This is a genomic window from Pseudomonas palmensis, from assembly GCF_017848315.1.
Classification (GTDB): Bacteria; Pseudomonadota; Gammaproteobacteria; order Pseudomonadales; family Pseudomonadaceae; genus Aquipseudomonas; species Aquipseudomonas palmensis.
The window spans coordinates 1-57,671 of sequence record NZ_JAFKEC010000021.1; the positions used below are offsets into that span (position 1 = coordinate 1).

Here is a 57,671-nt window from a genome sequence, read left to right on the forward strand (position 1 = left end):
GGGTGGGCGAGGTTAGCAGAATGTTGTCAGCGCTGGCCCCTTCGCCGGCTTGGCCGGCTCCCACGGGGGCGTACGTTCATGTGGGGGCCGGCCCGGCCAGTGCATGCTAACCCGCCAGGTTCGGCCAGGCATCGGCCACCAGAAACAAGCGTTGGGCCTCTACCCAATCCCCGCTATCCCCTGGCACCAGCCGCACCAGCAACTGCGCGGGGGCCATCGGGTCCAGCGCTTGCAGCCAGGCCTGGAACTGTTCCGTGCCCCAGGCCTGTTCCTGCGTGTACCGCGCCGACGCCAGCCATGCCTGGCGCGGCAACGGCTGCCAGCGCCCGGGGTCGGCCTGCGCCGCAAACCGGGCCCAGTCGCGCTGATGCAGCCAGCGCCCGCGCAAGTGCTGCGGGTGCGCACCCGCCGGAGGCTGCGCCGGCCCCGGCCATGGATACAGCAGATACCCGCCCAGCCAAAGCTGAGCCGTGAAGCTGTCTATGTGCAGCGCCGCCAGTGCCTCGCGCCCCTCGGCCCGCGCCGAAATCGGCAGTTGATGGTCGTTCAGGTGCGCCAGCTTGCGGTCCAGCCGGTCATGGCAGCCCGGCCCAAGCCACTGCGCCGGGTTGCGCCCGTCACCGTGCTGCGGGCCCAGGTACAGCTTGATGGCCAGCTCCAGGTGATGCACCCCGTCGCGGTCACGCAGCAGGATGTCCAGCTCGCCCAGGGTGTGCCCGCCGTCGCGGATCGGCAGGTTGGCCGCCAGCAGCTCCACCCCCGGAGCATGGCGCAACGCGAACTGCCACAGCCGCTCGTAGTACAACCCCAGGCGCCGGCTGGCGGCCTGTGCCAGCCAGGCCTGCAGGTCACGGCTGTCGTGGTCCAGCGCCAGCAGCCAGTCGCGCAGCAACGCCGGTGCGGCCACCCAGTCGCTGCCGGCCAACGGGTGGCGTTGCGGCCAGGGCGTCACTGCGAGCATGGGGGGCGCAAGGATCACCCACGCCAGGTCCCGCACCGGGGGCTGGCGCAGGCGGTTGGGCAGGTCGCAAAGGTCGGTAAAGGGCATCATCCTGCGAGCATAGCCGCCCGCCCCGGCGCCTTGTGCAAAAAACTGCGGCGTTTGCCGCTGCCCGGCGCTTTCGCCCATAATCAACGCTTTGGCCAACCGGCCCATTCAACGCCGCAGTGCCCCGCAGGAGCCCCATGGAGCAATTTCGCAATATCGGTATCATCGGCCGCCTTGGCAGTTCGCAGGTGCTCGATACCATTCGCCGACTGAAAAAATTCCTGCTCGAGCGGCACCTGCACGTGATCCTCGAGGACACCATCGCCGACGTGCTGCCCGGCCACGGCCTGCAGACCTCTTCGCGCAAGCTGCTGGGCGAGGTGTGCGACATGGTCATCGTGGTCGGCGGCGACGGCAGCCTGCTCGGCGCCGCCCGCGCACTGGCGCGCCACAACATCCCGGTACTGGGCATCAACCGCGGCAGCCTGGGGTTTCTCACCGACATTCGCCCCGACGAGCTGGAGGTCAAGGTGGCCGAAGTGCTCGACGGCCACTACCTGGTGGAAAACCGCTTCCTGCTGCAGGCCGAAGTCCGCCGCCACGGCGAGGCCATCGGCCAGGGCGACGCGCTCAACGACGTGGTGCTGCACCCTGGCAAGTCCAACCGCATGATCGAGTTCGAGATCTACATCGACGGCCAGTTCGTGTGCAGCCAGAAGGCCGACGGCCTGATCGTCGCCACACCGACCGGCTCGACCGCCTACGCGCTGTCGGCCGGCGGACCGATCATGCACCCCAAGCTCGACGCCATCGTGATCGTGCCCATGTACCCGCACACGCTTTCGGGACGCCCGATCGTGGTCGATGGCAACAGCGAGCTGAAGATCGTGGTATCGCGTGACCTGCAGCTGTACCCGCAAGTCTCGTGCGATGGCCAGAACCATTTCACCTGTGCCCCCGGCGACACCATTACAGTGAACAAGAAGCCGCAGAAGCTGCGCCTGATCCACCCGCTGGACCACAACTACTACGAGGTCTGCCGGACCAAGCTCGGCTGGGGCAGCCGTCTGGGTGGTGGAGGCGACTGATGCTCGATCCCGCGCGCAGTTACGACCTGATCGGCGATGTCCACGGCTGTGCCCACACCCTGGAGCGTCTGCTCGACGCCATGGGGTACAAGCGTCAGGGCGGGGTGTGGCGGCATGCGCAGCGTCAGGCGATCTTCCTTGGCGACATCATCGATCGCGGCCCGCGCATTCGCGAGGCCCTGCACATCGTGCACGACATGGTCGAAGCCGGTCAGGCCCACTGCATCATGGGCAACCACGAATTCAGCGCACTGGGCTGGACCACGCCGGCGCTGCCGGGCAGCGGCAAGCAGTTCGTGCGCGAGCACAACCCGCGCCATGCGCGGCTGATCGAAGAGACACTGACCCAGTTCGCCGACCACCCCCACGACTGGCACGACTTCCTCGGCTGGTTCTACGAGCTGCCGCTGTTCATCGATGCCGGACGCTTTCGCGTGGTACATGCCTGCTGGGACGCGCGCCTGATCGAGCCGCTGCGCCAGCAGCATCCGGACGGGCGCATCGACGAGCATTTCGTGCAGGCCTCGGCCGTGGGCGGCAGCTTTGCCCACACCGTGTGCAACCGGCTGCTGCGCGGCACCGACATGCGCCTGCCCGACGGCCTCACCCTGACCGGCGGCGACGGCCTGACTCGCGCATTCTTTCGCACCAAGTTCTGGGAGGAAGACCCGCAGACCTACGGCGATATCGTGTTCCAGCCCGATGCGCTGCCGGCCGAAGTGGCCAATGCGCCGCTCAGTCGCAGCCAGAAGAACGCGCTGCTGCGCTACGGTGACGACGAGCCGCTGTTGTTCGTCGGCCATTACTGGCGCAGCGGCCGGCCCGCACCCATCCGCGCCAACCTGGCGTGCCTGGACTACAGTGCGGTGCTCTACGGGAAGCTGGTGGCCTATCGGCTGGATGATGAAACCCGCATCGACCCGCACAAGTTCGTATGGGTGGATGTCGAACGGCCGGAGGCCAGTCAATGAGTGCGGCAATGGTGATGCGCCTGCCCCTGAGCGTCGACCTCAGCGGCTTTGTCGAGCTGCTCAAGCGCCTGCAGGTGCCGCACCGGGTCTCGGAGGAGGGCGAGGAGCAGGTACTGTGGACCGCCGACTACCTGGTGGAAGATGTTCGCCAGCTGTACCAGCGCTATCCGGAGGGCAATGCCGATGTGCAACTGCCGCCCCTGGCGCAGCCCCCGGCCCCACCGCGCCCGAGCCTGGCCGCGCAGGCGAAGGCCAGCAAGGCCACTGCAGCGGTGTTGCTGCTGTGCGTGGTGGTGGCGGCACTGACCGGCCTGGGCGACAACTTCGCCACCTTGAGCTGGCTGACCTTCCTGGATTTTCGCGTGCAGGGCGACTACCTGTATTTCACCCCGTTGCTGACCAGCCTCGATGCAGGCCAGTGGTGGCGCTTGTTCAGCCCGATGCTGGTGCACTTCGGCATCCTGCACCTGGCCATGAACGGCCTGTGGTACTGGGAGCTGGGGCGGCGCATCGAGCTGCGTCAGGGCACCCTGGCCTTGCTGTCGCTGACCCTGCTGTTCAGCCTGGTGTCGAACATGGCGCAGTTCGTGTTCGGCGGGCCCAGCCTGTTCGGCGGCTTGTCCGGGGTGCTGTACGGCCTGCTCGGGCACATCTGGCTGTACCAGTGGCTGGCGCCGAACCCGGTGTATCGCATGCCGCGTGGCGTGCTGGTGATGATGCTGGTATGGCTGCTGCTGTGCCTGTCGGGGTTGATCACCCTGCTCGGCTTCGGCGCGATCGCCAACGCCGCCCACGTGGGTGGGCTGTTGGTCGGCTGCCTCAGCGGGCTCTTGGGCGGGGCACTGGCCCGGCGTAAACTGTCAGCTTGATTTTTGGAGACGCTATGTCCACTTTTGCGCAAATGATCGAAAACATCACCCCGGAGATCTACGCCAGCCTGAAACTGGCCGTGGAAATCGGCAAATGGTCCGACGGGCGCAAGCTCACCGCCGAGCAGAAGGAGCTGTCGTTGCAGGCCGTGATCGCCTGGGAGATGCAGAACCTGCCCGAAGACCAGCGTACCGGCTACATGGGCCCGCAGGAATGCGCCTCCAAGTCCGCGCCGGTGCCCAACATCCTGTTCAAGTCGGACGCGATCCATTGATCGAACTCGGCCGTGGTTCCATCAGCAAGATGACGGCGCGCCTCGAGCAGCCGGTCGTGCAATACGCGTTTCGCCTGGGCGACGTCGAAGTGCCGGTCAACCCCCTGCTGGGCAAGACCGTGCGTCTCGAATACCTGGGCGCGATCCACTGTACCCACTGCGGGCGCAAGACCAAGACCAGCTTCAGCCAGGGTTACTGCTACCCGTGCATGACCAGGCTGGCGCAATGCGACACCTGCATCATGAGCCCCGAGCGCTGCCACTACGAGCACGGCACCTGCCGTGACCCGGCCTGGGGCGAGCAGTTCTGCATGACCGACCACGTGGTGTACCTGGCCAACTCGTCGGGTATCAAGGTCGGCATCACCCGCGCCACCCAGCTGCCCACGCGCTGGCTCGACCAGGGCGCCAGCCAGGCCCTGCCGATCGTGCGGGTGGCCACCCGGCAGCAGTCCGGGCTGGTCGAGGACCTGTTCCGCAGCCAGGTGGCCGACCGCACCAACTGGCGCGCACTGCTCAAGGGCAACGCCGAGGCGGTCGACCTGGTGGCCGTGCGCGAGCAGTTGTTCGACAGCTGCAGTGAAGGTTTCAAGGGCCTGCAGGACCGCTTCGGCCTGCAGGCGATCCAGCCGCTGACCGACGTCGAGCCGATTGAAATCAGCTACCCGGTAGAGGCGTACCCGAGCAAGATCGTGAGCTTCAACCTGGACAAGAACCCTGTCGCCGAAGGCACCCTGCTGGGGATCAAGGGCCAGTACCTGATTTTCGATACCGGCGTGATCAATATTCGCAAGTACACGGCCTACCAGCTGGCCGTGCATCAGTAAAAGGACCGCCACATGCGTACCGAACAGCCGCAAGTGATCTACCTCAAGGACTATCAGGCACCCGAGTACCTGATCGACGAGACGCACCTGACCTTCGAACTGTTCGAGGACCACAGCCTGGTCCACGCGCAGCTGGTCATGCGCCGCAACCCGGCGCGCGGTGCCGGCCTGCCGGCGCTGGTGCTCGACGGCCAGCAGCTGGAACTGCTCAGCGTGGCGCTGGACGACCAGCCGCTGGGCGCTGACGACTACCAGCTCGACGACAGCCACCTGACCCTGCAGCCCACTGCCGAGCGCTTCACCCTGGACACCAGCGTGAAGATCCACCCCGAGACCAACACCGCGCTCGAGGGCCTGTACAAGTCCGGCGGCATGTTCTGCACCCAGTGCGAGGCCGAGGGCTTTCGCAAGATCACCTACTACCTCGACCGCCCGGACGTGATGAGCACCTTCACCACCACGGTGATCGCCGAGCAGCATCGCTACCCGGTCCTGCTGTCCAACGGCAACCCCATCGGCAGCGGGCCGCAGCAGGACGGTCGGCACTGGGCCACCTGGGAAGACCCGTTCAAGAAACCGGCCTACCTGTTCGCACTGGTGGCCGGCGACCTGTGGTGCGTCGAAGACACCTTCACCCGCCAGTCGGGGCGCGACGTGACCCTGCGCATCTATGTCGAGCCGGAGAACATCGACAAGTGCCAGCACGCCATGGTCAGCCTGAAGAAATCCATGCGCTGGGACGAAGAGGTGTATGGCCGCGAATACGACCTGGACATCTTCATGATCGTGGCGGTCAACGACTTCAACATGGGCGCCATGGAGAACAAGGGCCTCAACATCTTCAACTCCAGCTGCGTGCTGGCGCGTGCCGAGACCGCCACCGATGCCGCGCACCAGCGGGTCGAGGCGGTGGTGGCCCACGAGTACTTCCACAACTGGTCGGGCAACCGCGTGACCTGCCGCGACTGGTTCCAGCTGTCGCTCAAGGAAGGCTTCACGGTGTTCCGCGATTCCGAGTTCAGCGCCGACATGAACTCGCGCACGGTCAAGCGCATCGAGGACGTGGCCTACCTGCGTACCCACCAGTTCGCCGAAGACGCCGGCCCCATGGCCCACGCCGTGCGCCCGGACAGCTTCATCGAGATTTCCAACTTCTACACCCTGACCGTGTACGAGAAGGGCTCGGAAGTGGTGCGCATGGTGCACACGCTGCTGGGTGCCGAGGGCTTTCGCAAGGGCAGCGACCTGTACTTCGAACGCCATGACGGCCAGGCCGTGACCTGCGACGACTTCATCAAGGCCATGGAAGACGCCAACGGCGTCGACCTGACCCAGTTCAAGCGCTGGTACAGCCAGGCCGGCACGCCGCGCCTGAACGTCAGCGAGGCGTACGACGCCGCTGCCCAGACCTACAGTCTGACCTTCAGCCAGAGCTGCCCGGCAACCCCGGACAAGGTCGAGAAGCAGCCGTTCGTGATCCCGGTCGAACTGGGCCTGCTCGATGCCCAGGGCAACGACATTGCCCTGCGCCTGCAAGGCGAAACGCAGGCGGGCGCGACCACGCGGGTGCTGTCGGTGACCGAGGCCGAGCAGACCTTCACCTTCGTCGACGTGGCCGCCAGGCCGTTGCCGTCGCTGCTGCGCGGCTTCAGTGCGCCGGTCAAGCTGAGCTTCCCGTACGACCGCGACCAACTCATGTTCCTGATGCAGCACGACAGCGATGGCTTCAATCGCTGGGAAGCCGGCCAGCAACTGTCGGTTCAGGTCTTGCAGGAACTGATCGCGCAGCATCAGCGCGGTGAAGCCCTGGTGCTCGATCAGCGCCTGGTCACTGCCCTGGGCAGCGTGCTGGCCAACGAGGCACTCGACCAGGCCATGGTCGCCGAAATGCTCTCGCTGCCGAGTGAGGCCTACCTCACCGAAATCAGCGAAGTGGCCGATGTGGACGCGATTCATGCGGCCCGCGACTTTGCCCGCCAGCAACTGGCCGAGCAACTGTTCGACGGGCTGTGGGCGCGCTACCAGGCCAACCGTGCGGTCTCGCGCGAAACCGCCTATGTGGCCGAGGCCGAGCACTTTGCCCGGCGCAGCCTGCAGAACATCGCGCTGTCGTACCTGATGCTCACGGGCCGGGCGCAGGTGCTGGAGGCGACGCTCGAGCAGTTCGAGGCGTGCGACAACATGACCGAACGCCTGACCGCACTGGCCGTGCTGGTCAATTCGCCGTTCCAGGACGAGCGCGCCAGGGCACTGCAAAGTTTTGCCGAGCACTTCAAGGACAACCCGCTGGTGATGGACCAGTGGTTCAGCGTGCAGGCGGGCAGCCCGTTGCCGGGCGGCCTGGCGCGAGTGCGTGGGTTGATGGAGCACCCGGCGTTCACCCTGAAGAACCCGAACAAGGTGCGCGCGTTGATCGGTGCGTTCGCCGGGCAGAACCTGGTCAACTTCCATGCGGCCGATGGCTCGGGTTATCGCTTCCTGGCGGACCTGGTGATCGAACTGAACGGCTTCAACCCGCAGATCGCCTCGCGCCAGCTGGCGCCGCTGACCCGCTGGCGCAAGTACGATGCCGCGCGCCAGGCGCTGATGAAGGCCGAGCTGGAGCGCATCCGCGGCTCGGGCGGGCTGTCCAGCGATGTGTTCGAGGTGGTGAGCAAGAGCCTGGCCTGAGGTTGAGGGCAGGTTGAACAGGGGGCTGGCCTTTTCGGGGCAGCCCCCTTTTTTATGATGAAGGTGCGGGCGGACAACGCGACATCCACGACCCAGAGGCCGCGCTTAACAAAACATAACGCGTTGTACGTTGTCATCCATTTCCAAAGCCTGCTAGCTTGAGGCCAGCATTCGCGGGGCTCTAGATTGCCGCTTCCAGCCCCGCCAGTAGCACCGAATAACAATAATGTGGGAGAGGACTATGAATGTATTCACGGCCAGCGTCTTGCTGAGCCTGGGCCTGGGGCTGTTCGCCGCAACCGCCGGGGCTGCCGATGACGGCCCGACACCGCAGACGGTGTATTCACAGACCTCGAACAAGGCCTCCCACAGCCTGCTGATCGACATCGCCAAGGCCGGGCCGCGCCTGGTGGCGGTGGGCGAACGCGGGCATATCCTCTTCTCCGACGACCAGGGCCAGAGCTGGACCCAGGCCCGCGTCCCCAGCCGCCAACTGCTCACTGCCGTGTACTTCGCCGATGCCAAGCACGGCTGGGCAGTGGGCCATGATGCGCAGATCCTCGCCAGTAGCGACGGCGGCGCCACCTGGAGCAAACAGTTCGAAGACCCGTCCCGCGAATCCCCGCTGCTGGATGTCTGGTTCCAGGACACCCGGCACGGGCTGGCCGTGGGGGCCTATGGCAGCCTGTTCGAAACCACCGACGGCGGCGCGCACTGGCAGGACGTCGCAGAGCGCCTCGACAACCCCGATCAGTACCACCTCAATGGCATCGCTGCCGTGAAGGGCGCGGGCCTGTTCATCGTGGGCGAGCAGGGCAGCATGTTCCGCTCCCGCGATGCCGGGCAGACATGGGAACACCTCGACGGCCCCTACGAGGGCTCGCTGTTCGGAGCGATCGGTACCGCCCGCGCCGATACCCTGCTGGTCTACGGCCTGCGCGGCAACCTGTACCGTTCCAGCGATTTCGGCAGCACCTGGCAGGCCATCGCGCTCCAGGGCGAGCGCGGTGCGCTCGAATTCGGCCTGGCAAGCGCTACGCTACTCGAAGACGGCAGCCTGGTGCTGGTGGGCAACGGCGGCAGCGTGTTGCGCAGCACCGATGACGGCCAGAGCTTCAGCGTGTTCAACCGGCCCGACCGTATCGCCCTTTCGGGCGTGAGCGGCCAGGCCGATGGGCAGCTGATCCTGGTCGGCCAGGGCGGGGCACGCCTGGCTACCGCCACCGGCGCCGCGAGGGCGCAACCATGAGCAGTCAGGAGTCGTTCAACATGCAGCACAACCAGGACAAGGCGAGCCTGCTCGAGCGCCTGATATTCAACAACCGCCCGGCGGTGATCGGCATCTGTGTGCTGGTGAGCCTGTTCCTGTTCTGGCAGGCCATGCTGATTCGCCCGTCCACCAGCTTCGAGAAGATGATCCCGCTGGAGCATCCGTTCATCCAGAACATGATCGAGCACCGCAACGACCTGGCCAACCTGGGCAACACCGTGCGGATCTCGGTGGAGGCCAAGGACGGTGACATCTTCAGCAAGGCGTACATGGAGACCCTGCGCCAGATCCACGACGAGGTGTTCTACATTCCTGGCGTCGATCGTTCGGCGCTCAAGTCGCTGTGGAGCCCCAGCGTGCGCTGGACCGAGGTGACCGAGGAGGGCTTCGCCGGTGGCGAGGTGATCCCGCAGACCTACGACGGTTCGCCCGACAGCCTGGAGCAACTGCGCAACAACGTGCTCAAGTCCGGTCAGGTCGGCCGGCTGGTGGCCAACAACTTCAAGTCGAGCATCGTCGATGTGCCGCTGCTCGAATCCTACCCCGACCCCAACGACCCGGGGCGCCAGATCAAGCTCGACTACCAGGCGTTCTCGCACCAGCTCGAAGACCTGATCCGCAACAAGTTCGAGGCGCAGAACCCCAACGTCAAGATCCACATCGTGGGCTTTGCCAAGAAGGTCGGCGACCTGATCGACGGCCTGATGATGGTGGTGATGTTCTTCGGCATCGCCCTGGTGATCACCTGGGTGCTGCTGTACTGGTTCACCTGGTGCATCCGCAGCACCATTGCCGTGCTCATCACCACCCTGGTGGCGGTGGTGTGGCAACTGGGGCTGATGCACGCGGTGGGCTTCGGGCTCGACCCGTATTCGATGCTGGTGCCGTTCCTGATCTTCGCCATCGGCATCTCCCACGGGGTGCAGAAGATCAACGGCATCGCCTTGCAGTCCAGCGAGGCCGAGAACGCGCTGACTGCGGCGCGGCGTACCTTCCGCCAGCTGTTCCTGCCGGGCATGATCGCCATCCTGGCCGATGCGGTGGGCTTCATCACCTTGCTGATCATCGACATCGGGGTCATCCGTGAACTGGCCATCGGTGCCTCGATCGGCGTGGCGGTGATCGTGTTCACCAACCTGATCCTGCTGCCGGTGGCGATCTCCTATGTGGGCATCAGCAAGAAGGCCATCGAACGCAGCAAGAAGGATGCGACCCGCGAGCATCCGTTCTGGCGCCTGCTGTCCAGCTTCGCCAGCCCCAAGGTGGCGCCGGTGTCGGTGCTGCTGGCGCTGGCGATGTTCGGTGGCGGCCTGTGGTACAGCCAGAACCTGAAGATCGGCGACCTCGACCAGGGTGCGCCGGAGCTGCGTCCGGATTCGCGCTACAACAAGGACAACGCCTTCATCATCGACAACTACTCCACCAGCTCCGACGTGCTGGTGGTGATGGTCAAGACCCCGACCGAAGGCTGCTCGGTGTACAAGACCATGGCGCCGGTCGACGAGCTGATGTGGAAGATGGAGAACACCCCCGGGGTGCAGTCGGCGATCTCGCTGGTGACCGTGTCCAAGCAGATGATCAAGGGCATGAACGAGGGCAACCTGAAATGGGAAAGCCTGTCGCGCAACCCGGACATCCTCAACACCTCGGTGTCGCGTGCCGAGGGCCTGTACAACGCCGACTGTTCGCTGGCGCCGGTGCTGGTGTTCCTCAACGACCACAAGGCCGAGACCCTCGACCGCGTGGTGGATGCGGTCAAGGCATTCGCTGCCGAGCATGACCAGGAGGGCCTGGAGTTCCTGCTGGCGGCGGGCAACGCAGGGATCGAGGCGGCCACCAACGAGGTGATCCGGTCGGCCGAGCTGACCATCCTGATCCTGGTGTACCTGTGCGTGGCGGTGATGTGCATGATCACCTTCCGCTCGTTTGCTGCCACCCTGTGCATCGTGCTGCCGCTGGTGCTGACCTCGGTGCTGGGCAACGCGCTGATGGCGTTCATGGGCATCGGCGTCAAGGTCGCGACCTTGCCGGTGGTGGCGCTGGGCGTGGGCATCGGCGTGGACTACGGGATCTACATCTACAGCCGCCTGGAGAGCTTCCTGCGCGCCGGCCTGCCGTTGCAGGAGGCCTACTACCAGACGCTGCGCTCCACCGGCAAGGCGGTGCTGTTCACCGGGTTGTGCCTGGCGATCGGGGTGTGCACCTGGATTTTCTCGGCTATCAAGTTCCAGGCCGACATGGGCCTGATGCTGACCTTCATGCTGCTGTGGAACATGTTCGGCGCGCTGTGGCTGTTGCCGGCGCTGGCACGCTTCCTGATCAAGCCGGAGAAGATGGCGGGCACCCAGAGCAAGTCGATCTTCGCGCACTGACACACTGCGTCGTTTTCATCGCGGGTCAAGCCCGCTCCCACAATGACTACCGCGGTCCTTGTGGGAGCGGGCTTGACCCGCGATGCTTTTAAGGTTGGGGTATCATGCGTGTTTAATCAGGGATACCCCCCCATGACCACCCTTGCCCAAGCCCTTGAATCCTGCGACATGCTGTTGATCGATGGCCTGCACGCATTCGACTTCACCTTCGACGATACGGGCCTGCGCATCGAATTGATGGACGGCCGTGCGTTGAAGAAATGGCAGTTCAGCCCCGAGCAGATCGGCAACGCGACGCTTGCCGGCGAGCACTGGCAGCTCAGCGACGACACGGGCGAGCATCAACTAGTCTGCATGAGTGCCTTGCGCGCTTCTGAAGAGGACGACGATGAAACGCCAGCTGATGTCCCTGCTGACCGCTAGTGCCATGGCGCTGACGCTCAACGCCCACGGCCATGAACTGCTGGTGGGCACCCATGACGGGATCTACCGCTACCGCTTCGACAGCCAGCGCGGCCAGCTCGACCCCACGCCCCTGCAAGTGCTCAGAAGCAGCAACCCGTCCTGGCTGACGCTGTCGCCGGACCGGCGCAACGTGTTCGCGGTCAACGAGAACGGTGACGGCCAGGGCCAGGTCAGCAGCTTTGCCCGGGCGCATGACAGCGGTGAACTGAGCCTGTCGAGCCAGGTGTCCAGCGACGGTGACGAACCGACCCACTCGAGCCTGAGCCTGGATGGGCGTTATCTGTTCGTGGCCAACTACGGCGTCAAGCCTGAGCCGGGCGGCAGCCTCAGCGTGTTGCCGGTCGCCGCCGATGGCCGTTTGTCGGCGTCGGTGCAGCAGGTGCGCCATGTGGCCAGCGGGGTGAACCCCGAGCGCCAGGCCGGGCCGCATGTGCATTCGGTGGTGCCGTCCCCGGACGGGCGATACCTGTTTGCCAGCGACCTTGGCGCCGACCAGGTGATCGGCTACCGCTACCAGCCCCAGACCCCGACCCGGCCACTGGGCGCGGCAACCCCGGTCGTCCTGCCGCCGGGCAGCGGGCCGCGTCACCTGGCGTTCGGTCCAAACGGCAAGCATGCCTACCTGACCCTGGAAATGAGTGCACAGCTGGTGGTGTTCGACTACCAAGACGGCACCCTGAGCCAGCGCCAGATCCTGCCGTTGACCGAACAGGCCGATGCCGCGGCCAAGGCGGCCAGCGCGGTGCATGTGTCCGCCGACGGGCGCTTCGTGTACGTGAGCAACCGCGGCACCCGCAACGAACTGATCGTGTTCGCCATCGACCGTCAGGATGGCAGCCTGCGCCAGGTGCAGCGCCGTTCGGTGGAGGGTGATCACCCGCGCGAGTTCACCCTGGACCCGACCGGGGGCTACGTGCTGGTCGGCAACCAGCAGAGCAACCAGATCGTGGTGATCCGGCGCGATGCGCAGACCGGCCTGCTGGGCGAGGTGGTGCAGACGCTGGCACTGCAATCGCCTTCGGACCTCAAGTTCGTCGACTGAACTATCAATCGCCTTGATATTCGCTACTGGCGCAATGAATTTTTCAGTGCGCCGGCAGCGGCGTAGGTTTGAACCACGGCCCAACCGGCCACTTCAACCTGACGCTTTCGAGGGCATTGCCATGAACTTCAATCTTTTTTCGGTTATCGCGGCTTCGGCCATTTCTGCCTCTGTGGTGCTGCCTGCCGGCGCCCAGGTCGAGATCCGCGAGAAAAAATCCTCCACCCCGAGCTACACCCAGAAGTACCTGCAGCAAAGCGCGAATTTCTATGCGGCGCTGGATCACAAGGTCCAGCACTGATCGTTTCCGGTGCTGACCTTGTAGCGTCAGTACCGGCCCCTTCGCTGGTCAGCGTGCCATGATCGCCTTGAACAGCACCGACTCCAGCCACCCCTGCAACCACACGCGCAAGCGCGGGTAGGGCGCTGTGGCAAACCAGTCAGGCTCGACCCCGGCAAACTGGCGAACGAATGGCATCAGCGCCACGTCCGCGATGCTCGGGTGCGCCGCCACCAGGTAGGCCTGCCGCTCGAGACGCTGTTCCAGGTCCAGCAGTACCGCCTCGGCCAGCGCACGATACGTCTCGCGCGACTGCTCCGGGTAACGCTCGGCATACTTGTAGTGATTGAGCTGCTGCTTGAACAGCGTGTCATTGCGCTCGATCAGTTGCGTGGCCTGCTGCGCTGCGTTCGGGTCGTCCCGCAGCGCCCAGTTTTGCGGATCATGCCGGGCCAGCGCCCAGTGCATGATCTGCAGGCTTTCCTCCAGTACCTCACCGTCCACGCTCAACACCGGCACCGTGCCCTTGGGCGACAGCGCCAGCATGTCGGCCGGCTTGGCCTTCAGGCTCACTTCGCAGATCTGCACCGGGCAACCGGCGTAGCGCAAGGCCATGCGCGCACGCATCGCGTAGGGGCAGCGGCGGAACGAATACAGGATCATCCGCTGACCTCCACCGTGCTCAACCCATTGCCCTGGCGCCGCACCTGGATCTGCACCGGGATCCGCTCATGCATTTCCTGCACGTGGGAGATCACCGCCACCTTGCGGCCCTGGGCCTGCAGGCCGTCCAGCGCGTCCATGGCCAGTTGCAGCGACTCCGGGTCGAGGCTGCCGAAGCCTTCGTCGATGAACAGCGACTCGATGCGCAAGGTGCTCGAGGCCATCGAGGCCAGGCCCAGCGCCAGTGCCAGCGACACCAGGAAGGTCTCGCCGCCGGACAGCGAGTGCACCGAACGCAGTTCGTCGCCCATCTCGGTATCCAGTACCAGCAGCCCCAGCGCGCTGCCGCCACGCTTGAGCCGGTAGCGCCGCGCCAGCTGGCGCAACTGGGCGTTGGCGTGGTGCACCAACAGATCGAGGTTGTAGCCCTGGGCGATCTTGCGGAACACGTCGCCGGTGGCCGAGCCGATCAGCGCGTTCAGGCGTGCCCAGCGCTGCCATTGGGCATGGGCCTGGGCGATGCGCTCGGCCAGGGCCTGGTTGGCCAGTTGCCGGCGCTGGTCGTCGGCCTGCTCGGCGCGCAGTTCGGCGCACTGCTGTTCGCTGATCACCAGGTGTTGCTGCAGCTCGCTCAGCGCCTGCTCCAGCTGCTCGGCGGGTACCTCGCCGCTGGCCTGGGCCTGATGCTGCTGCAGGCGCTGTTCGCGCTCTGCGACGAGCACGCCGGCCTGCTCGATGGCCTTTTCTGCCTGTTGCAGGCGCTGGCGCAGTTGACTGACCTGCTCGTCATCCACCGCCAGCAGCTGGTCCAGCCCGGCATCGTCGAGTTCCGGGTGACCCTGGCGCCATTGCCCGATGGCGTGGTCGAGCTGCTGGCTTTCCTGCTCCAGGGCGCCCAGACGCTGTTCGTCTGCCTTGAGTTCGGCAGCCCGCTCGATGGCCTGGGCCTGGGCCTGCTGCAACTGCTGGCCGGTCGTTGCCTGCGCGCTGCGCGCTGCCTCGACCTGCTGTTCCAGGTGCTGCTGCCAGTGCTCGGCACCGGCATGCTCGCCAATCAGCGCGGTCAGGGCGTCGCGGGCCTGTTGCTGCTGGGTGCGCAGTGCATCGACCTGTTGCTGCACGGCCTGATGGCTGAGTTCAAGCGCCTGTTGCTGCACCTGGGTCTTTTCAAGCTGCTGCTGACGCTCGGCGTGCTCCTGCTGCTCGTCCTTTTGCCGGCCCAGCAGCTCCAGGCGCTGGGCCAGTTGCTGGTCCAGTTGCAGGAAGGTCGCGGCGGGCTCCCGGCGCAAGGCATCGAGAATGTCGCCTGGCAGCAGCGTGGCGAAGCCGGCCAGCGCCTGCTCCAGGTGTTCGTCGTCGGCCTGCAGCGCATGCTGTTGCTGGCTCAGGTGCTGCGCGGCCTGCTGGTTCGCCTCGACGCTCGCCTGCACCTGCTGCTGCACACGGGCGGCGTCTTTCTGCAGGGTCAGCAGGGTAGCGAGGCGTTGCTCGTCGCGGGCGATGTCGTCGTTCAGGCGGCGTAGCTGATGCTCCAGCCAGGCCGAGCGCTCGCCCACATCCTGTGCCGAGAGTTGCGCATACAGCGCGTGCGCCTCCAGGCCAGGAGCCAGTGCCTGCTGCTGGACGGCCAGTTGTTCCTGCTGGTGCAGGTACTCCTTGATCTGGCCATTCACGCCGCCCAGGGTGCTGCGCAGTTCGTCGAGCTTGAGCTTGAGCGCCTCCACCGCCTGCAGGGCGCCGGCCTCTTCAGTCTGGTCGTGCCGGCCGAGGCTTTGCAGCAGGGCTTCGGGCTGGTGATAGGGGTGCTCCTGGCTGCCACACACCGGGCAGGGCTGGTCGTCCTGCAACTGCGCGCGCAGTTCCTCGACGCTGGCGCTGCGGGCCAGGCGCTGACGTTCGAGCACCTGGCGGGTGACCTGCAGGGCCTGTTCGGCGGCGGTCAGCTCGGTCTTGCCCTGCAGGCCTTCGGCGATCAGGCCTTCACGCTGTTGCTGGGCTGCCTGCTGGCGCTCGCGCAGGGCCTGGGCGCGTTGCGTCAGCTCCTGCTGGCTGGCCCACAGGCGGGACAGCTCTTCGACGGCGCGCTGCTGCTTGCGGTTGTCCTGCAGCAGGGTGCCGAGCAGGTCGATCTGTTCGGCCAGCGCCTCGGGCTCGGCGCCGGCCTCGTGGTAGAGCAGGGCCAGGCTTTCACGGTGTGCCTGCAACTGGCGTGCGCACTCATCGGCGCGCTGCTGCAGGCCGGGCAGCTCCTCGCGGCCCTGGCTGAGGCGGTTGCCGACCAGCATCAGTTGCTGCAACTGGGCGCGGTAGGCGTTCCAGGCATCACCGATGCTTGCCAGGTGAGCGCTCTGGCTCAACTGCTCGTCGACCTGGGCCAGGCGCTGGTGGGTGAGCTGCTGGCGCTCGATCAGCGCCTGGATCTGCTGCTGGCCTTGGCGACTGGCTTGTTCGGCGTGCTGACATTGAACGTTGCGCTGGTCAAGTTCCTGCTCCAGGCGCGCCAGCGTCTGCTGCTCGGCGAAGGCCTGGCGCAGCAGCGGCGCGCACTCGGTCTGCCGGGCCAGGGCCGTGGCCAGGTGCTCACCGGCGGCTTGCTGCGCCTGTTCAAGCTGCTGCAGGCGTTGCTGCAACGCGGCCTGCTGCTGGCGTTGCTGCTGGATGCTCGCTGCCAGTGGGCTGAGCTGGCTGGCCAGCTCCCGCTGGCGGGCGAACTGATGGCGCTGCGGGGCGAGTTGTTCGAGGCGGCTCAGGTTCAGGCGTTCGCCCTGCAACTGCGTCCACTGTTGCTGCGCGCTGTGCAACTGCTCGCTGGCGGCGGCCTGCTGGTCCTGCAACTGCTTGAGTTCGGCGAACCAGCTGCGCTGCTGTTCGAGCAGGCGCAGGCGGGCCTGTTCGGCCTTGAGCTGGCGCTGCGCCTCGGCGAGGCGCTGGTCGAGCTCGGCGCGTGCCTCCTCGGCCATCGGCATCACGCCCTGGGCCTGGTCGGTGAGCGCCTTGTGCGCCTCTTCGGCCTCCTTGCTCTTGCTGTAGGCGCGCCGGCCCAGCTGGCTGTAGATGGCGGTGTTGGTGAGCTTTTCGAGCAGTTCGCTGCGTTCCTTGTCGTCGGCCTTGAGGAACGCGCTGAATTCGCTCTGCGCCAGCATCACGGCGCGGGTGAACTGTTCGAAGTTCAGGCCCAGGCGGGCCTCGATCATCTGCTCGTATTCGCGCTTGCTCTGGTTGCTCAGCAACTGGTTGCTGTCCAGGTCGTGCAGGCTCTGGCGGCTGCCCTGCAACTTGCCGGTGGGTTTGTCACGGGCGCGGTTGGCTTCCCAGCGCGCGCGGTAATGGCGCCCGTCGATGCCGACGAAGTCGACTTCGGCAAAGCCGCTGCCGGTGCCGCGGCGCAGCAGGGTGCGCGGGTCGCTGGTGAGTATTTCGCTGTCGACCTCGGGCAGCTTGGTCTCGCGGCCGATGTTGTTCAGCCGCGGCACCGCGCCGAACAGCGCCAGGCACAAGGCGTCGAGCAGGGTGCTCTTGCCGGCCCCGGTCGGCCCGGTGATGGCGAACAGGCCGGCGCTGGCCAGCGGCTCGCAGGTGAAGTCGATCTCGAACGGGCCGGCCAGGGAGGCGAGGTTCTTCAGGCGAATGGCAAGAATCTTCATGGCTGTTCCTCCTCCTGCTGCACGTCCTGCAACAGCAGGGCGAAGTCGGCCAGGGTCTGTTCGTCGACGCCGGTGCCGTAGGCCTGTTCCCAGGCACGGCTGAACAGGTCGTGGGGGCTGAGCTGGCCCAGCTCGATCAGGCGGGTGTCGTCCTCGCCGTCGCTGGCGCCGGTGCCGGCGTATTCGGCGGCGATGCGTACCAGGCGCACGGCCTTGCCTTGCAGGCAGGCTTCGAGCTGCTGGCGCAGGTCGGGCTGCGGTTCGTCCAGGCGCACCCGCACCTCCAGCCAGGGCTGGCGCTGCGGGTCGTCGAGCAGGTCGACCTGGGGCAGTTGCCCGAGTTGTTCGAGAATCTCCACCAGCGGCGCCGGGCCCAGGCGTTGCAGGGGCACGGCACGCGGTATCAGGCGCGGTTCGACACTGGTCAGGGTGGCGCCGTCGAGTTCGACTTCGAGGATCTGGTGCTGATAGCCGATTTCGGAGAACGACAGCGGAATCGGCGAGCCGCTGTAGCGGATGCGGTCTTCGCGGTTGACCTTCTGCGGCTTGTGCAGGTGGCCCAGGGCAACGTAGCTGATCTGGCTGCCGAACAGGCTGGCGGGCAGGGCCTCGGCATTGCCGATGATCAGGCTGCGCTCGGAGTCTTCTGATACCGAGCCGCCGGCCATGTGTGCGTGGCTCACGGCGATCAGCGCCTGGCCAGGCTTGCGTTGCTTGAGGGCGGCCTCGATCAGCCATTCGTGCACCTGGCCGATGCCGCGCAGGTAGTCGTCACCCAGGTGCGCACCGGTGACTTCGGCCGGGCGCAGGAAGGGCAGGGCCAGGCACCAGGCGGTCACCTTGCCCTTGGCGTTGGTCAGCGGCACCAGCAGGCGCTCGCTGTCGAGCTGGCCGTCGTCGAGCCAGTGCACGCGACCCAGGGCGTAGGTCCTGAGACGGCGCATCAGCGGTGCGGGCAATTCGATGCGCGAGCCGGAGTCGTGGTTGCCGGCGATCATCACGATGTTCAGCCTGGGCTGCTGTTCGTGGGCCTGGACGATGAAGTCGTAGAGGCGCTCCTGGGCTTTGACCGGCGGGTTGACGGTGTCGAAGATGTCGCCGGCAATCAGCAGCGCGTCAGGCTGGCGCAGCTTGAGCTGGCCGAGCAGCCAGTCGAGAAAGCAGGCATGTTCGAAGTCGCGCTCCTGGCCATGCAGGGTTTGCCCCAGGTGCCAGTCGGAGGTGTGAAACAGACGCATTGGAAGTCCCGTGAAGGTCGAGCCGGTAGCCGGCTATGGTAACGCGGGTGGCAGGTTTTGGGGGCTGCGATAGCCCCTGCGCAGGCGCCGCGTTATTTGGGATAGAGCGGCGGCAGGCTGCCGTTCTCGGCGGCGCTCGGCTGCGCCTGCTCGGCTGCGGGAATGGTGCCGATCGCCCGCCACAGTTCATCGCCCTGCCAGTATTGCCCGCTCTCGCTGTACAGCGCGCCGTTGAGCCCGTCCAGCGCATCCGACAGCGGCACGAAGCGCGCCGCCATCTCGGCCAGGGTCTCGGGCTGCTGGCGGGCCCAGGCATCCAGCGCCTGGCGGGTGGCCTGCGGGTCGTTGGCCTGACAGGCACGCTTGAGGTCGTCGAGCAGGGTGCGCGGGCTCGGCCCGCTCTGCGCCGCACGCATTACCGCCGGCTGCGAGCGTGCGCGCCACCACAGGGCGAAGCCGAGCAGGGTGGTCAGGGCCAGCAGCAGCGTGCTCAGTTGCCACGGCCATAGCGGCCGGTTCTCGAGGTTGACGACGCTGGCCGGGGTGTCTGCCGTGAGGGCGGGGTTGTCTTCGATCTTCAACCCGCGCGCCGGCAGGCTGGTGCGCTCCACGTGCTGTTCGCGGGTGTTCCACCACACCACCTCGAGGCTCGGCAGTTCCAGTGCGCCACTGTGGGTCGGCACCAGCGCCTCGCGTTCCTCGCGCAGGCCTACCAGCCCGCGTTCGCTGACCTCTTCACGCAGTTGCGGCTGATCCGGGTAACGGCGCAGGCCGTTGACTTCGGTGGCGGGCAGCGGTGGCAGTTGCGCACTGGACAGCCCGTCGGCGCTGAGGATCACGCTGCGCGTCAGCGAGTCGCCGATCTGGGTCGGGGTCTGCGCCGGGTCCGGGCTCCAGCGTTCCTCAAGGCTCAGGCTGCGTGCCGGCAGCCACGGCTGGTCGGCGGGGTACTCGGCCGGTATCGGCAGCACCTGCAAGGGCAGCGGCGTGGAACTGACCCGTACCTGCTTGCCACGTGCCGCGCCGCTGTCGCCCTGGGCCGGCTCGTCGGCGCTGGTGGCGCTGAAGGTCAGGGCGGGTATGCTCAGTGCGCCGCTTTGCTGGGGGAAGATCGCGTAGCGCATCTCGATCACGCCAAAGCGCACGCCGTTGATCAGTTTTTCATAGGTGCGCGACTCGCCCAGCGGTTCGACCCGGGCATTGGCGATCACCAGCGGGCTGAGGCTGCTGTCATCGTAAAGCGACACCGAGTGGTAGATGCGCAGGGTCAGTACGGCCTGGGCCTGCACGTACACGCTGTCTGCGTCCAGGCTGGCATCGATGCTCACCGGCGCCTGGCTGATGTCGCTGGCCGCCTCGGCCGGCAGTACCTGCAACGTCACCGGCTGGCTCTGCGCCTCGCCCAGGTGCAGCACCGGCACCTGGACCGTGCCGCTCTGGCGCGGGCGCAGGGTGATGATCCAGCGGGTATTGGCCTGGGTCTGGCCGTCGAGGCTCTTGAGGCTGTTGACCTGGCGCGTGTCGCGCACTTCGAAGTCGGCCTGCAGCGGGGTCAGGTCGGGCTTGCCGAACTGGGTCACGTCTTCGATTTCCAGGGTCAGCTCCAGGGTTTCGCCCGCGATCAGGCGGCTGCGGTCGACGCTGGCGAGCAGCGTCGCCGCCTGCACCTGCAGGGCGAACAAGAAGCTGAAAACCAGGGCGCAGACGCGGATCATTTGGGGCTTTCCTGATGCAGTTGCTGTTCGTACCAGAACTTGCGGCGCAACAGCTCGGACGGGTTGTCCGGGATCTGGCGCAGCCATTGTTCCAGGGCCTGGCGCTGCTCGGCATCCAGGCTGCTGTCGACGGGGCGCTGCGGTGGCCGGGTGGTGTCTTCGTCCGGCGGCTCGCTGGCGTTGTGCGCGTGCTCTGGCGCGGTGGCGGTGTCTTCGCCGGCGCCGGCCTTGGCATCGCCCTGGCTGCTGTCGCTGCTGTTCGATTGCTGGCCGTTGCTGGCCGAATCGGTCGGCAGGTCGGGCCGGCCCTGAGGCGGGTCTTCGGTGGCCGGCGGTTGCTGGGGCTGTTCGGGCTGGCGGCGCAGCAGTTGCTCGACCAGATCCTTGTTGGCCTGGGCCGCTTCCAGCTCGGGCTCCAGCTCCAGGGCCTGCTCCCAGGCATCCACGGCCGCCTCCAGTTCGCCGCTGCGGGCCAGGGCATTGCCGCGATTGTAATGGGCGCTGGCGCTGCTGGCCCGTGCGAATTCACGGGCGGCGCCAGCATAGTCGCCAGCCTGGTACAGCGCCATGCCTTTCCATTGCGGGTCTTCGAAGTGGCGGGCGGCCTCGGCCGGACGCTGCTGTTCGAGCAGGCGCTGGCCCTGCTGGTCGGGACGCAGCCACAGGTCGTTGAAGGTGAAGGCGTAGCTCGGTTGCGGCAGCAGGCCGAGCAGCAGCGGCAGGCAGAACAGCCAGCCACGCCGGCCAGCGCACGCGGCCAGCAGCAGTAGCGGGATCAGCAGCCAGTAGCCCTGGTCGGCCCAGCTGTCCAGTTGCAGGGTCTGGCCGTCGGCGCGCAGCGCCTGGGGATTGTCGAACAGGCCCAGGCCGCGCAGGTCGAGGTCGTCGATGCGCGCCTTGCGGTAACGCCCGCCGGTACTGTTGATGAAGGCCTTGAGCTCGGCGCTGTCCAGGCGCGGAACCAGGATTGCCCCGTCCACGTCCTTGAGGTATTCGCCGTTGGTCTGCCTGACCGGCGCGCCTTCGGGGGTGCCCACGCCCAGCATCAGCAGCTTGGGACCATGACGCCCCAGTGCCTGGGTGATGCCCTGACGTTCCTGCGGGCTGAGCGAGGAGCCGATCAGCAGCAGGCGCCCCTGGCCCAGCGCGCCCTGGGCCAGCAGTGCCAGCGCCTTGCGTACCGCCAGGTCGGCGCGCTGACCAGGTTGCGGCATGATGGCGGGGTCCAGGGCGTCGAGCAGGTTGCGGCTGGTGGCCAGGTCGTCGGACAGTGGCACCAGGGTGTGTGCGCTGCCGGCATACACGATGATCGCGGTCTGGCTGTCGCGGCGGTGTTCGAGCAGGTCGAGCAGCTTGCGTCTGGCCTGCTGCAGGCGGTTGGGCGGGGTGTCGTCGGCGAGCATCTGCGGGGTCAGTTCGAGCATGACCACCAGCGGGTCGGCGGCGCGCTGGCGGGTCTCTTCCAGGCGCTCCCAGCTGGGGCCGACCAGGGCCAGCACGGCCAGCAGCCAGGCCAGGCCCAGGGCGATCCACGGCAGCTTGCTGTCGCGGCCATTGCCGCCGCCCAGCAGCACGGCATGGAACGCCGCGGGCAGGATCATCTGCCAGCGTCCGGCGCGCTTTTGCCGGTGCCACAGCTTCCACAGCAGCCAGCCGAGCAGCGGCAGCAGCAACAGCCAGGCCGGGCGCAACCATTGGGGCCAGAGCTCGATCATCGACGCCTCCGCAGGCGCAGGCGCTTGAGGCGCTCGCGCCATTCGGGATGCGGCTGCAGAAAGTGCGGCCGGCGCAGCAGGCGTTGCAGCAGGTTGTCGGGCCAGCGATCGCGCACCACCAGCAGTACGCTCAGGCCCAGCGCCAGGGCCAGCGGCCAGCTGTACAGGGCATGCGCGGTACGCGCCTGGGTCGGTTGCTGGGCTACCGGCTCGAGGCGGTCGAGGGTCTGGCCGATGGCGTTGAGTTCGTTGCCGTCGCGGGCGCGGAAGTAGGCGCCGTGGGTGACCTCGGCGATCTCCCTGAGCGAGGCTTCGTCCAGGTCCAGGCTCGGGTTGAGCCCGAGCATGCCGGCGGTGCCGGTTTCGTCCGGGTCGGCGCCGATGCCGATGGTGTAGATCCTGATGCTTTCCTGGGCGGCCAGGCGCGCGGCGGTCAGCGGATGGATCTGCCCGCCGTTGTTGGCGCCATCGGTCAGCAGAATCAGCACGCGGCTTTGCGCAGGGCGCATGCGCAGGCGCTTGACCGCCAGGCCGATGGCATCGCCAATGGCGGTGTTCTTGCCGGCGATACCGATCTGCGCCTCGTCGAGAAAGCTGCGCACGGTGCGTCGGTCGAACGTCAGCGGGGCCTGCAGGTAGGCCTGGCTGCCGAACAGGATGAGCCCCACGCGGTCGCCTTCACGCGCTTGCAGAAAGTCGCCCATCAGTTGCTTGACCAGGGTCAGGCGGCTGACGTCCTCGTCGTCCCAGCGCATGTCGGGGAAGTCCATCGAGCCGGATACATCCACCGCCACCAGCAGGTCGCGCCCACTGGCGGCCACCGGCAGCGGCTCGCCCAGCCATTGCGGGCGTGCGGCGGCGCACAGCAACAGCAGCCACACCAGCACGAACGGCGCCTGCTGGCGCCAGGTCGGCAGGTTGAGCCGCGCGCGGCGCCCGGCCAGGCCTTCGAGCTCGTCCAGAAAGCTCACCTTGAGCACCGGTTCGCCGCTGTCGGCGGCCGGCAGCAGCAGACGGGCCAGCCACGGCAGCGGCAACAGCGCGAAGACCCACGGCCAGGCCAGTTCAAACATGTTTGCGAATCCAGGTGTCGACCGCCTGGTTGAGCCCGGCGATGGCCTTGTCGTCAAGCCGGCACTCGGGCTTGTAGGCGCCTTCCACCAGTACCATCCAGCGGGTCAGGCCGGCGGCCGGGCAGCGGTTGTCGAGAAACGCCAACCACTTGCGCCCGTTGAGGGTGTGACTGTGGCTGTCGGGGTAGTGGTTGCGGCACAGGCGTTTGAGCAGGGCGTTGATCTGCTGCAGCCAGGCACCGGCCGGTGCGCCGTCGTAGGGCTTGGGCAGCGCCGCCAGCTCTGCCAGGGCGGCGATGCGGATCGGTTCCAGCGGTTGTTCGGCGCGTGGCAGCGGAGCCTTGCGCGGGCGCCAGTGACGCAGCCGCCACAGGCCCCAGGCGAGCACGGGCAGCAATGCCAGCAGCACCCACCAGCCCGGCGCGGGCGGCCACGCGCCGATGGGGGCGGGGGCGATCAGCGGTTGCAGTGCGTCCAGTGGGTTCATCGGCTTTTACCCGAACGTTGCGGGTCGAGGTATTCGCGCAGTTGCTCGATCATTTCGCTCTGGGTGCTCAAGGGCATCAGCACCACGCGCAGTTTCTGGGCCAGCAGTTCCCAGCGTTCGATGCGTGCCTCGCTCTGCTGGCGATAGCTCTTGCGCAGGTTGGCATCCAGGGTATCGAGCTCCAGCTGTGCGCCGCGCTGGGCAAAGCGCAACAAGCCGGCGGCGGGCAGGGCGTGGTCGAGTGGGTCGGACACTGGCAGCAGCAGCAGGTCGCAGTGGCGCGCCAGCAGGCTCATCTGTTGCTCCACCCCGGGGGTGAGCGCGCGTTCGTCGCAGATCACGATGGCCAGGCTGCCCGGGCGCAGCACTTCGCGGGCGCGGCGCAGGGCGATGTTGAGGTTGTCGCCCTGGGGCTGGGCCTCGGTGTGCAGCGACTGGTTGACCCGCGCCAGGCGGTTGAGCAGTTGCAGCAGGCTCTGCTTGCTGCGCCGTGGCTTGATTTCATAGTGCTCGTTATCGCCGAACACCAGGCCGCCGATGCGGTCGTTGTGGCCCAGCGCGGCCCAGCCGATCAGGGCGGCGGCCTGGGCGGCAAGTACCGACTTGAACATCAGTCCGGAGCCGAAGAACAGGCGTCGGCTCTGTTCGACCAAAATGAAGATGGGCCGCTCGCGCTCTTCGTGGAACAGCTTGGTGTGGGGTTCCTGGGTGCGGGCGGTGACTCGCCAGTCGATGTTGCGCACATCGTCGCCGGCCTGGTAAACGCGCACCTGGTCGAAGTCCACGCCGCGCCCGCGCAGGCGCGAGTGATGCAGGCCCACCAGCGGGCTGCGTTGCCCGGGGGCGGAGAACAGCTGCACCTCGCGCACGCGATGACGCATCTCGATCAGCTCGGAAAGGCCGATGCGGATGCCGGGCTCGGCCTGCGCTGAAAGAGGCATGGCTTCAGGCCACGGCGACGACGTCGAGGATGCGCTGGATCACCCGGTCCTGGTCGATACCGGCCGCTTCGGCCTCGAACGAAAGAATGATGCGGTGGCGCAGCACGTCGAACAGCACCGCCTGGATGTCTTCGGGGCTCACGAAGTCGCGTCCGGCCAGCCAGGCGTGGGCGCGTGCGCAGCGGTCCAGGGCAATGGAGCCCCGCGGGCTGGCGCCGTAGGCGATCCAGTCGCCGAGTTCGGCGTCGTACTTGGCACCGGTGCGGGTGGCCATCACCAGTTGCACCAGGTACTCCTCCACTGCGTCGGCCATGTACAGGCCGAGGATCTCCTTGCGTGCGGCGAAGATCGCCTGCTGGCTGACCCGGCGTTCGGGCTTGGTTTCGCCGTTGAGCGCCTCGCCGCGCGCCTGCTGCAGAATGCGCCGCTCCACGGCGGCATCGGGAAAGCCAATTTTCACGTGCATCAGGAAACGGTCGAGCTGGGCTTCGGGCAGCGGGTAGGTGCCTTCCTGCTCGATGGGGTTCTGCGTGGCCATCACCAGGAACAGGGGCGACAGCTCGTAGGTGCTGCGCCCCACGCTGACCTGGCGCTCGGCCATGGCCTCGAGCAGGGCCGACTGGACCTTGGCCGGGGCGCGGTTGATTTCGTCGGCCAGCACCAGGTTGTGGAAGATCGGACCCTGCTGGAACACGAAGCTGCCGGTTTCAGGGCGATAGATTTCGGTGCCGGTGATGTCGGCGGGCAGCAGGTCGGGGGTGAACTGGATGCGGTGGAACTGCGCCTCGACGCCTTCGGCGAGTTCCTTGATGGCCTTGGTCTTGGCCAGGCCCGGCGCACCCTCCACCAGCATATGACCATCGGCGAGCAGCACGATGAGCAGGCGCTCGACCAGTTTTTCCTGGCCAAGAATCTGGGTGGAGAGAAAGGTGCGCAGCGCGATGAGCGCTTCACGATGTTCCATCGGGACGGTTCCTGGGCGTGCGCCCGGGGGGAGGGCAACAACGCCCGGGCAGGGGCTGATACTTTAATCCATCCGGGGGTGCGGCGACTAATGGTGGGTGGGTAAATTTGAGCGCAGATCACAAATCATCGGTGCCGCCATCGCGGGTCAAGCCCGCTCCCACAAGGTCGGCGCTGTTCTTGTGGGAGCGGGCTTGACCCGCGATGATTAGCCAGGCGAGTCAGTTCTTGAAGCTGGAGTGCTTGCGCCCCTGGTCACACAGGGCGAACACCACCACGAACACTGCGGCAATCGCCAGGATCGCCACCACGCCGTCGGTCGAATGGGTCGGCGAGCTGGCCACCAGTGCCAGGCCGCCCAGTGGCGCCAGGCCACCGGCCACCGCGGTGCCGATCTCGCGCCCGGTGCCAAAGCCCGATGAGCGCGTGGCCGTGGGGAACTGGCGGCTGAGGAACGAACCCTGCGGGGCGAACATCATCGGCGCCAGCAGGCCGGTACCAATGGCGATGGCGATGTAGATCATCAGCGGCTCGGCGGTGTTGAGCAGGGCCATGAACGGGTACGCGAACAGTACCGAGAACAGACCGCCCATGATCAGCACGGCCTTGCTGCTCCATTTGTCGCACAACCAGCCGAAGCATGGCACCGCCACGATCGCCACCAGGCTGGCAATGGTCACCGACAGCGAAGTCACGTGGGCCTCCACACCCTTGAACTGGGTCAGGTAGGCCAGCGAGAAGGTCTTGAAGATATAGCTCAGGGCGTTGTAGCCGATGGCCACGAAGAACACCACGGCCAGGCCCTTGAGGTCGTTCTTGAACAGCGCCTTGAGCGGCGACACCTTGGCTTTTTTCGGCGCCTGCTCGAGTTCGGCGAACTGCGGGGTTTCCGGAATGCTGCGGCGTACCCAGAAGCCCACGCCCACCAGCACGATGCTGCAGATGAACGGGATGCGCCAGCCGCCCGAGAGCAGGAAGTCGTTGCCGTTCATGGTCAGCAGGTACACGGTCAGCGACGACAGCAGCAGGCCCAGGTTGAGCCCCAGCGCAGGCCAGGCCCCCTGACTGCCGCGCTTGCCTTCGCTGGCATGTTCGTAGCTGGTCACGGCCGCGGCGGACAGCTCGGCGCCCGCGCCCAGGCCCTGGATGATGCGCACCAGCACCAGGATGATCGGCGCCCAGATGCCAATGCTGGCGTAGCTGGGGATCAGGCCGATCAGCGTGGTGCACAGGCCCATCATGCAGAAGGTCACCACCAGTACCTGCTTGCGCCCGAAACGGTCGCCCAGGTAGCCGAACAGCACGCCGCCGAACGGGCGGGCGATAAAGCCGATGGCAAAGGTGGAGAAGGCCAGCAGCGAGGCAACCTGAGGGTTGCTGGCGTCGAAGAAGATCTTCGAGAACACGATGGCCGCCATGGTGGCGTACAGGTAGAAGTCGTACCACTCCAGCATCGAGCCGAAGATGGTGGCCGCCGCGACCTTGCGCAGGCGCTTCCTGTTCTGTTCCGGGGTTTCGGTTGCGGTGGTGACCGCTTCATGTACCGACATCGAGAGATTCCTTGTTGGTCTTTGTAGTTATTTTCAAGCGGGCGGCGGGCGCCCGTGCAGCAATGCGGATCAGCGTGGTGTGAGCAGGCGGTCGGCGATCATTTCGCCGATCGGGATGGCCGAGGTGGCTGCCGGCGACGGTGCGTTGCACACGTGGACCATGCGCGGGGTCTCGGCGAACAGGAAGTCGTGCACCAGGGTGCCGTCACGCATCACCGCCTGGGCGCGGATGCCCGCCTCGTAGGGCAGCAGGTCGTCGACCTCGAGCGAAGGGCAGTATTTGCGGCACTGTTCCAGGTAGCCGCGCTTGAACAGCGAGTTCTTCATCTCGGTGGTGCCCGAACCGAGGTTGTTCCACAGGGTTTTCCAGAAGCCGGGGAAGCTGGCGTACTGCGCCACGTCGCGCCAGTTGATCGAGAACTTGCCGTAGTTCTCGCGGCCCAGGCCCAGCACCGCATTCGGCCCGACAGTGACGCTGCCGTCGATCATGCGGGTGAGGTGCACGCCCAGAAACGGCAGCTCCGGGTCGGGGATCGGGTAGATCAGGTGATTGACGATCTGGTTCTTGGTGGCTGGCAGGCGGAAGTATTCGCCGCGAAACGGGATGATCTGGTGGTCGATCCTGACCCCGGCCAGCGCCGCCAGGCGGTCCGACTGCAGGCCGGCGCAGGCGACCAGCTGCCTGGCGCGCCATACGCGGTCTTCGCTGCTGATGGTGACGCTGTCGCCGCTTTCGGCGATCGCCGCCACGCGGGTGTCCAGGCAGATCTCGCCGCCGGCGGCCTGGATGACCTTGGCCATGGCCTGGCACACCTGCTTGTAGTCGACGATGCCGGTGGCATCGAGGAACAGCCCGCCCAGGCCGACGATGTTCGGCTCACGACGGCGCAGTTCGGCGGCATCCAGGCGCTCGACCTTCAGCCCGTTCTGTTGCGAGCGCTCGTACAGCGCCTGCATGCGTTGCACCTCGAGCGGGTTGGACGCCACCAGCAGCTTGCCGCACACCTCGTACTTGATGGCGTGGGTGTCGCAGAAGTCCTTGGTGGCCTGGGCGCCGCGCTTGCACAGGTCGGCCTTGAGGCTGCCGGGTGCGTAGTAGATGCCGGCGTGGATGACCCCGCTGTTATGGCCGGTCTGGTGCCGGGCCAGTGTGGTTTCCTTCTCCAGGATGACCAGCGAGGCGCCAGGCTGGCGCTTGAGCAGCGCCATGGCGGTGGCGAGGCCGACGATGCCGCCGCCGATGATGCAGTAGTCGTAAATCATGCAGGGGTCACCTTGGTATTCTTATCTGGTTATCAGGTTGTCAGACTAAGTAGTGCGAAGAAAAAGGCGCTGACCCGCAGCGCCCGTCACGTGATGTTCATTCCATGGCTGGCAGGTCCAGCTTCAGGCGCTTGGCCGAGGCCCGCAGGTGCGCTTCGGCGCAGGCCGCGGCGCGGTGGCGGTCACCGTCGGCAATCGCCTGGTACAGCGCCTGGTGTTCGCGATTGGCGTCGGCCGAGCCGCCCACCGAATGCGCCGCCGAGTTCTCCCACGCGGTCTTGCGCGCGGCAGCCAGCTGGCCGCGCAGAAAGTCATGGAAGGCGACGAAGTAGTCGTTCTTGCTGGCTTCGGCAATTGCGCGGTGAAACTCCACGTCGGCAGCCGCCGCCACGTCGAACTGGCTGCGCTTGTCGATCATTTCCTGCAGGGCCTTGGCCATGCGCGCCAGGTCTGCCTGGTCGCGGCGCTGGGCGGCAATCGAAGCGGCCTGGGTTTCGATCCACAGGCGCACTTCGAACATCTGCACCAGGTCGGCACTGCGCCCGTTGTTGCTGGGGAAGCGGAACACCGTGCCGGTCGGATTCTGCGAAATGTACGAGCCCAGCCCGCGCCGGGCGATCAGTACGCCATCGGCCTTGAGCTGGGAGATCGCCTCGCGCACCACCGAGCGGCTGACATTCAGCTGTTCGGCCAGTTGCTGCTCGGTGGGCAGGCGTGCTTCGGCAGCCAGGCGCCCCGAGTCGATCTCGGTGCGGATGGCGCTGACGACGCGTTCCACCAGGGTGTCGGGGCGTTGAAGCTCGAGCATGAAGGATAAAGCCAGTAGGTCAGGTTGTCAGACAATGCCCGTGCAGCCGCATGTTGTCAAGAATGTGCCTGGGGTTGCAGGCGATAGAACGCCCGTGCGTTACCCCACAGCACGCGCTCGACACTGGCGCTGCCCAGCGTGTGGCGGATCAGCTGGATATCGGCCGGGTCGAACGGGCGCGGTGCGCGGGTGGAGGGCAGGTCGCTGCCGAACATCAGGGCGTGGGGGTTGGCGGCATCGATGTCGCGCAAGGCAGCGGCCACATCGAAATCGACCCGGCCAAAGCCGCAGGCCTTGATGCGCACACCTGCCTCGGCCAGTTGCAGCAGCGCCGGCAGGCCGTCGCGGCGCAGGCCCAGGTGATCGATGCTTACCGCCGGCAAGCGGCGCAGCAGCGGGGTCAGCTCGCCCAGCTCGCGCGAATCGACGTACAGCTCGACGTTCCAGCCGGCCAGTTCGAACACGCGCAGGGCCATGGCTTCGAGCTGATCGGCCTGCGCCGAGCCGCCGCGCTTGAGGTTGAAGCGCAGTGCACGCACGCCGGCGGCATCCAGCGCGAGCAGCTCGGCATCGCTGATGCCGGCCGGCACCTGGGTCACCCCCACGTAGCCTGGGCCCAGCTGTTTCAAGGCGGCCAGCAGGTAGCCCTGGTCGAAGGCCTGGAACGAACCCGACACCACCGCGCCGCCGCAGATGCCCAGCGGCGTGACGGCCGCCAGGTAGTCCTCGGTGGTGAAGGCCTCGGGCAGGTAGCCGTTGTTGGGCACCAGCGCGAAGCGCGGGTCGATGATGTGGCAGTGGGCGTCGAAGATCGGCTGGGGCATGGGGGCTCCTTGACGGGGTTACAGCTCGCTGACGTAGGTGCCGGTGCCCTTGAGGATGTTCTGCAGGGTCTGCTCGACTTCGGCGAGGTCGGTGCCGTCGCTGCTGAGGGTGATTTCCAGATGATCGGCGCCGTTGAACACGTCGGCGTCTCCCGGTGCCACTTCGATCAGCAGGCGCCTGGCACTGAGGGTGACCTTGATGCCGTCCAGTGTGCTCGGTTCGTCATCCAGGGTGATGTCCACCGTGTCTTCGTCCGGGTAGCGGGTCATGAGGAACATCTGGCCCTTGTCGCTGTGGCAGCACAGGGTGGCCATGTTGTCTTCTTCATCATCGCAGGGGGTGGCGAAGAGCAGGGGGGTGGTCAGTTGCATGGACGGCTCGGTGGTCAAGAAGTGAAACGCGAGTGTGCCAGTCTTCGGTCAATGGATAAATCGCCGCCTGCCGCTGATTGACCGAATATGTCGCAGCATCGCAAGCAGGGGTGACCGGCCAGTCGTTAAGCTGCCCTGTCGATGGACAACCCGACGACACCCAGCGTGTGGTTGGCTATGGTTGATCCGAGCATGACGGCATGTGCGCGACGCTTCACTCAATAACAAGCCCAAGCGGAGTACCACAGATGGCGTTTTTCACCGCAGCCAGCAAAGCCGACTTCCAGCATCAACTGCAGGCGGCCCTGGCGCAGCACATCGGGGAACAGGCACTGCCACAAGTGGCGCTGTTTGCCGAGCAGTTCTTTGGCATCATCTCTCTTGACGAATTGACCCAGCGTCGCCTCTCCGACCTGGCCGGCTGCACCCTCTCGGCCTGGCGCATCATCGAACGCTTCGACCACACCGAACCCCAGGTTCGGGTCTACAACCCCGATTACGAACGCCACGGCTGGCAGTCCACCCACACGGCCGTGGAAGTGCTGCACCATGACCTGCCGTTTCTGGTCGACTCGGTGCGTACCGAGCTCAACCGCCGCGGCTACAGCATCCATACCCTGCAGACCACCGTGCTCAGCGTGCGTCGCGGGGCCAAGGGCGAGCTGCTGGAGATTCTGCCCAAGGGCACCCAGGGTGAGGGCATCCTGCAGGAATCGCTGATGTACCTGGAGATCGACCGCTGCGCCAATGCCGCCGAGCTCAACCTGCTGGCCCGCGAGTTGGAGCAGGTGCTGGCCGAAGTGCGCGTGGTGGTGGCCGATTTCGAGCCGATGAAGGCCAAGGTGCGCGAGCTGCTCGAGCTGATCGACCACACGGCCTACGCCCCGGCCGCTGCCGAGAAGGACGAGGTCAAGAGCTTCCTGCAATGGCTGGTGAGCAACCATTTCACCTTCCTGGGCTACGAAGAGTTCGTGGTCAAGGCCGACGCCCAGGGCGGCCAGCTGGAGTATGACGAGCAGTCCTTCCTCGGCCTGACCCGCCGCCTGCGCAGCGGCCTCAGCGCCGACGACCTGCGCATCGAAGACTACGCCGTCAATTACCTCAACGAGCCGCTGCTGCTGTCGTTCGCCAAGGCCGCGCACCCCAGCCGCGTGCACCGCCCGGCCTACCCGGACTACGTGTCGATCCGCCAGCTGGACGCCGACGGCAAGGTGATCAAGGAATGCCGCTTCATGGGCCTGTACACCTCGTCGGTGTATGGCGAAAGTGTGCGGGTGATCCCGTACATTCGCGGCAAGGTCGCCGAAGTGGAGCGCCGTTCGGGCTTCGACGCCAAGGCCCACCTGGGCAAGGAGCTGGCCCAGGTACTTGAGGTGCTGCCGCGCGACGACCTGTTCCAGACCCCGGTGGATGAGCTGTTCAGCACCGTGATGTCGATCGTGCAGATCCAGGAGCGCAACAAGATTCGCGTGTTCCTGCGCAAGGACCCCTACGGGCGCTTCTGCTACTGCCTGGCCTATGTGCCGCGCGACATCTATTCCACCGAGGTGCGCCAGAAGATCCAGCAGGTGCTGATGGAGCGCCTGAAGGCCAGCGACTGCGAGTTCTGGACCTTCTTCTCCGAGTCGGTGCTGGCCCGCGTGCAACTGATTCTGCGAGTCGACCCGAAAAACCGCATCGACATCGACCCCCAGCAGCTGGAAAACGAAGTGGTGCAGGCCTGCCGTTCGTGGCAGGACGACTATGCCAGCCTGACCGTCGAGAGCTTCGGCGAGGCCCAGGGCACCAATGTGCTGGCCGACTTCCCCAAAGGCTTCCCGGCCGGCTACCGCGAGCGCTTTGCCGCGCATTCGGCGGTGGTGGACATGCAGCACCTGCTGACCCTGTCCGACAGCAAGCCGTTGGTGATGAGCTTCTACCAGCCGCTGACCCAGGCCGGCAAACAGCAACTGCACTGCAAGCTGTACCACGCCGACACCCCGCTGGCGCTGTCGGACGTGCTGCCGATCCTGGAAAACCTGGGCCTGCGCGTACTGGGCGAGTTCCCGTACCGTCTTCGCCACAGCAATGGCCGCGAGTTCTGGATTCATGACTTTGCCTTCACCTACAGCGAAGGCCTGAACCTGGATATCCAGCAGCTCAACGACACCCTGCAGGACGCCTTCGTGCACATCGTCAACGGCGACGCCGAAAACGATGCGTTCAACCGTCTGGTACTGACCGCCGGCCTGCCGTGGCGCGACGTGGCGCTGCTGCGCGCCTATGCCCGCTACCTCAAGCAGATTCGCCTGGGCTTCGACCTGGGCTACATCGCCAGCACCCTGAACAACCATACCGACATCGCCCGCGAGCTGACCCGGCTGTTCAAGACCCGCTTCTACCTGGCGCGCAAGCTGGCCGGGGATGACCTGGACGACAAGCAGCAACGCCTGGAACAGGCGATCCTGACCGCGCTGGACGACGTGCAGGTGCTCAACGAAGACCGCATCCTGCGTCGCTACCTGGACCTGATCAAGGCCACCCTGCGCACCAACTTCTACCAGACCGACGCCAATGGCCAGGCCAAGTCGTACTTCAGCTTCAAGTTCAACCCAAGGCTGATTCCCGAGCTGCCCAAGCCGGTGCCCAAGTTCGAGATCTTCGTGTATTCGCCGCGGGTCGAGGGCGTGCACCTGCGCTTTGGCAACGTGGCACGCGGCGGGCTGCGCTGGTCGGACCGCGAAGAGGACTTCCGCACCGAAGTGCTGGGCCTGGTGAAGGCGCAGCAGGTGAAGAACTCGGTGATCGTGCCGGTAGGTGCCAAGGGTGGCTTCCTGCCGCGCCGGCTGCCGCTGGGCGGCAGCCGCGACGATATCCAGGCCGAAGGCATCGCCTGCTACCGCATCTTCATTTCCGGCCTGCTGGACATTACCGACAACCTCAAGGATGGCGTGCTGGTGCCGCCGGTCAACGTGGTGCGTCACGACGATGACGACCCGTACCTGGTGGTGGCGGCCGACAAGGGCACCGCGACCTTCTCGGACATCGCCAACGGCATCGCCATCGACTACGGCTTCTGGCTGGGCGACGCCTTTGCCTCGGGCGGTTCGGCCGGCTACGACCACAAGAAGATGGGGATTACCGCCCGTGGTGCGTGGGTTGGCGTGCAGCGCCATTTCCGCGAGCGTGGCATCAACGTGCAGCAGGACCCGATCACCGTGGTCGGTGTGGGCGACATGGCCGGCGACGTGTTCGGCAACGGCCTGCTGATGTCAGACAAGCTGCAACTGGTGGCCGCCTTCAACCACCTGCATATCTTCATCGACCCGAACCCGGAGCCTGCCAGCAGCTTTGCCGAGCGCAAGCGCCTGTTCGACCTGCCGCGGTCGGCCTGGAGCGACTACGACACCAGCATCATGTCCGAAGGTGGCGGGATCTTCTCGCGCAGTGCCAAGAGCATCGCCATCAGCCCGCAGATGAAGGAACGCTTTGCCATCGAGGCCGACAAGCTGACCCCGACCGAGCTGCTCAATGCGCTGCTCAAGGCGCCGGTCGACCTGCTGTGGAACGGCGGTATCGGCACCTACGTCAAGTCCAGCGAAGAGAGCCACGCCGATGTGGGCGACAAAGCCAACGACGCGTTGCGCGTGGACGGCAACGAGCTGCGCTGCAAGGTGGTGGGCGAGGGCGGCAACCTGGGCATGACCCAGCTGGGTCGGGTCGAGTTCGGCCTCAACGGCGGCGCGACCAACACCGACTTCATCGACAACGCCGGTGGCGTGGACTGCTCCGACCACGAGGTCAACATCAAGATCCTGCTCAACGAGGTGGTGCAGGCCGGTGACATGACCGAGAAGCAGCGCAACCAGTTGCTGGGCAGCATGACCGACGAAGTGTCTGCGCTGGTGCTGGGCAACAACTACAAGCAGACCCAGGCACTGTCGCTGGCGGCGCGCCGGGCGCGTGAGCGGATTTCCGAGTACAAGCGCCTGATGGCCGACCTGGAAAGTCGCGGCAAGCTGGACCGGGCCATCGAGTTCCTGCCTACAGAAGAGCAACTGGCCGAGCGCATTGCGGCCAACCAGGGCTTGACCCGGGCCGAGCTGTCGGTGCTGATCTCGTACAGCAAGATCGACCTCAAGGAAGCCCTGCTGCAGTCGCTGGTGCCGGATGACGACTATCTGACCCGCGACATGGAGACGGCCTTCCCGCCGTCGCTGGTGAACAAGTTCGCCGAGGCCATGCGTCGCCATCGCCTCAAGCGCGAGATCGTCAGCACCCAGATCGCCAACGACCTGGTCAACAACATGGGCATCACCTTCGTGCAGCGGCTCAAGGAGTCCACGGGCATGAGCCCGGCGAACGTGGCCGGTGCCTACGTGATCGTGCGCGACATCTTCCACCTGCCGCACTGGTTCCGCCAGATCGAGGCGCTGGACTACCTGGTGCCCGCCGAAGTGCAGCTGACGCTGATGGACGAGCTGATGCGCCTGGGCCGCCGGGCCACCCGCTGGTTCCTGCGCAGCCGTCGCAACGAGCAGGATGCCGGGCGTGACGTGGCCCACTTCGGGCCCAAGATCGCGGCGCTGGGGCTCAAGCTGGACGAACTGCTGGAGGGGCCGACCCGCGAGCGCTGGATGACCCGCTACCAGGGCTTCGTCGAAGCCGGCGTGCCGGAGCTGCTGGCGCGCATGGTGGCTGGCACTACGCACCTGTACACCCTGTTGCCGATCATCGAGGCCTCCGATGTGACCGGCCAGGACCCGGCCGAGGTGGCCAAGGCGTTCTTCGCCGTGGGCAGCGCGCTGGACCTGACCTGGTACCTGCAGGAAATCAGCAACCTGCCGGTGGAGAACAACTGGCAGGCACTGGCACGTGAAGCGTTTCGCGATGACATCGACCTGCAGCAGCGCGCCATCACCATCTCCGTGTTGCAGATGGTCGATGCGCCTGCCGACATGGATGCGCGGGTTGCCTTGTGGCTGGCGCAGCATGCGGTGATGGTGGAGCGCTGGCGCGCGATGCTCGATGAGCTGCGTGCGGCCACCGGCACCGATTACGCCATGTATGCGGTGGCCAACCGCGAGCTGGTTGACCTGGCGCTGAGCGGGCAGTCGGCGGCGGTGCCGTCGTGAGTGTGTAGCAGGTAAAAAGAAGCCCCGGCCTGTGCCGGGGCTTTCTTTTGGTGGGGTGGGCCGTTGCGCCGGCAAGGCCGGCCGGGCGGCTTACTTGAAGCGCCGCTCCACGCCTTTCTCCACCAGGATCTTGGCGGATATCTCTTCCACCGAAAAATGCGTGGAGTTGATGTTGGGAATGTTCTCGCGCCGGAACAGGTTCTCCACTTCGCGCACCTCGAACTCGCACTGGGCAAAGCTGGCGTAGCGGCTGTTGGGCTTGCGCTCGTGGCGAATGGCAGTGAGGCGGTCGGGGTCGATGGTCAGGCCGAACAGCTTGTGCTGGTGGTTCTTCAAGGCCGGTGGCAACTGCAGGCGCTCCATGTCGTCTTCGGTCAGCGGGTAGTTGGCTGCGCGAATGCCGAACTGCATGGCCATGTACAGGCAGGTGGGGGTCTTGCCGCAGCGCGATACGCCCACCAGGATCAGGTCGGCCTTGTCGTAGTAGTGGGTGCGCGCACCGTCGTCGTTGTCCAGGGCGAAGTTCACCGCCTCGATGCGCTCCATGTAGTTGGAGTTGCCGCCGATCGAGTGCGATTTGCCCACCGAATACGACGAATGGGCGGTCAGCTCCTGTTCCAGCGGCGCCAGGAAGGTCGAGAAGATGTCGATCATGAAGCCGTTGGAGGTGGCCAGGATCTCGCGGATATCCTGGTTGACGATGGTATCGAAGATGATCGGGCGCACGCCGTCGCGTTCTGCGGCGGTATTGATTTGCTGTACCATGGTGCGCGCTTTGTCCACGGTGTCGATGTACGGTCGCGTGAACTTGTTGAACCCGATGCTCTCGAATTGTGCCAACAAGCTTTGTCCCAGCGTTTCGGCAGTGATGCCGGTGCCGTCGGAAATAAAGAAAGCAGATCGTTTCATTTGCGCCTTGGGCCTTAAGCTGGTGACGATTCTTGGATATGATACGTTCGGTTTGCCGAACATCCCTGGTCGGCATTCTCACTTATTTTCCAGGTCCAGGCCACAAACGCCCGGTACGGTCACAGCGAACTGACCGGCGTCATGAGCTTTTCCAACACAGTTAGTGGAGAGATCACCTTGGTAGAGTACGTAGTTTCCCTCGATAAGCTCGGCGTCCATGATGTAGAGCATGTGGGGGGCAAGAACGCATCCCTCGGAGAGATGATCAGTAATCTCGCGGGCGCCGGTGTATCGGTCCCCGGCGGCTTTGCCACTACGGCTCAGGCGTATCGTGACTTTCTCGAGCAGAGCGGCCTGAACGCCCAGATCCATGCCGCCCTCGACGCGCTGGATGTGGATGACGTCAATGCCCTGGCCCGCACCGGCGCACAGATCCGCCAGTGGATCATGGAAGCCGAATTCCCCGAGCGGCTGAACACCGAAATCCGTACCGCCTTCGCCGAAATGTCCCAGGGCAACCCGAACATGGCTGTCGCCGTGCGTTCCTCGGCCACTGCCGAAGACCTGCCGGACGCCTCGTTTGCCGGGCAGCAGGAAACCTTCCTGAACATCCGCGGCGTGGACAACGTGATCCGCGCGGCCAAGGAAGTGTTCGCCTCGCTGTTCAACGACCGCGCCATTTCCTACCGCGTGCACCAGGGCTTCGACCACAAGCTGGTGGCCCTGTCGGCCGGCGTGCAGCGCATGGTGCGTTCCGAAACCGGCACCGCCGGCGTGATGTTCACCCTGGACACCGAGTCGGGTTTCCGTGACGTGGTGTTCATCACCGGCGCCTACGGCCTGGGCGAAACCGTCGTGCAGGGCGCAGTCAACCCCGACGAATTCTACGTGCACAAGGGCACCCTGCAAGCCGGGCGCCCGGCCATCCTGCGCCGCAACCTGGGCAGCAAGGCCATCAAGATGATCTACGGCGACGAGGCCAAGGCCGGTCGTTCGGTCAAGACCGTCGATGTCGACAAGGCCGACCGCACCCGTTTCTGCCTGAGCGACGAAGAGGTCAGCGAGCTGGCCAAGCAGGCCATGATCATCGAGCAGCACTACAAGTGCCCGATGGACATCGAGTGGGCCAAGGACGGTGACGACGGCAAGCTGTACATCGTGCAGGCGCGCCCTGAAACCGTGAAGAGCCGCGCCCAGGCCAACGTCATGGAGCGCTACCTGCTCAAGGAAACCGGCACCGTGCTGGTGGAAGGCCGTGCCATCGGCCAGCGCATCGGCGCCGGCAAGGTGCGGATCATCAAGGACGTTTCGGAGATGGACAAGGTCCAGCCCGGCGACGTGCTGGTGTCCGACATGACCGACCCGGACTGGGAACCGGTGATGAAGCGCGCCAGCGCCATTGTCACCAACCGTGGCGGGCGTACCTGCCACGCCGCGATCATTGCCCGTGAACTGGGCATTCCAGCGGTGGTCGGGTGCGGCAACGCCACCCAGCTGCTCAAGGATGACCAGGGCGTGACCGTGTCGTGCGCCGAAGGCGATACCGGCTTCATCTTCGAAGGCGAGCTGGGCTTCGACATTCGCCAGAACTCGGTAGATGCCATGCCCGACCTGCCGTTCAAGATCATGATGAACGTCGGCAACCCGGATCGCGCATTCGATTTTGCCCAGCTGCCCAACGCCGGTGTCGGCCTGGCGCGCCTGGAATTCATCATCAACCGCATGATCGGCGTGCACCCCAAGGCACTGCTCAACTATGCCGGCCTGCCGGCCGAGCTCAAGGAAAGCGTCGACAAGCGCATTGCCGGCTACGGCGATCCGGTCGGTTTCTACGTCGAGAAGCTGGTCGAGGGCATCAGCACCCTGGCCGCAGCGTTCTGGCCGAAGAAGGTCATCGTGCGCCTGTCGGACTTCAAGTCCAACGAGTACGCCAACCTGATCGGCGGCAAGCTGTACGAGCCGGAAGAAGAAAACCCGATGCTGGGCTTCCGTGGCGCCTCGCGCTACATCAGCGAATCGTTCCGTGACTGCTTCGAGCTCGAGTGCCGTGCACTCAAGCGCGTGCGCGACGAAATGGGCCTGACCAACGTCGAGATCATGGTGCCGTTCGTACGGACCCTGGGCGAAGCCAGCCAGGTGGTCGACCTGCTGGCCGAGAACGGCCTGGGCCGTGGCGTCAACGGCCTGCGTGTGATCATGATGTGCGAGCTGCCCTCCAACGCGATCCTGGCCGATGAGTTCCTCGAGTACTTCGACGGGTTCTCCATCGGGTCCAACGACCTGACCCAGCTGACCCTGGGCCTGGACCGCGACTCCGGCATCATTGCGCACCTGTTCGACGAGCGTAACCCTGCGGTCAAGAAGCTGCTGGCCAACGCCATCCAGGCCTGCAACAAGGCCGGCAAGTACATCGGTATCTGCGGCCAGGGCCCTTCCGACCACCCTGACCTGGCCAAGTGGCTGATGGAGCAGGGCATCGAAAGCGTCTCGCTGAACCCTGACTCGGTGCTCGAAACCTGGTTCTTCCTGGCCGAGGGCCAGGCCCAGGCCTGATGCGCTGAAGAGGAGCGGCCGCCAGCCAGGAGGCGTCGGGCGGCCGCTTCAACGGATTTTCAGGGCGTGATCCAGTGATGGGCTCGCCCTTTTTTGTGCAAGTAACCTATGCAAAGCAGCAGTACTCTTTTTCCCGTTGCCCTGCTCAGTGCCGAGCGGCGCGGCGACCTCAGCGAAGATGTGTATCGGCTCAAGGCCGGCAACAGCCCCGACCGTACGGTCGAGCTGGCGCTGACACGCCTTGGCATGGCCGACCAGAGCGAGGTGCGCGGTGCCCCGGTCATCCTGTTGCATGGCAGCTTTTCCAACCGGCGCTTCTGGTTCTCGCCGCGCGGTATCGGCCTGGGCGCGACCCTGGCACGCGCCGGTTTCGACGTGTGGATACCGGAAATGCGCGGCCATGGGCTGTCACCCCGCAACCGCGACTACCGCCACAACCGTGTGGCGGACTATGCCCGTTACGATCTGCCGGCAATTGCCGCGTTCGTGTGCGAGGTGAGCGGGCGCACCCCGCACTGGCTTGGCCACTCGCTGGGCGGTACCACGCTGGCGGCAGCATTGGGCGGGGCTTACCTGGCCCAGGAGCAGGTCGCCAGTGCGGCCTTTTTCGGCACTCAGGTCAGCCGTACCTACTGGCCATTGAAAATCCCACCGGTGGAGTGGGGCGGGCGCCTGCTGCTCAAGCGCTTTGCACACCTGTCAGGTTCGCGGCTCAAGCGCGGGCCCGAAGATGAGCCCATCGGCCTGGCGCTGGAAAGCATGCGCTGGTTCGGCCTGTTCGGACGCTTTGGCGACAAGCAGAGCGACTGGTGGGCCGGGCTTGCCGAGGTTCGCGTGCCGGTGCTGGCGGTGGCTGGGGCCGGAGATCACCAGGACCCGGTGTGGGCCTGTCGCAAGTTGTTCGAGCAAATAGGCAGCGAGCACAAGCGTTTCGTGCGGCTGGGGCGCGAGGAAGGCTTCGACAATTTCGGTCATGTCGATATGCTGGTCAGCAAACCGGCCCAGGCCCAGGTGTGGCCGCTGGTGGAGCGCTGGCTGAGCGACCCGCAGGCCATGCTGGCCCCGGCCGAGACAGGTGACCCGCAGCCCGTCGGCGTGTAGCCTTGGTTAAACGCCGGTGCGCCGGCTTCGTATTTTCAGTGAACGTGTGAAATCCGCTTTCCATTCAATTGGTCATCGACAGGAGTTTCCCATGCATTACCTTACCCCCGACTTGTGTGACGCCTACCCGGAACTGGTGCAGGTGCTGGAGCCGATGTTCAGCAACTTCGGCGGCCGCGATTCGTTCGGCGGTCAGATCGTCACCGTCAAGTGCTTCGAGGACAACTCGCTGGTAAAGGCGCAAGCCGACCTGGATGGCAAGGGCAAGGTGCTGGTGGTCGACGGCGGCGGTTCGCTGCGCCGGGCGCTGCTGGGTGACATGATTGCCGAGAAGGCCGCCAAGAATGGCTGGGAAGGGCTGGTGATCTACGGTTGCGTGCGTGACGTGGATGCGCTGGCGCAAACCAATCTGGGTGTGCAGGCGCTGGCCAGCCACCCGATGAAGACCGACAAGCGCGGCATTGGTGACCTGAACGTGGTGGTCACGTTCGCTGGTGTGACCTTCCGGCCGGGGGAGTACGTGTACGCTGACAACAACGGTGTCATCGTGTCGCCCAGCCCGTTGAAGATGCCCGAGTAATTTTCGCTGACGGTGCGTGGGGTAGGGATGTTCGAGGAAGAAAACGCGCAGTGGGGGCTGGTGCATGCCCTGGTACTCGATGGCAAGGGCGGTGCGCGTTCGATCGCTCGAACCGAACTGGACGATCTGCAGTTGCAGCCGGAGCAGAGCCTGTGGCTGCACTGGGATCGCAGCCACCCGCAAACCCAGACCTGGCTGCGCCATGACAGCGGCCTGAGCCCCTTCGCCTGTGACCTGCTGCTGGAGGAAAACACCCGGCCGCGCCTGGTGCCTTTACCGGATGCGCAGATGTTGTTGTTTCTGCGCGGGGTCAACCTCAACCCGGGCGCCGAACCCGAAGACATGGTGTCGGTGCGCATCTTCGCCCAGGCGCAGCGGGTGATTTCGCTGCGCCTGCGGCCGCTGCGCGCCACCGACGAGCTGCTTCAGCAACTGGACGAGGGGCGTGGCCCGACCACGGCCTCAGAGCTGTTGCTGAGCCTGGCCCAGTTGCTGACCGAAAAGGTCCAGGCGCTGGTGTCGGACCTGTCCGAAGTGGTGGATGAAGAGGAAGAAAAACTCGAATCCGACGAACGGTATACGCCTGAGCACGGCAGCCTGCAGCAGATGCGGCGACGCGCCGCCGGCCTGCGTCGGTTCCTGGCGCCGCAGCGGGAAATCTATGCGCAGCTGGCGCGCAACAAATGGCCTTGGTTCGCGCCGGACGATGCCGACTACTGGAACGAGCTCAACAACAGCCTGATCCGCTACCTCGAAGAGCTGGAACTGACCCGCGAGCGCGTGGCGCTGGTGCTTGAAAGCGAGGACCGGCGCCTGAGCGAACGCATGAACAAGACCATGTACCGCTTCGGAATCATCACCTGTATCTTCCTGCCCATGAGCTTTCTGACCGGCTTGCTGGGCATCAACGTGGGGGGCATTCCGGGTTCGGAAAACCCCTACGGCTTCCTTTATGCCAGCTTGCTGGTGCTCGTGCTGGCCCTGGGCCAATGGTGGCTGTTTCGCCGTCTTCGCTGGGTATAGGGGCACTTTCTTGAAATTTCCTACAACATTTGCGCAGATTGTTCATGTGACCCGCCCTATGAGCGTCTCGTCTTTGACAGACATTGCGCGAGGTGCCCATGCACGATCCGTTTGAAGAATCCCTGCGGGACCTGCTCAAGGCCTCGCCGTCCGGCAAAGACCGCGACGACGACGCCTGCCTGGGCCGGGTCCTCAAGACCGCCAACCGTCAGGTAGGCGCGGGCGATCTGTTCAGCCTGCTCGGCCGTTGGAGCCAGGCGCTGATGATCGCCGTGAACAATGGCTCGGCGCATGTCGCGCCGGTGCGTCGTAACGCTTCTGCCCGTAAAGCTGATAAGGCTGATTGATTATGGAACTTGATCTCTGGACCCAGAGCTTGGTGGCGGCGATGACCGCCTTGTGGACCAAAGTCGCCAACTTCATCCCCAACCTGTTTGGGGCGCTGGTGGTGGTGCTGCTGGGCTTTGTGGTTGCCAAGCTGCTCGATACCCTGTTGTCCAAGCTGCTGGCCAAGCTTGGCCTGGATCGCCTGATGGGCGGCACCGGCCTGACCAAGATGCTCAGCCGGGTGGGCATCCAGGTGCCGATCTCGACGCTGATCGGCAAGATCGTCTACTGGTTCGTGCTGCTGATCTTCCTGGTTTCGGCCGCCGAATCCCTGGGGCTTGAACGTGTTTCGGCGACCCTGGACATGCTGGCGCTGTACCTGCCCAAGGTGTTTGGCGGTGCGCTGGTGCTGCTGGCCGGTGTGCTGCTGGCCCAGATCGTCAACGGCCTGGTGCGCGGTGCCGCCGAGGGCATCGGCCTGGAATACGCCGCAGGGGTCGGGCGTATCGCCCAGGGCCTGGTCATCATCATCAGCATTTCGGTGGCCATCAGCCAGTTGGAGGTCAAGACCGACCTGCTCAACCACGTGATTGTCATCGGGTTGATTACCGTTGGTCTGGCAGTTGCGCTGGCCATGGGCCTGGGCAGCCGTGAAATCGCCGGGCAGATCCTGGCTGGAATTTACGTACGTGAGCTCTATCAGGTCGGCCAGCAGGTCCAGATTGGCGAGGTCGAGGGGCAGATCGAAGAGATCGGCACGGTCAAGACGACCGTGCTCACCGACGAGGGTGAACTGGTATCGCTGTCTAACCGGATCCTCCTGGAGCAGCGGGTCAGTAGCCGCTAACCGGGCAAATCCTGCTAATGTATGCCGCCGCAAAATCGCCCAGGCAGGGCGAGCGGCGACAATGACCTGACTGTCGGCCAGATTTGTTTTGAATAAAGTTCACTCGCTGCCCATGCGTTACGACCCCCGCGAGCTCACTGATGAGGAGTTGGTGGCGCGTTCGCATGAGGAGCTTTTTCATGTTACTCGCGCCTATGAAGAGCTCATGCGGCGCTACCAGCGGACCCTTTTTAACGTGTGTGCACGTTATCTGGGGAACGATCGGGATGCTGACGATGTCTGTCAGGAGGTGATGTTGAAGGTGCTGTACGGCCTGAAGAATTTCGAAGGCAAGTCGAAATTCAAGACCTGGCTCTACAGCATCACCTACAACGAATGCATCACCCAGTACCGCAAGGAGCGGCGCAAACGTCGTTTGATGGATGCGCTAAGTCTCGATCCGCTCGAGGAGGCCTCTGAAGAGAAGGCCCCCAAACCGGAAGAGAAAGGCGGGCTGGATAAATGGCTGGTTCATGTGAACCCGATCGACCGCGAAATCCTGGTGCTACGATTTGTCGCAGAGCTGGAGTTCCAGGAGATCGCCGACATCATGCACATGGGCCTGAGCGCCACGAAAATGCGCTACAAGCGTGCGCTCGACAAGCTACGCGAGAAATTTGCGGGCCTCACCGAAACTTAGTGAGTCGCAAATATCTCTAACGTATCGACAAGGTCTGCTAAACTTGTCGACGAGTTGTCCCCCGGGTTTGGTGGGACTACTTAACAATCACCAGATGGGGATTTAACGGATGAAATTGAAAAACACCTTGGGCTTGGCCATTGGTTCTTTTGTTGCCGCAACTTCCTTCGGCGCTCTGGCACAAGGCCAAGGCGCAGTCGAAATTGAAGGCAACGTCACCAAGCAGTACTACGACAGCGAGCGTAACTTCAAGAACGACGGCACCAATCCTGGTGTTCGCCTCGGTTACTTCCTGACCGACGACGTGTCCTTGGACCTGGGCTACAACGAGACTCACAACGCTCGTGGCGACGTGTTCAACAAGGACATCAAAGGTTCCAAGGCCAAGCTGGACGCCACCTACCACCTGGGTACCGTTGGTGACGCAATCCGTCCTTACGTATCGGCTGGTTTCGCTCACGAGAGCCTGGGCCAAGCTACCCGTAACGGTCGCGATCACTCCACCTTCGCCAACCTGGGCGCTGGCGCCAAGTGGTACATCACCGACAACCTGTTCGCCCGTGCTGGCGTTGAAGCGATGTACAACATCGACAACGGCAACACCGAGTGGGGCCCATCCCTGGGTCTGGGTCTGAACTTCGGTGGTAGCGGTGGCAAGGTTGCACCGACTCCTGCGCCAGCTCCAGTAGCTGAAGTCTGCTCCGACAGCGACAACGATGGCGTGTGCGACAACGTCGACAAGTGCCCTGACACCCCAGCCAACGTCACCGTTGACGCTGATGGCTGCCCGGCTGTTGCTGAAGTCGTTCGTGTAGAGCTGGACGTCAAGTTCGACTTCGACAAGTCGGTCGTCAAGCCAAACAGCTACGGCGACATCAAGAACCTGGCTGACTTCATGAAGCAGTACCCATCCACCACCACCACTGTTGAAGGTCACACTGACTCCGTCGGTCCTGACGCTTACAACCAGAAGCTGTCCGAGCGTCGTGCAAACGCCGTGAAGCAGGTTCTGACCAACCAGTACGGTGTTGAGTCGAACCGCGTTGAATCGGTTGGCTACGGTGAGACCCGTCCGGTAGCTGACAACGCCACCGAAGCTGGTCGCGCTGTCAACCGTCGCGTTGAAGCTCAAGTAGAAGCCCAAGCCAAGTAATTGGTCTGACGCTTGAGAAAAGCCCGGCTCCGGCCGGGCTTTTCTTTGCCTGCGATTTGATCGGGCGGTGGGTGCAAGGCGTACGCGGGCCTGTCTTCGTGGCGGCTGCACCGCTATAATCGCTGCCTTCCCACACCTCGAGCTAAGCCTGCCCATGTATACCCTGGCCCGCCAGCTGCTGTTCAAACTGTCCCCGGAAACCTCCCACGACCTGTCGCTGGACCTGATCGGTGCAGGTGGGCGCCTGGGCCTCAACGGGCTGTTGACCAAGGCGCCGGCGCAGTTGCCGGTAACCGTCATGGGCTTGCAGTTCGCCAACCCGGTCGGGCTGGCAGCGGGGCTGGACAAGAACGGTGCCGCCATCGACGGCTTCGCTCAACTGGGCTTCGGTTTCGTCGAGATCGGCACCGTGACCCCGCGCCCGCAGCCAGGCAATCCCAAGCCGCGGCTGTTCCGCCTGCCTGAAGCCGAGGCGATCATCAACCGCATGGGCTTCAACAACCTGGGCGTCGACCATCTGCTCGAGCGTGTGCGTGCGGCCAGTTACCATGGCGTGCTGGGCATCAATATCGGCAAGAACTTCGATACCCCGGTGGAGCGGGCAGTGGACGATTACCTGATCTGCCTGGAGAAGGTCTACGGTCACGCCAGCTACGTCACCGTCAACGTCAGTTCGCCCAACACCCCGGGCCTGCGCAGCCTGCAGTTTGGCGATTCGCTCAAGCAACTGCTCCAGGCCCTGGCCGAGCGCCGTGAGGCGTTGGCCCTGACCCATGCCAAGCGCGTACCACTGGCCATCAAGATTGCCCCGGACATGAGCGATGAGGAAACCGCACAGGTGGCGTCGGCTTTGCTGGCCACTGGCATGGACGCAGTGATCGCGACCAACACCACCCTCAGCCGCGAAGGCGTGGAAGGCCTGGCGCATGCTGACGAGGCCGGTGGGCTGTCGGGCGCCCCGGTACGCGACAAGAGTACCCACACGGTGCGTATGCTGGCCGCCGAACTGGGTGGCAAGCTGCCGATCATCGCAGCAGGCGGTATCACCGAAGGCAAGCACGCCGCCGAGAAGATCGCTGCCGGTGCAAGCCTTGTGCAGATCTACTCCGGGTTCATCTACAAGGGGCCTGCGCTGATTCGCGAGTCGGTGGACGCCATCGCCGCCATGGGGCCACGCTGAGCGGGCATAAAAAAGGGCCCCTCAAAAGGGGCCCCTGGGCCGCAGCCCGCCGCTCGGATAGAGCGTGCATGGTGACTAGAATTCAGATCCTCGTTCAGCCAACGGCGTGAAGTTCGTTGAGTCTATGGATACCCGCAGTGCCGGTCATACCGTCCCAGTTGTCGCCACGTCCCTCGCGCCAGCCGTTGACCCAGGCTTGGCGTACTGACGGTAGAGTAAAAGGGCAAAGCTCGCGGGATTTGCCGGTGACCCCATATTGGTAGCCACGTAAAAATGCTCTTTCCAACGGATCACGCTTAAGTCTTCTCATAGGGTGTTGCCCTCACTTGTTGACTGTAATGTCCCGTCGGCCTCGGCTGAGGCCGGGCAGAGTCGTTCTGCCGGTTATGCGCTCGCTGCCGGCGTGGCGAGCTGGAAGTGTTGCCCCGTTGCAGGACAACCTGATACGAGTTCTAACCAATGCAGGTCACAGTGTGAATGATCGTTTTGTCATAAGGACGTAACCTTTCCAAGGGTCAGGGGATAAGTAAAAAATTGCTTCAGCGGCGAAATGAAGGCAAAGCCAGCTATGATCAGGCTTTGCTCATGGCTCAGGTCAGAACGCCATCGTTGAGAATCACTTCCAACGCAGGGGCTCAAAACGACGAAGGGTCATAAAAAGTCGCAGTTTTACTAGAATTTTTCATTCTGCCGGACGATCAAAGCCTTTTTACCCTGGGGTAAATGGCCGTTGTCCGGCGGCCCGGCGCCATGTCAGCGCCATTCGAACGCCTGCTGGAAGGCGTTCGATCAAACAGCGAAGGGGCGATGCGCTTGCCTTTTCACCTATTGCTCAAGGCTTGGATTACTCATGTCGGACCGTTTCGAACTCTATCTCACCTGCCCCAAGGGCCTGGAAGGCCTGCTTGCCGAAGAAGCCCGTGGGCTGGGCCTGGAGGATGTGCGAGAGCACACCTCGGCCATTCGCGGCGAAGCCGACATGGAAACCGCCTATCGCCTGTGCCTCTGGTCGCGTCTGGGCAACCGCGTACTGCTGGTGCTCAAGCGCTTCAACATGAAGAACGCCGATGACCTGTATGACGGGGTCAACGCCGTCGACTGGCAGGATCACCTGGAAGCCACTGGCAGCCTGGCCGTGGAGTTCAGCGGGCACGGCTCGGGCATCGACAACACCCACTTCGGCGCGCTCAAGGTCAAGGATGCCATCGTCGACAAGCTGCGCAACGCGACGGGCGAGCGGCCTTCGGTAGACAAGCTCAACCCCGATCTGCGTGTGCACCTGCGCCTGGAACGCGGCGAGGCGATTCTGTCCCTGGACCTGTCCGGCCACAGCCTGCACCAGCGAGGCTACCGTCTGCAGCAGGGGGCTGCGCCACTGAAGGAAAACCTTGCCGCTGCCGTGCTGATCCGTGCTGGCTGGCCGCGTATTGCCGCCCAGGGCGGCGCGCTGGCCGACCCGATGTGCGGTGTGGGTACCTTCCTGGTGGAGGCGGCGATGATTGCCGCCGATATCGCGCCGAACCTGCGCCGCGAGCGCTGGGGCTTCAGCGCCTGGCTGGGTCACGTGCCGGCGCTGTGGCGCAAGCTGCACGACGAGGCCAAGGCGCGCGCCGAAGCCGGGCTGGCACGTCCGCCGCTGTGGATCCGCGGCTACGAGGCCGATCCGCGGCTGATCCAGCCAGGGCGCAACAATGTCGAGCGTGCGGGCCTGAGCGACTGGATCAAGATCTACCAGGGCGAAGTGGGCAGCTTCGAGCCGCGTCCCGACCAGAACCAGAAGGGCCTGGTAATCTGCAACCCGCCCTACGGTGAGCGTCTGGGTGATGAAGCCAGCCTGCTGTATCTCTACCAGAACCTGGGTGAACGCCTGCGCCAGGCCTGCCTGAACTGGGAGGCGGCGGTATTCACCGGCGCGCCCGATCTGGGCAAGCGCATGGGTATTCGCAGCCACAAGCAGTACGCCTTCTGGAACGGCGCGCTGCCGTGCAAGCTGCTGCTGATCAGGGTGCAGCCCGATCAGTTCGTCACCGGCGAGCGTCGTCAGCCAGAGCGCGAGCGGGGCAGCGAGCCGAGCGAGCCCGTGGTTTCAGTCGCCAGTGAGCCGGCGCGTCTGAGCGAAGGCGGGCAGATGTTCGCCAACCGCCTGCAGAAGAACCTCAAGCAGCTGGGCAAGTGGGCCAAGCGCGAGAACATAACCTGCTATCGCGTCTACGATGCCGACATGCCGGAATACGCGCTGGCCATCGACCTCTACCATGACTGGGTGCATGTTCAGGAGTACGCCGCGCCGCGTTCGATCGACCCGGAAAAAGCCCAGGCGCGTCTGTTCGATGCCCTGGCGGCGATCCCCCAGGCGCTGAACATCGACCAGAGCCGCGTAGTGATCAAGCGGCGCGAGCGGCAATCCGGCACCAAGCAGTATGAGCGCCAGAGCAGCCAGGGGCAGTTCACCGAGGTAAGCGAAGGCGGCGTCAAGCTGCTGGTCAACCTGACCGACTACCTCGATACCGGGCTGTTCCTCGACCATCGCCCGATGCGCATGCGCATCCAGCGCGAGGCGGCCGGCAAACGCTTCCTAAACCTGTTCTGCTATACCGCCACGGCCAGCGTGCATGCGGCCAAGGGTGGCGCGCGCAGCACCACCAGTGTCGACCTGTCGAAAACCTACCTGGATTGGGCACGGCGCAACTTCTCGCTCAACGGCTTCTCGGACAAGAACCGCCTGGAGCAGGGCGACGTGATGGCGTGGCTGCAGGCCTGCCGCGAGGAGTACGAGCTGATCTTCATCGACCCGCCGACCTTCTCCAACTCCAAGCGCATGGAAGGGGTATTCGACGTGCAGCGTGACCATGTGGAGCTACTTGACCTGGCCGTTGCGCGCCTGGCACCGGGTGGCGTGCTGTATTTCTCCAACAACTTCCGCAAGTTCCAGCTCGACGAACACCTGCAGGAGCGTTACGCGGTCGAGGAGATCACCGCCCAGACCCTGGACCCGGATTTCGCGCGCAACAGCAAGATCCACCGCGCATGGCGCATCCAGGCGCGCTGATGACGCGCAGGATGTGATCAGGCGTGTGGGGGGTGGCTACCTTGCAGCCACCGCCTACATGCCCGGGTGGAGCCCTGAGCCCGGCTCAGGGTTGCAGCGCTGCGGTACTGCTGTTGAGCTTTGGCTGGCGGTACAGGTCCAGCAGCACCTGGTCGAGCACTGCCGAGGCGCCCCAGGGTTTTGGGTCGTTGAGAATTGCCACCACCGCCCAGGTGTTGCCGTTGCTGTCGCGGCTGAAGCCGGCGATGGCACGCACCGTATTCAGGGTGCCGGTCTTGATGTGTGCTTCACCGGTCATGGCGGTGCGCTTGAGGCGCTTGCGCATGGTGCCGTCCATGCCGGTCAGCGGCATCGAACTGATGAATTCGGCAGCGTAGGGGCTCTTCCAGGCTGCCTGCAGCAGGGTGGCCATTTCCCTGGCGCTGACACGCTCGGCACGCGACAGCCCTGAACCGTTCTCCATGACCAGATGCGGCGCGGTGATGCCTTTCTTCGCCAGCCACTGGCGCACCACGCGCTGTGCGGCACGGGCATCGTCGCCGTCGGCATCGGTGCGGTACTGCGCGCCCAGGCTCAGGAACAGTTGCTGGGCCATGGTGTTGTTGCTGTATTTGTTGATGTCGCGGATCACCTCCACCAGGTCCGGGGAGAATGCGCGGGCCAGCAGGCGTGCACTCTTGGGAACTTCGGCAACCCGGTCAGCCCCCATGATGCGCCCGCCCAGTTCGTTCCAGATGGCACGTACCGCGCCGGCGGCGTAGGTCTGGTGGTCGAGCAGTGCCAGGTAGGTCTGGGAGTTGCAACCGTCAGCCAACTGGCCGCTGACCACCACGCTGACGCCGTCGGCCTGGGTCACCGGGTTGTAGCGCACTTCACCCTTGCACTGGTTGCCCGGTACCGCCTTGACCTGGTTGTCGATGCGGATGCTGGCGATGGGCGGCTCTACCGATACCAGGACCTTGCCGCCATCGTTGCGTGCCACGAAGCGCAAGGCCTTGAGGTTGACCAGCAGGGAGTCGGGCTTGACCAGGAACGGCTTGTTTTCATCGCCGCCGTCGTCGTTGAACTGGGGAAGCTGGGGCTGCACGAAGTGGCTGCGGTCCAGCACCAGGTCGCCATTGATGGTCTGTACGCCGTTGGCGCGCAGGTCGCGCATCAGCAACCAGAGTTTTTCCATGTTCAGCTTGGGGTCGCCGCCGCCCTTGAGGTACAGGTTGCCGTTGAGGGTGCCGTTGCTCAGGGTGCCGTCGGTGTAGAACTCGGTTTTCCACTGGTGGGTCGGGCCGAGCATTTCCAGCGCGGCATAAGTGGTGACCAGTTTCATGGTCGAGGCCGGGTTGACCGACACATCGGCGTTGAACACCGTGGGTGTGCCCGGGCCATTGAGCGGCAGCATCACCAGCGACAGCGCGGAGCCGTCGAGCTTGTTGGTCTTGAGGGCCTGTTGCACCTTGGGCGAAAGGGTGGTGTTGACGGGGGCGGCGTGGGCCGGCATGGCCAGTGGCAGCAGCAGGCCGGCGAACAGCAGTGAACGTAGAGATGTGGTCATTTGCACTGAAACCCTGCAGGCGAGGGGTGAAAAAAACCAGAGCGCAATAGGGTGACGGCCCCGGTATGGAAAAATATAGCGCGCATTATGCACCACGCATGCTGCCCATGTGCCTAACAATGCCTGTCAGTGCGGCGATTTTTCGGGTTTTATTCAGGCAGTTTCGCGGTGGAACTGGTAAAGTGCCGCGCGTTATTACTTAAGAGGATTGTTTCATGGCGACCAACCGTTCCCGCCGTCTGCGTAAAAAACTGTGTGTAGACGAGTTCCAGGAGCTGGGTTTCGAACTGAACCTGGAGTTCAAGGAAGACCTGTCCGACGAAGCCATTGACGCTTTCCTCGACGCCTTCCTGGATGAAGCCATGGATGCCAACGGCCTGGACTACGTCGGCGGCGACGACTTCGGTTTGGTCTGCAAGGCAGATCGTGGCTCGGTCACCGAAGAGCAGCGTGCTGCAGTGCAGGCATGGCTCAAAGGCCGCAGCGAGCTGACCAAGATCGAAGTCAGCCCGTTGCTGGATGCCTGGTATCCGGAAAAGCCGGTCAACCCGGCTAGCTGATACCTCGTCAAAGCGGCAGCCCTGGTGGCTGCCGCTTGCGTTCTACCCCTGCATCGGCCCCGCTCCCGTGGGCTGCGACAGCGCCTCCAGCGTATCGCGCAACGCCTGATCCACCTCGTTCATTGCCCTTAGCACCTGCCGTTTGCGTCGCCTGAGCACAGGTTCTGGCGCAGCGTCCTCGCACGCCGCTTCCAGCCGTTCGCAGGCCAGCATCAGCGCCTCGGACTGCACCATGCGCGCCACCCCCAGCACCTTGTGTGCAGCGTCCCTGAGTATTGCCGGCGAGCCGCGAGTATCGGCGTCGAGCAGCTGCTGACGGTCGATCGGGGCGCAACTGAGCAACTGTTCGAGCAGGCGGCGCAGTTCGCCTGGGTCGTTGCCGATGATCGGCCCCAGCCCCATCAGGTCGATCAGGGGCATGTCGCCACGGGCGCGGCCTGCCGACAGGGGAGCGTCGTTCAGGCGCTGGCTGAGTTCATGCAGGGTGATGGGTTTGAGCAGACAGTCGTTCATGCCAGCGGCGTGGCAGCGATCACGCACTTCAGGTTGGGTGTTGGCGGTGTAGGCCAGGATGGTGCAGGGCGCGCGCCCGAGTATGCGCTCTTCCTCGCGTACGGCCTGGGCCAACTGGTAGCCGTCCATCTGCGGCATGTTGCAGTCCACGATCAACACGTCGAAAGGCTCCAGGCGCCATGCCTGCAGCGCACTCAGGCCGCTGTCGGCATTGGTGTGCTGCACGCCGAGAAAGTCCAGCTGCTGGCCCATCAGCAGCAGGTTGGCCGGGTGGTCGTCGACCACCAGCACCTTCACCGCCGGCGCCGGCAAGGTCGGCTGGGGCACGGGGTCGGCGAGCTTCTCGCAGGCTGCCAGCCCCGTCAGCGGCATGCTGATCTTCACCTCGGTCCCGGTGCCCGGTTCGCTGTGCAGCGTCAGCTGGCCGCCCATCATGGCGCACAGGCTGCGGCTGATGACCAGGCCCAGGCCGGTGCCGCTGCGTGCCAGCGGGCTGTCGGGGGCGACCTGGGCGAAGGGCTGGAACAGGTACTGCTGGTCGGTCGCGCTGATGCCGATACCGCTGTCGCTGACCGAGAGCAGCAGTTGCAGGGTATCGGGCCCGGCCCCCGGTTGCAGGGCCAGGTCCACGCGTACCTGGCCCTGGTCGGTGAACTTGATCGCGTTGCTGACCAGGTTCGAGAGGATCTGCTTGAAGCGCAGCGGGTCGAGCAGCACGTCGCGGCAGGCGCTCTCGTCGATGACCAGGCTCAGGCTGAGGTCCTTCTGCCGGGCCAGGGCCTCGAACACCCGACCCACCGACTCCACCAGCTCACCCAGGTTGACGCGCTGGGGGCTCAGGCTCATGTGGCCGGACTCGATACGCGCGATGTCGAGGATATCGCCGATCAGCGACAGCAGGTCCCTGGCCGAGCTGTAGGCCACCTCGATGGCGGGACGGTCGAGGTGCCCGGCATCGGCGCGCTTGAGTGCCAGCTCGAGCATGCCGATCACCGCGTTCATGGGGGTACGGATCTCGTGGCTCATGGTGGCCAGGAACTTGCTTTTTGCGCGGTTGGCGTTATCGGCCTGCTCCTTGGCCTGGCGCAGTTCCTGGATCAGCTGGCGGCGGTCGCTGATGTCCAGCCAGCCGCCGATGATGCCCTGTACCTCGCCCAGCGAGTCGCGGTACGGCAGTACCCAGTGGTAGATGGTCAGCTCGCGGTTCTTCAGCATCATGGGGCGGTCGACGATCAATGGCAGGCCTTCGTTCATCACCTGCTGGTAGTCCGCCTGAAACTGACTGGCATTGTCGGCATCGGTGAGCGGCGCATCGTGGATGGACTTGCCCAGTACCTCTTCGGCGCGCGCCTCAACGGCCTGCAGGTAGCTGTCGTTGCAGCTCTTGAGCAGGCCTTGGCGGTCACGCACGTAGATCGGGTGCGGCGTGCCGTTGACCAGCGCCCGCATGAACTCGAGCTGGTCGCCCAGGGCGCGCTCGATCTGCTCGCGCTTCTTGATCTGGCGACGCATCCAGCCGTTCCAGGCCAGCGACAGGATCAGCAGCAGGCCAGTGCCCAGCACCAGTTGAATGATGAAGCGCTGGTGGCTTTGCCAGTAGGAGCTGGGTTCGCCGCTGAAATCGCGCCAGCGGCCATTGATTGCGCCCAGCTCCTGGGGCGGGATGCTAAGCAGGGCCTTGTCGAGGATAGAGGTCAGTTCGTCGGCGCCCTGGGCGGTGGCCATGGAGTAGGTCGCCGGCTCGTCGCCGATGTTGGCGCGGATGATCAGCTGCTTTTGGGTGGTGAGCCTGAAATTGGCATTGATCAGCGCGGTGACCATGCCGTCCACCTGGTGACGCGACAGCAGTTCGGCGGAGGCTGCGGGGCTTTCCGTTTCAACCAGCTCGATGCCGCCATGGCGAATGCGCAGCCCGTCGTTGAGCGTACTGCCGCGGGTCACGGCCAGGCGCTTGCCATACAGCTGGCGCAGCGAGGCAGGTTCGTCCTCGCCCTTGCGCGTGACCAGCACGTAGGCGTTCTCCAGGTAGGGCCGGCTGATGTTCAGGGTGGCTTCGCGCTGTGTGCTGGGCGTGATGGTGGCGATGACGTCGGCGCGACCCTGGTGCAACTGGTCGATCATGTCGCTGATGCCGGCGCTGCGATGGATCTCGAAACGCAGGCCGGTGCGCAGACGGATCAGCTCGAGCAGGTCGGCAACGATACCTCGCAGGTTGTTGGCACTGTCGTAGAACGACAGCGGCGCGGCGTTTTCGTCCACCACCACACGCACCACCGGGTGTGCCGCCAGCCAGCGTTGTTCGCGTGGGGAAAGTTGCAGCTTGCGATCAGTCAGCAGCATGCCGTCGCCGATGCTCCAGCGCTGGAAGATACTGGTGCGCATGGCGCTGGTGACCGCATCCAGGGTGGTATTGACCAGCTCGAGCAGCAGCGGGTTGTCGGCTCGCAGGGCGAAGCTGAAGCCCACAGGCTCGTGTTTGCCGAAGTTCACCATCTTGAGGTTTTTCAGGTAGCCCTGGTTGATCTGGTAATAGGTCGACAAGGCGTCCCCCAGGAACACGTCGGCCTGTTCGAAGGCCACCGCGTTGAGGGCATTGTGGTAGGAGCTGTAGGTCTGCACCGTGGCGTTGGGGTAGGTGGCGCGAACCTCGCTCAATGGCAGGTAATGGGCAACCACGCTCAGGCGCAGCCCCTTGAGGCCGTTGTCCAGTGCCCGGGTTTCATTTTCGCGGGTGACCAGCACCGGCAGGTCTTCGGCATAGGGGCGCGACAGGGCCACCTCGGGGAGGGCGGCATCGTAGCCATTGGCACTTCCCAGCAGGTCGATGTGCCCGTCTATCAGGGCTTGCAGGGCCTTGTCGCGGTTGGCGAAGCGCTTGACCCGAATGGGCCGGTTCAAGGTATTGCCGATCAGGCCGGCGTAGTCGGCGGTCAGGCCCTCGTAATCGCGGCCACTGGCGGTGATGTCGAACGGCGCGTAGTCCGGTGCCGAAGTGCCCAGTACCAGCACGTCATGCTTGTCGAGCCAGTCGGCCTGGGCCGGTGTGGGGGTTACAGCCATGGCCGCCAGGCCGCTGCGGCTGAGCAGCTCGTAGCTGCGCTCGCCGGGTTCGTTGGCGCAGAGCGAAGGGGCGAGGCAGGCCCCGGCGAACAGCAGGCAGAACAACAGAAGACGTTTGGCCATGCTCGCACTCATACCAGCGCGTTGCGTTTGGCCATCTCGATCAGTTCCACCAGCGAGTTGGCCTTGAGTTTCTGCATCAGGCGTTTTTTATAGGTGCTCACGGTTTTATTGCTGAGAAACATGCCGGACGCAATTTCCTTGTTGCTCTTGCCCTGGGCAAACAGTTGCAGAACCATCAGTTCGCGATCATTGACGGTCTTGAACAGTTCCATCTCGCTGTCGCCGCTGTCCTGATGGCGAAGTGGGTTTATTGCCTGGCTGGGGAAATAGTTGTAACCGGAAAGTACCGCCTTGATGGCACTGAGCAACTCGCTGAGGTCCTCCTGCTTGCATACATAACCGCAGGCCCCCGACAACATGCAGCGTGTTGCAAACAGTACGGGTGATTGCGCAGTCAGCACCAGAACCTTCATCGGCACGGCCATGCTGTTGAAGCGCGACAGCACTTCCAGGCCATCCAGCTTGGGGATGCCGATGTCGAGGATGATCAGGTCGGGCACGGTTTCGCGGGTCATCTGCATGGCGTCCACGCCATTGTCGGATTCGCCGGTGACCCGATAACCCTCGTTCTCCAGCAACATGCGTACAGCCAGGCGAATGACGGGATGATCGTCGACAATAAATACGGAGTGCATAATCACCTTCCAGGTAGGGGCCATAAAGAAGCCGCACCATAGCCCAGTTGGAAGGCGTGCACGTAAATAGAGTTGCGCTCAAACTTAATATGGGAAAATTCCTACAATAAGTTGGGCGCAAGGCTACAAATAGTTGATTTTCAAGCGCGCCATATCGTTTTGCGCACTAATCAATACGGCTGCAATCGCCTACGTTACATACGTGGAAGTTGCAGCGTATTGATCGGGTCAACTGCATCAGACCGGGCTTGAACGCCCGGTCATTTCGCGGGCCATTTCGCTGGCATAGCTGTCGGTCATGCCGGCAATGAAGTCGATCATGCGCAGGAAGGCGCTGTGCAATGTGCTGTTGGGGTCGGGTGCATTGTTGCCCAGCAGGTCAAGGATGCGCCGGTGCTTGAACGATGGCGTGCGTCCGCCGTGCTGTTCCAGCGCTGCGCCGCAAAATGCATTGAGCAGAATCTCCAGCGTGGTGTAGGCACCGATTTCATGCAGTGTCTTGCGCTTGTCCTGGAAGATCTTCTTGCGCGCCATGTCCTTGGCCTGCAGCACACAGCGCTTGGCCGGGCCGTGCATGTGCTCGACCAGGTCGCCGTGCAGGGTGCCGGCCAGCAAGGCTTGCTGCTGCTCGACGAATGCCCGTGCGGCGGCGTTGGTCAGGTGCTCGATCGCCTTGCCGCGCAGGATCGCCAGCTTGCGCCGGCGCGAATCCCCGGGGCCCAGCTGGCGGTAGGTTTGCGGCAGGTCGTCACCCACCAGCCCCAGCAGCAGCGCTTCTACCTCGGCGTAGTCGAGCAGCTCCATTTCCAGGCCGTCTTCCAGGTCGATCAGCGCATAGCAGATATCGTCGGCGGCCTCCATCAGGTACACAAGCGGGTGCCGGGCCCAGCGTTGCGGCTCGAGTTGCGGCATGCCCAGCTTGCGTGCGATCTGCTCCAGCAGCGGCAACTCGCTCTGGTAGCAGCCGAACTTGTGCTTCTTGTAGCCCAGGGCATCGGCGTGGCGGGCGCTCCAGGGGTACTTGAGGTAGGTGCCCAGGGTGGCGTAGGTGAGGCGCGTGCCGCCATCGAACTGGTGATACTCCAGTTGGGTCAACACGCGAAAGCCCTGGGCATTGCCTTCGAAATTGAGGAAGTCGCCCCGTTCGGCATCGCTCATCGCATCCAGCCAGCCGCGTCCGGCGGCCTGCTGGAACCAGTGCCGGATTGCGTCCTCGCCGGAGTGGCCGAACGGCGGGTTGCCGATATCGTGGGCCAGGCAGGCAGACTGCACCACCATGCCCAGGTCGCTGGGCGCGCACCAGTCCGGCAGGCTGTCGCGCAGTGTCTCGCCCACCCGCATGCCCAGCGAGCGGCCCACGCAACTGACCTCCAGCGAGTGGGTCAGGCGCGTGTGGATGTGATCGTTGCTGGTGACCGGGTGTACCTGGGTCTTGCGCCCCAGGCGGCGAAAGGCACCCGAGAAGATGATCCGGTCGTGGTCCTTGTGGAAGGGGCTGCGCCCGAGTTCTTCGGGGCTGTGCAGGGTTTTGCCGAGGCGTTCGCGGGTAAGCAGTGTGTGCCAGTCCAAGGCCGGTTCTCCAGTGCGGGGCAGGCCCCTAGCTTCCCGTGTCCCGGACGTGGCCGCAACCCTCAGAGGCCATCGGCATCCAGGTCGATCAGCAGCAGGCGGCGCCCGTCGTCGAAGAACTGGCCGGCGGTCATGCAGTACTGGTTGGTGGTGGCGTCGCGGTAGGTGCTGGACAGAATCAACCGGCGCTCATCCCAGCCCTCGGCCAGCAGGTGATAAAAGTAGGGCCGCCATGACCAGTTGTGGCCCTGGTAGCCGTTGTTCACGTGCCAGTGCTGGCCGTGCCATTCCAGATTGGGGGTGAGCTGGGTGCCGTGCCGGTCACACAGAAAAAACCGCAGCACCCAAGGGTAGGCGTGCAGGTTCGGCAACTGTTCGACCGAGGCCTGGGCCTGCGCCCAGGCCTGCAGCCGTGGCATCAGTTCGGCCAGTTGCTGGCGGCGTTGCATCAGCCGTGCGCGCTCGTCCAGCTTGCCCTGCACGTAGCGCTCGCGCAGGTGGCCGAAGCGGGTGACGAATGCATCGCTGGCGAAAAAACCAGCCTGGGCCTGGGCGAACAGGTGGCCCTGCAGATAACGCGCGCCACATTCCAGGGCGAAGTCAAGCTCGGCCTCGTTCTCGACGCCTTCGGCAATGATCCAGCACCCGGTCTTCTCGGCCATCTGGGCCAGGGCCTTGACCACTTCGCTGCTGGGCCCGCCGCGGGCGGCGGCCTGGAACAGGCGCATGTCGAGCTTGAGAATGTCTGGCTGCAGCGCCAGCACCCGGTCCAGC

45 protein-coding genes (1 of these 45 running past the window's edge) are annotated in these 57,671 nt (G+C 64.8%); 23 read left to right on the forward strand and 22 right to left on the reverse strand.

Going from position 1 to position 57,671, the window contains the following annotated elements; translation table 11 throughout:
• Window positions 1-106: 106 nt before the first annotated feature.
• A complete protein-coding gene (locus JZZ72_RS13270) occupies window positions 107-1,051 on the reverse strand; it encodes a DUF1853 family protein (RefSeq protein ID WP_210014564.1) in 945 nt (314 codons plus the stop codon).
• 134 nt (window positions 1,052-1,185) lie between these two features.
• Here JZZ72_RS13270 and JZZ72_RS13275 point away from each other — a divergent pair, with 134 nt between their 5' ends.
• The 11 genes from JZZ72_RS13275 to JZZ72_RS13325 all read left to right on the forward strand — a co-directional run bounded on the left by JZZ72_RS13275 (window position 1,186) and on the right by JZZ72_RS13325 (window position 13,138).
• Window positions 1,186-2,076, forward strand: coding sequence for an NAD(+) kinase (locus JZZ72_RS13275; RefSeq protein ID WP_043864641.1), 891 nt, complete (start codon window positions 1,186-1,188; stop codon window positions 2,074-2,076).
• The gene (locus JZZ72_RS13280; RefSeq protein WP_210014565.1) at window positions 2,073-3,047 is read left to right on the forward strand and encodes a metallophosphoesterase; all 975 of its coding nucleotides are present in this window, start codon (window positions 2,073-2,075) and stop codon (window positions 3,045-3,047) included. The genes JZZ72_RS13275 and JZZ72_RS13280 overlap by 4 nt, the downstream gene beginning before the upstream one ends.
• Window positions 3,044-3,916: a rhomboid family intramembrane serine protease gene (locus JZZ72_RS13285; RefSeq protein WP_210014549.1), complete on the forward strand. Its 873-nt coding sequence runs from the start codon at window positions 3,044-3,046 to the stop codon at window positions 3,914-3,916. The genes JZZ72_RS13280 and JZZ72_RS13285 overlap by 4 nt, the downstream gene beginning before the upstream one ends.
• Before the next feature lie 14 nt (window positions 3,917-3,930).
• A complete protein-coding gene (locus JZZ72_RS13290) occupies window positions 3,931-4,191 on the forward strand; it encodes a YeaC family protein (RefSeq protein ID WP_054916681.1) in 261 nt (86 codons plus the stop codon).
• Complete coding sequence (locus JZZ72_RS13295; RefSeq protein ID WP_043864637.1) at window positions 4,188-5,018, forward strand: DUF2797 domain-containing protein; 831 nt, start codon at window positions 4,188-4,190, stop codon at window positions 5,016-5,018. Before JZZ72_RS13290 ends, JZZ72_RS13295 begins: the two co-directional genes overlap by 4 nt.
• 12 nt (window positions 5,019-5,030) lie before the next feature.
• Entirely contained in the window at window positions 5,031-7,688 is a 2,658-nt protein-coding gene (gene pepN, locus JZZ72_RS13300) for an aminopeptidase N (protein WP_210014550.1), read from the forward strand.
• 241 nt (window positions 7,689-7,929) lie between these two features.
• Entirely contained in the window at window positions 7,930-8,937 is a 1,008-nt protein-coding gene (locus JZZ72_RS13305) for a WD40/YVTN/BNR-like repeat-containing protein (RefSeq protein ID WP_236066272.1), read from the forward strand.
• Window positions 8,934-11,330 (forward strand): efflux RND transporter permease subunit, encoded by a 2,397-nt coding sequence (locus tag JZZ72_RS13310; RefSeq protein ID WP_043864634.1) that lies wholly within the window; start codon window positions 8,934-8,936, stop codon window positions 11,328-11,330. Before JZZ72_RS13305 ends, JZZ72_RS13310 begins: the two co-directional genes overlap by 4 nt.
• Before the next feature lie 132 nt (window positions 11,331-11,462).
• Window positions 11,463-11,753 carry a DUF5629 family protein gene (locus JZZ72_RS13315; RefSeq protein WP_058541348.1) on the forward strand — a complete coding sequence of 97 codons (291 nt, stop codon included), beginning with the start codon at window positions 11,463-11,465 and terminating at the stop codon, window positions 11,751-11,753.
• Entirely contained in the window at window positions 11,719-12,837 is a 1,119-nt protein-coding gene (locus JZZ72_RS13320) for a lactonase family protein (protein WP_123752327.1), read from the forward strand. The genes JZZ72_RS13315 and JZZ72_RS13320 overlap by 35 nt, the downstream gene beginning before the upstream one ends.
• Window positions 12,838-12,958: 121 nt before the next feature.
• Window positions 12,959-13,138, forward strand: coding sequence for a hypothetical protein (locus JZZ72_RS13325; RefSeq protein ID WP_043864631.1), 180 nt, complete (start codon window positions 12,959-12,961; stop codon window positions 13,136-13,138).
• Between the two features lie 48 nt (window positions 13,139-13,186).
• On the opposite strand, the gene JZZ72_RS13330 is transcribed toward JZZ72_RS13325, so the two are convergent.
• The 14 genes from JZZ72_RS13330 to JZZ72_RS13395 form a co-directional block, all read right to left on the reverse strand.
• Window positions 13,187-13,780 (reverse strand): glutathione S-transferase, encoded by a 594-nt coding sequence (locus JZZ72_RS13330; RefSeq protein WP_210014552.1) that lies wholly within the window; start codon window positions 13,778-13,780, stop codon window positions 13,187-13,189.
• Entirely contained in the window at window positions 13,777-17,424 is a 3,648-nt protein-coding gene (locus JZZ72_RS13335) for an AAA family ATPase (RefSeq protein ID WP_210014553.1), read from the reverse strand. The genes JZZ72_RS13330 and JZZ72_RS13335 overlap by 4 nt, the downstream gene beginning before the upstream one ends.
• On the reverse strand, window positions 17,421-18,662 hold the full coding sequence (locus JZZ72_RS13340) for an exonuclease SbcCD subunit D C-terminal domain-containing protein (RefSeq protein ID WP_116055069.1): 1,242 nt from the start codon (window positions 18,660-18,662) through the stop codon (window positions 17,421-17,423). The genes JZZ72_RS13335 and JZZ72_RS13340 overlap by 4 nt, the downstream gene beginning before the upstream one ends.
• Window positions 18,663-18,754: 92 nt before the next feature.
• The gene (locus JZZ72_RS13345) at window positions 18,755-20,377 is read right to left on the reverse strand and encodes a BatD family protein (RefSeq protein ID WP_088514246.1); all 1,623 of its coding nucleotides are present in this window, start codon (window positions 20,375-20,377) and stop codon (window positions 18,755-18,757) included.
• A complete protein-coding gene (locus tag JZZ72_RS13350) occupies window positions 20,374-22,092 on the reverse strand; it encodes a vWA domain-containing protein (RefSeq protein ID WP_078479579.1) in 1,719 nt (572 codons plus the stop codon). Before JZZ72_RS13350 ends, JZZ72_RS13345 begins: the two co-directional genes overlap by 4 nt.
• A complete protein-coding gene (locus tag JZZ72_RS13355; protein ID WP_054916214.1) occupies window positions 22,089-23,165 on the reverse strand; it encodes a vWA domain-containing protein in 1,077 nt (358 codons plus the stop codon). The genes JZZ72_RS13350 and JZZ72_RS13355 overlap by 4 nt, the downstream gene beginning before the upstream one ends.
• Window positions 23,158-23,652 carry a DUF4381 domain-containing protein gene (locus JZZ72_RS13360; RefSeq protein ID WP_043864624.1) on the reverse strand — a complete coding sequence of 165 codons (495 nt, stop codon included), beginning with the start codon at window positions 23,650-23,652 and terminating at the stop codon, window positions 23,158-23,160. The genes JZZ72_RS13355 and JZZ72_RS13360 overlap by 8 nt, the downstream gene beginning before the upstream one ends.
• A complete protein-coding gene (locus JZZ72_RS13365) occupies window positions 23,649-24,593 on the reverse strand; it encodes a DUF58 domain-containing protein (RefSeq protein ID WP_054916213.1) in 945 nt (314 codons plus the stop codon). The genes JZZ72_RS13360 and JZZ72_RS13365 overlap by 4 nt, the downstream gene beginning before the upstream one ends.
• A 4-nt stretch (window positions 24,594-24,597) precedes the next feature.
• On the reverse strand, window positions 24,598-25,557 hold the full coding sequence (locus JZZ72_RS13370) for an AAA family ATPase (protein ID WP_043864622.1): 960 nt from the start codon (window positions 25,555-25,557) through the stop codon (window positions 24,598-24,600).
• Between the two features lie 220 nt (window positions 25,558-25,777).
• Window positions 25,778-27,106 (reverse strand): MFS transporter, encoded by a 1,329-nt coding sequence (locus JZZ72_RS13375; RefSeq protein ID WP_043864621.1) that lies wholly within the window; start codon window positions 27,104-27,106, stop codon window positions 25,778-25,780.
• Window positions 27,107-27,175: 69 nt separating this feature from the next.
• Entirely contained in the window at window positions 27,176-28,369 is a 1,194-nt protein-coding gene (gene lhgO, locus JZZ72_RS13380; RefSeq protein ID WP_043864620.1) for an L-2-hydroxyglutarate oxidase, read from the reverse strand.
• A gap of 97 nt (window positions 28,370-28,466) precedes the next feature.
• A complete protein-coding gene (locus tag JZZ72_RS13385) occupies window positions 28,467-29,177 on the reverse strand; it encodes a FadR/GntR family transcriptional regulator (protein ID WP_078479584.1) in 711 nt (236 codons plus the stop codon).
• 56 nt (window positions 29,178-29,233) lie between these two features.
• The gene (locus JZZ72_RS13390) at window positions 29,234-30,001 is read right to left on the reverse strand and encodes an amidohydrolase family protein (RefSeq protein WP_210014554.1); all 768 of its coding nucleotides are present in this window, start codon (window positions 29,999-30,001) and stop codon (window positions 29,234-29,236) included.
• Window positions 30,002-30,019: 18 nt separating this feature from the next.
• On the reverse strand, window positions 30,020-30,373 hold the full coding sequence (locus JZZ72_RS13395; protein WP_043864617.1) for a hypothetical protein: 354 nt from the start codon (window positions 30,371-30,373) through the stop codon (window positions 30,020-30,022).
• A gap of 248 nt (window positions 30,374-30,621) precedes the next feature.
• Here JZZ72_RS13395 and JZZ72_RS13400 point away from each other — a divergent pair, with 248 nt between their 5' ends.
• A complete protein-coding gene (locus tag JZZ72_RS13400; protein WP_116055061.1) occupies window positions 30,622-35,487 on the forward strand; it encodes an NAD-glutamate dehydrogenase in 4,866 nt (1,621 codons plus the stop codon).
• Window positions 35,488-35,577: 90 nt separating this feature from the next.
• On the opposite strand, the gene ppsR is transcribed toward JZZ72_RS13400, so the two are convergent.
• Window positions 35,578-36,396, reverse strand: coding sequence for a posphoenolpyruvate synthetase regulatory kinase/phosphorylase PpsR (ppsR, locus tag JZZ72_RS13405; protein ID WP_043864615.1), 819 nt, complete (start codon window positions 36,394-36,396; stop codon window positions 35,578-35,580).
• A 177-nt stretch (window positions 36,397-36,573) separates the two neighbouring features.
• Between ppsR and ppsA the strand changes: the two genes are divergently transcribed.
• From ppsA to JZZ72_RS13450, 9 genes are all read left to right on the forward strand, one after another.
• Window positions 36,574-38,949 (forward strand): phosphoenolpyruvate synthase, encoded by a 2,376-nt coding sequence (gene ppsA / locus JZZ72_RS13410; RefSeq protein ID WP_210014555.1) that lies wholly within the window; start codon window positions 36,574-36,576, stop codon window positions 38,947-38,949.
• Between the two features lie 108 nt (window positions 38,950-39,057).
• On the forward strand, window positions 39,058-40,050 hold the full coding sequence (locus JZZ72_RS13415) for an alpha/beta fold hydrolase (protein ID WP_043864613.1): 993 nt from the start codon (window positions 39,058-39,060) through the stop codon (window positions 40,048-40,050).
• A gap of 91 nt (window positions 40,051-40,141) precedes the next feature.
• The gene (gene rraA / locus JZZ72_RS13420) at window positions 40,142-40,630 is read left to right on the forward strand and encodes a ribonuclease E activity regulator RraA (protein ID WP_210014556.1); all 489 of its coding nucleotides are present in this window, start codon (window positions 40,142-40,144) and stop codon (window positions 40,628-40,630) included.
• 27 nt (window positions 40,631-40,657) lie between these two features.
• Window positions 40,658-41,653 (forward strand): zinc transporter ZntB, encoded by a 996-nt coding sequence (locus JZZ72_RS13425; RefSeq protein ID WP_043864611.1) that lies wholly within the window; start codon window positions 40,658-40,660, stop codon window positions 41,651-41,653.
• 98 nt (window positions 41,654-41,751) lie between these two features.
• A complete protein-coding gene (locus tag JZZ72_RS13430; RefSeq protein WP_043864610.1) occupies window positions 41,752-42,000 on the forward strand; it encodes a hypothetical protein in 249 nt (82 codons plus the stop codon).
• A 2-nt stretch (window positions 42,001-42,002) separates the two neighbouring features.
• Window positions 42,003-42,827 carry a mechanosensitive ion channel family protein gene (locus tag JZZ72_RS13435; protein ID WP_043864609.1) on the forward strand — a complete coding sequence of 275 codons (825 nt, stop codon included), beginning with the start codon at window positions 42,003-42,005 and terminating at the stop codon, window positions 42,825-42,827.
• 112 nt (window positions 42,828-42,939) lie between these two features.
• The gene (sigX, locus tag JZZ72_RS13440) at window positions 42,940-43,506 is read left to right on the forward strand and encodes an RNA polymerase sigma factor SigX (RefSeq protein WP_010223317.1); all 567 of its coding nucleotides are present in this window, start codon (window positions 42,940-42,942) and stop codon (window positions 43,504-43,506) included.
• A 109-nt stretch (window positions 43,507-43,615) separates the two neighbouring features.
• A complete protein-coding gene (locus JZZ72_RS13445; RefSeq protein ID WP_043864608.1) occupies window positions 43,616-44,659 on the forward strand; it encodes an OmpA family protein in 1,044 nt (347 codons plus the stop codon).
• 154 nt (window positions 44,660-44,813) lie between these two features.
• Window positions 44,814-45,839, forward strand: coding sequence for a quinone-dependent dihydroorotate dehydrogenase (locus JZZ72_RS13450; RefSeq protein ID WP_210014557.1), 1,026 nt, complete (start codon window positions 44,814-44,816; stop codon window positions 45,837-45,839).
• Window positions 45,840-45,933: 94 nt separating this feature from the next.
• On the opposite strand, the gene rmf is transcribed toward JZZ72_RS13450, so the two are convergent.
• Entirely contained in the window at window positions 45,934-46,149 is a 216-nt protein-coding gene (gene rmf, locus JZZ72_RS13455) for a ribosome modulation factor (RefSeq protein ID WP_078479587.1), read from the reverse strand.
• A 540-nt stretch (window positions 46,150-46,689) separates the two neighbouring features.
• Here rmf and rlmKL point away from each other — a divergent pair.
• On the forward strand, window positions 46,690-48,888 hold the full coding sequence (rlmKL, locus tag JZZ72_RS13460) for a bifunctional 23S rRNA (guanine(2069)-N(7))-methyltransferase RlmK/23S rRNA (guanine(2445)-N(2))-methyltransferase RlmL (protein ID WP_210014558.1): 2,199 nt from the start codon (window positions 46,690-46,692) through the stop codon (window positions 48,886-48,888).
• Window positions 48,889-48,973: 85 nt separating this feature from the next.
• Here the strand turns inward: rlmKL and dacB are convergent, their stop codons facing one another.
• Window positions 48,974-50,437, reverse strand: a complete 1,464-nt coding sequence (gene dacB, locus JZZ72_RS13465; protein WP_043864605.1) for a D-alanyl-D-alanine carboxypeptidase/D-alanyl-D-alanine endopeptidase — start codon at window positions 50,435-50,437, stop codon at window positions 48,974-48,976.
• Between the two features lie 215 nt (window positions 50,438-50,652).
• Here dacB and JZZ72_RS13470 point away from each other — a divergent pair, with 215 nt between their 5' ends.
• Window positions 50,653-50,997 (forward strand): YggL family protein, encoded by a 345-nt coding sequence (locus JZZ72_RS13470; RefSeq protein WP_043864604.1) that lies wholly within the window; start codon window positions 50,653-50,655, stop codon window positions 50,995-50,997.
• Between the two features lie 42 nt (window positions 50,998-51,039).
• On the opposite strand, the gene JZZ72_RS13475 is transcribed toward JZZ72_RS13470, so the two are convergent.
• The 4 genes from JZZ72_RS13475 to JZZ72_RS13490 all read right to left on the reverse strand — a co-directional run.
• Window positions 51,040-54,693, reverse strand: a complete 3,654-nt coding sequence (locus tag JZZ72_RS13475; protein ID WP_210014559.1) for a transporter substrate-binding domain-containing protein — start codon at window positions 54,691-54,693, stop codon at window positions 51,040-51,042.
• Between the two features lie 8 nt (window positions 54,694-54,701).
• Window positions 54,702-55,328: a response regulator transcription factor gene (locus JZZ72_RS13480; protein ID WP_043864602.1), complete on the reverse strand. Its 627-nt coding sequence runs from the start codon at window positions 55,326-55,328 to the stop codon at window positions 54,702-54,704.
• A 237-nt stretch (window positions 55,329-55,565) separates the two neighbouring features.
• Window positions 55,566-56,897 (reverse strand): deoxyguanosinetriphosphate triphosphohydrolase, encoded by a 1,332-nt coding sequence (locus JZZ72_RS13485; protein WP_088514240.1) that lies wholly within the window; start codon window positions 56,895-56,897, stop codon window positions 55,566-55,568.
• Window positions 56,898-56,959: 62 nt separating this feature from the next.
• A protein-coding gene (locus JZZ72_RS13490) for an EAL domain-containing protein (RefSeq protein ID WP_210014560.1) crosses the window boundary here: on the reverse strand, window positions 56,960-57,671 show its 3' portion. 452 nt of this gene lie beyond the right edge of the window; 712 of the gene's 1,164 nt are visible here — the last part of the coding sequence; its start codon lies off the right edge, out of view; its stop codon occupies window positions 56,960-56,962.

Excerpts from the sequence above, each read along its gene's own strand:
- JZZ72_RS13415 (WP_043864613.1), top strand. The coding sequence starts at position 39,058 with ATGCAAAGCAGCAGTACTCTTTTTCCCGTTGCCCTGCTCAGTGCCGAG.
- JZZ72_RS13335 (WP_210014553.1), bottom strand. The coding sequence starts at position 17,424 with ATGAAGATTCTTGCCATTCGCCTGAAGAACCTCGCCTCCCTGGCCGGC.
- rlmKL (WP_210014558.1), top strand. The coding sequence starts at position 46,690 with ATGTCGGACCGTTTCGAACTCTATCTCACCTGCCCCAAGGGCCTGGAA.
- JZZ72_RS13470 (WP_043864604.1), top strand. The coding sequence starts at position 50,653 with ATGGCGACCAACCGTTCCCGCCGTCTGCGTAAAAAACTGTGTGTAGAC.
- JZZ72_RS13370 (WP_043864622.1), bottom strand. The coding sequence starts at position 25,557 with ATGGAACATCGTGAAGCGCTCATCGCGCTGCGCACCTTTCTCTCCACC.
- JZZ72_RS13360 (WP_043864624.1), bottom strand. The coding sequence starts at position 23,652 with ATGAACCCACTGGACGCACTGCAACCGCTGATCGCCCCCGCCCCCATC.
- dacB (WP_043864605.1), bottom strand. The coding sequence starts at position 50,437 with ATGACCACATCTCTACGTTCACTGCTGTTCGCCGGCCTGCTGCTGCCA.
- JZZ72_RS13390 (WP_210014554.1), bottom strand. The coding sequence starts at position 30,001 with ATGCCCCAGCCGATCTTCGACGCCCACTGCCACATCATCGACCCGCGC.
- JZZ72_RS13320 (WP_123752327.1), top strand. The coding sequence starts at position 11,719 with ATGAAACGCCAGCTGATGTCCCTGCTGACCGCTAGTGCCATGGCGCTG.
- rraA (WP_210014556.1), top strand. The coding sequence starts at position 40,142 with ATGCATTACCTTACCCCCGACTTGTGTGACGCCTACCCGGAACTGGTG.
- JZZ72_RS13365 (WP_054916213.1), bottom strand. The coding sequence starts at position 24,593 with ATGCCTCTTTCAGCGCAGGCCGAGCCCGGCATCCGCATCGGCCTTTCC.
- JZZ72_RS13330 (WP_210014552.1), bottom strand. The coding sequence starts at position 13,780 with ATGATCCTGTATTCGTTCCGCCGCTGCCCCTACGCGATGCGTGCGCGC.
- JZZ72_RS13385 (WP_078479584.1), bottom strand. The coding sequence starts at position 29,177 with ATGCTCGAGCTTCAACGCCCCGACACCCTGGTGGAACGCGTCGTCAGC.
- JZZ72_RS13270 (WP_210014564.1), bottom strand. The coding sequence starts at position 1,051 with ATGATGCCCTTTACCGACCTTTGCGACCTGCCCAACCGCCTGCGCCAG.
- JZZ72_RS13275 (WP_043864641.1), top strand. The coding sequence starts at position 1,186 with ATGGAGCAATTTCGCAATATCGGTATCATCGGCCGCCTTGGCAGTTCG.
- JZZ72_RS13480 (WP_043864602.1), bottom strand. The coding sequence starts at position 55,328 with ATGCACTCCGTATTTATTGTCGACGATCATCCCGTCATTCGCCTGGCT.
- JZZ72_RS13285 (WP_210014549.1), top strand. The coding sequence starts at position 3,044 with ATGAGTGCGGCAATGGTGATGCGCCTGCCCCTGAGCGTCGACCTCAGC.
- JZZ72_RS13450 (WP_210014557.1), top strand. The coding sequence starts at position 44,814 with ATGTATACCCTGGCCCGCCAGCTGCTGTTCAAACTGTCCCCGGAAACC.
- pepN (WP_210014550.1), top strand. The coding sequence starts at position 5,031 with ATGCGTACCGAACAGCCGCAAGTGATCTACCTCAAGGACTATCAGGCA.
- JZZ72_RS13340 (WP_116055069.1), bottom strand. The coding sequence starts at position 18,662 with ATGCGTCTGTTTCACACCTCCGACTGGCACCTGGGGCAAACCCTGCAT.
- JZZ72_RS13355 (WP_054916214.1), bottom strand. The coding sequence starts at position 23,165 with ATGTTTGAACTGGCCTGGCCGTGGGTCTTCGCGCTGTTGCCGCTGCCG.
- JZZ72_RS13375 (WP_043864621.1), bottom strand. The coding sequence starts at position 27,106 with ATGTCGGTACATGAAGCGGTCACCACCGCAACCGAAACCCCGGAACAG.
- JZZ72_RS13350 (WP_078479579.1), bottom strand. The coding sequence starts at position 22,092 with ATGATCGAGCTCTGGCCCCAATGGTTGCGCCCGGCCTGGCTGTTGCTG.
- ppsR (WP_043864615.1), bottom strand. The coding sequence starts at position 36,396 with ATGAAACGATCTGCTTTCTTTATTTCCGACGGCACCGGCATCACTGCC.
- JZZ72_RS13305 (WP_236066272.1), top strand. The coding sequence starts at position 7,930 with ATGAATGTATTCACGGCCAGCGTCTTGCTGAGCCTGGGCCTGGGGCTG.
- JZZ72_RS13430 (WP_043864610.1), top strand. The coding sequence starts at position 41,752 with ATGCACGATCCGTTTGAAGAATCCCTGCGGGACCTGCTCAAGGCCTCG.
- JZZ72_RS13425 (WP_043864611.1), top strand. The coding sequence starts at position 40,658 with ATGTTCGAGGAAGAAAACGCGCAGTGGGGGCTGGTGCATGCCCTGGTA.
- JZZ72_RS13310 (WP_043864634.1), top strand. The coding sequence starts at position 8,934 with ATGAGCAGTCAGGAGTCGTTCAACATGCAGCACAACCAGGACAAGGCG.
- JZZ72_RS13400 (WP_116055061.1), top strand. The coding sequence starts at position 30,622 with ATGGCGTTTTTCACCGCAGCCAGCAAAGCCGACTTCCAGCATCAACTG.
- JZZ72_RS13325 (WP_043864631.1), top strand. The coding sequence starts at position 12,959 with ATGAACTTCAATCTTTTTTCGGTTATCGCGGCTTCGGCCATTTCTGCC.
- JZZ72_RS13345 (WP_088514246.1), bottom strand. The coding sequence starts at position 20,377 with ATGATCCGCGTCTGCGCCCTGGTTTTCAGCTTCTTGTTCGCCCTGCAG.
- rmf (WP_078479587.1), bottom strand. The coding sequence starts at position 46,149 with ATGAGAAGACTTAAGCGTGATCCGTTGGAAAGAGCATTTTTACGTGGC.
- JZZ72_RS13290 (WP_054916681.1), top strand. The coding sequence starts at position 3,931 with ATGTCCACTTTTGCGCAAATGATCGAAAACATCACCCCGGAGATCTAC.
- JZZ72_RS13435 (WP_043864609.1), top strand. The coding sequence starts at position 42,003 with ATGGAACTTGATCTCTGGACCCAGAGCTTGGTGGCGGCGATGACCGCC.
- JZZ72_RS13475 (WP_210014559.1), bottom strand. The coding sequence starts at position 54,693 with ATGGCCAAACGTCTTCTGTTGTTCTGCCTGCTGTTCGCCGGGGCCTGC.
- JZZ72_RS13395 (WP_043864617.1), bottom strand. The coding sequence starts at position 30,373 with ATGCAACTGACCACCCCCCTGCTCTTCGCCACCCCCTGCGATGATGAA.
- JZZ72_RS13315 (WP_058541348.1), top strand. The coding sequence starts at position 11,463 with ATGACCACCCTTGCCCAAGCCCTTGAATCCTGCGACATGCTGTTGATC.
- sigX (WP_010223317.1), top strand. The coding sequence starts at position 42,940 with ATGCGTTACGACCCCCGCGAGCTCACTGATGAGGAGTTGGTGGCGCGT.
- lhgO (WP_043864620.1), bottom strand. The coding sequence starts at position 28,369 with ATGATTTACGACTACTGCATCATCGGCGGCGGCATCGTCGGCCTCGCC.
- JZZ72_RS13445 (WP_043864608.1), top strand. The coding sequence starts at position 43,616 with ATGAAATTGAAAAACACCTTGGGCTTGGCCATTGGTTCTTTTGTTGCC.